The following is a 56,302-nucleotide window of genomic DNA, read 5'->3' as shown; positions in this document are numbered from 1 at the left end:
GGCGAAAAACAGAAAGAAGATCTGCACCAGGAAGGGCGTATTGCGCACGATCTCGACGAAGCCGATTACGATGGCCCGCAACCAGGCCGCCCTCGAAACGCGTGCCGCGACCCCGGCGACACCGATCATCATCGCGAGAATCATGCCGGCAAGCGCCAGACCCAATGTACCCACGCACCCCCACAGCAGTGCGGGCATCGCATGCCAAACCACCGAGAAATCGAGCGTGTAGCCCATCTTACGTTTCCTCACGGGCGTTGTGCGTGCCGCTCGCCCATCGGCTTGATGTCACCTTCCCAGAGATGCAAAAGTGGCGAAGAAGACATCCGGATCAGGTGAGATGCCCGTGAACAGGCGAAATGCCTCGGTCCCCTGGAAGATCGCCATGCCACCGCCATCGACGGTGCGGCAGCCGAGAGCACGTGCCGCGCGCAGCAGTGCGGTTTCCAGCGGGAAGTAGACGATCTCAGCGACCCACAGATCGGGACGCAGCAGAGCCGTCGGCAGCGACGTCCCTGGATATTTGTCCATGCCGATCGGCGTGGCGTTGACAATCCCGTCTGCGGCAGCCACGTCCGCAGCGACATCCCCGCCGGCCCTTAAGCGCCCTTCCGCAAATCGGGGGGACAAGCTATCCACCAAACTCTGTGCCTTGGCCAAGTCGACGTCGATAATGGTCAGTTCCTGCAGGCCGAGCTTCATCAGCGCGAAAGCGACCGCCGCGCCCGCTCCGCCGGCGCCGAATTGAACGACCCGACCGAGTGGTGCACCTTGCATGTTGCTACGAAAGTTCTCGGCGAAGCCGAACCAGTCGGTGTTGTGGCCGGTCATTCGACCGTTCCTGATGACCACGGTGTTCACGGCGCCAAGCGCCTCCGCGTCAGGCGAAAGCTCGTCCAGGAGCGGAAGAATCGCCTGCTTGCAGGGATGGGTCACGTTCAGCCCGTCAAAGCCCATCCGCTTTGCCGCCGTGAGCAAGTCCGGCAGCGCTTCGGCACCAAGTTTCAACTCAGTCAGATCGATCTTCTTGTAGAGATAGCGGATGCCAGCGGCGTCTGCCGCCGCTTCGTGCATGGGCGGGGTGCGGGACGCAGCGATGCCGCTGCCTAACAGGCCGACGAGAAAGCTGGATTTGGGATGCATGCCCGGCATCGCCCGTCAGCTCAAGGGGACGGTCAGTTCGGCGATGACCTGAGCCGTGCTCGGTCGAACGCCGCGCCACCAGGCAAAAGCTTCCGCCGCCTGCTCGACCAGCATGCCGACGCCGTCCGCCAGCTTGGCTACGCCTTCGGCGCGGGCCGCTTGCAAAAAGGGAGTTAGTCCCTTGCCGTAGGCAAGTTCGTACGCCAGCTCCGCACCGCGGAAGACGTTGCCTGGAAGCGGCGGCATCTCACCCCGCAGGCTGGCCGAGGTCGCGTTGACCACGACGTCATAGCCCTCGGCAAGATCGGCCAGTTCAGCATAGCCGCTGACGATCAGGGGACCACAACCGGCAAACTCTTCGGCCAACGCCACAGCCTTCGATAAGGTACGATTGACGAGGACCAGCTCGGACGGTTCCTGACGCAGGAACGGCAGCAGTGCGCCACGCGCCGCGCCCCCGGCGCCGAGCATCAGGACGCGCCGGCCGGCCATTTTAACGCCGAGATTGACCGTGATGTCCCGCACGAGGCCGATCCCGTCGAAATTGTCCGCAATGACCCGGTCGCCGACGAACTTCAGGCAGTTTGCGGCGCCAGCGCGATCGGCGCTCTCTGAAAGCTCGTTTGCGTAGGCGAAGGCATCGAGCTTGAACGGAGCGGTAATGTTCAGCCCCTTGGCGCCCTCCGTCCGGAATTGATCAACGCGTTCGCTGAAGCCACCGAGGGGGGCCTCGATCGCCTCGTAGACGAGGTCCTGTCCCGTCATCTTGGCGAAAGTGCCATGGATGAGGGGTGATTTGCTGAAGCCGATCGGATTGCCGATCACCGCGTAACGATCGCTCATCGCTCACTCCTGCGCTGCGACTTCGTTGTAGAGGACGCCGTCACGCACCATCGTCTCGACGAGGTCGGCCGAGAGTCCCAGCGACTCTGCAATGCGGCGGTTGTCCTGGCCGAGCAGCGGCGCTGCAGTACGCACGGTAGTGTCGCAATCGGAGAACCGGAACGGCAGGTTCGGCAACGTCACCTTGCCGAGCACAGGATGCTCCTGCTCGACCAGCATGCCGCGCGCGTGGATCTGCGGATCCTTCACGACCTCTTCGATGGTCTGCACGGGAGCGGACGGCACACCAGCTTCGTCGAGTGCCGCAAGACAGGCGTCCCGAGAGGGTTGCGACAGCGTCCAGGTGCGCACAATCTCCATCGCTTCAGCATAATGGGCGTTGCGCGCCGCAGGCGTGGTGAAGCGTTCGTCGGCCGCCAACGTGTCTCCACCGATCAGGCTCGCCAATCGCCGCCACGCATCATCGACTTGCGCAGCGATGACAAGATTGCCGTCCTTTGCCGGAAAGACGCCGTAGACGGTCGAGTCCGGCTGACCGCTGCCTGTCTGCTTCGGCAGGTCTGTCCCGCCGGAGAGGAAGTAGCGCTGGACGGCATAGTCGTGCATCGAGACCATGCAGTCGTACAGCGCCAGATCGATGTGTTGACCGCACCCGGACGACGCGCGGCCGACCAGCGCGGCATTGATGGCAGCCACGCCGTGAATGCCGGTGTACATGTCTGCCAGAGGCATCCGCAGCAGCGGCGGCGCTTCGCCGGGATTGCCCAGTTGCGCCAGGGCGCCCGACATCGCCTCTGCGATCAGGCCGAAACCCGGACGGTCGGCATAGGGACCGGTGTGGCCATAGGCGGAGACCGAACAGTAGATCAGTTTGGGATTGCGCGCCGAGAGCGCCTTGTAGCCGAGCCCGAGTCGATCGAGCGCGCCGGGGCGGTAGTTCTCGATGAAGACGTCGGCTGTGTCGGCCAGCTTCATCATCATGTCGAGACCGCGCGTATCGCGCAGGTCGATGCACAATCCCTGCTTCCCCATGTTCTGCTGCAGGAAGTAGCCGGATTGTCCACCCTTGAAATAGCCATGGGCGCGGCCCGCATCGCCCGCCTTCGGACGCTCCACCTTGATGACTTCCGCACCCATCGCGGCGAGGCAGCGGCCAATGAACGGGCCTGCCAGGAAATGGCTGTAGTCGATGACGCGAATGCCCTTGAGCGGCAGATCTTTGAGAGGCAGATCTTGCGCGGTCATGCCTGCTCTCCTGCCGCGTGGGTCTTCGGGCGCATCGGAATCATCAGCCGATGCTCGCCGAGCTGAACCACCTCGCCGCGCTGATTGATCAGCTCGGAGGGGAGCACCACGATGCCCCACCCTTCCCGCTTCGTGGCGCGCATTGAACCAACGCGGAACTTCACATGCACGGTGTCGCCCAGCTTGATCGGCAGCTTGAAATCCCACGTCCAGCCCAGCGACATTCCAGGAAGGAAGCGGTAGTCGGCACGGGTCTTCAAGCCATCGGCCAGCGACAGCCCGAACAGCCCGTGCGCGACGCGCGTACCGAATGGTGTGGTCTTGGCGTATTCCTCGTCGACATGGACAGGCGTGAAATCGCCCGTCAGCTCGGCATAGGCATTCACCATGGTTTCTGTAACCGTCACCGAGGGGGTGACGCATTCGTCGCCGACCTTGGCATCGTCCCAGTAGCGCTCATCCGTCATGTCGCGTGTTCCTTAGGCCCGTGCATTGATCGCCAGCGCCGCTTCCACGGCACCCTCACTGGCTTGCAAGATTTCGACGTTCAGGCCGCCCGGCAGCTCCAGCCAGTTCGGGCCGGCGGGCAACGCCTTGGCGCCCCACGCGGCGGCACGTGCGAGCACACCTTCGTAATCGTCGACCATGATTCCGAGATGGGCGAGGCGCCCCTCCGGTCCGGTAAAATGCGGATCCTCGATGAGTTGCACGCTTCCGAGCACCCATACCTGCCGCGGACGCGCGCCATCAGCGGGCTGCTCGTCGCGAATGGCAAGACCGAGCACCTCACGAAAGAAGCCGACGTGACGATCGACATCCGGCACGCGGATCGCGACATGTTCGACGTAAGCGCGGGGCAATGACATCGTCTCACGCCTTTCCCGGATAATCGCTGCGGGCGTACTCAAGCCCTTTGACCAGCGCGACGAGGGTCGCGTTGACAGGGGTGGGCACGTTGAGCTTGGCGCCCCAGCGCACGACCGAGCCGTGAATGTAATCGACCTCTGTCAGGTTTCCGGACTGCAAGCTCTGCAGCATCGAGGTCTTGAATTCGGGCGGTAGGCCTGCCGATGCCATCGTCCAGGCGCGCCGCGGGTCGGTAATCGAGACCTTGACACCGGCAGCTTGCGCGACGGCAATGCTCTCTGAAATCGCTGCTAGCGCGCAATCCTCCAGGATGGGGAGCGAATAGAGGCCGCCATAGGTCAGGCCGGTAATGGCGGTAACGCCGCCTCCGGCAACGTTGATGAAGAGCTTGTCCCACATCGTGCCCAGGATGTTGTCACTGAGCAGCGTGAGAATGCCGGCACGATTGAACGTCTCGGAAATCCGCTGTGCGCGTTCGGTCAAACGTCCATCGAGCTCGCCGATGATGGTTTCCTTGCCGACGACCCCCGAGCGAACATGACCGGGTCCGAGCAGCACGCCGCCGACATAGGTCTTACCTGCCATGACCCTGTCACGACCGACTTCCTCCGAGAGGATGTCTTCGTGGCCAAGGCCGTTTTGCAGCGACATCACAACCGTCTGCGGTCCGATGATCGGCGCCGCGGCCCGGATCGCATCCCGCGTGTGATAGGATTTGACGAGGACGATGACGAGGTCCGCCACGTTGCCGACCTGGTCCGCGGAGATGCAGGCAGAGACCTTCACGACGGTCTCGGCGCCACCTTCGAGCATCCGCAGACCACCGGCATTGATCGCGTCGACATGAGCCTGAAACGGATCGATCAACCAAACCTCGGCACCGCCGCGCACTAGCGTGCCGCCGATGGTCGAGCCCAAGGCTCCCGCTCCGACAAAGCAGATCCTCATCCGAACGCTTCTCCCTCGCCGATTTTGGCGTTGGAAACGTGCTAGCAGGCTGTGTCGTATTTGGATATGCTATGATCCTTATAGCCATTATTGCAGATCGCAATGAAGCACTTAGACCCGTCCGAGACGAACCTGCTGGACCCGCGCCTGCTCAGGCTGTTCGACGCATTGTTCACCACGGGCAGCGTCACCAAGGCAGCAGAAAAGCTCGGTCAAAGTCAGCCGACTGTTTCGATCTGGCTGGCCCGCCTGCGAAAGGAATTGGACGATCCGCTGTTCATCCGCTCAGCTCAGGGCATGTTGCCGACCCCGCGCGCCGAGGCTCTCATCGGCACGGCCAGACAGGCATTGGAGATGCTGCGTCGTCTGGCGGAGCTTCGCTCTACGTTTGATCCAGCGAGCGCCAAGCGCCGCTTCGTCATCTGCATGACCGATGCGAGCCACATCACGCTCCTGCCCGCCATCCTCGCGCACGTTCGTCGCGTTGGTCCCGGGGTCCGCATCGAAGCAGCACAGATTGGTGCCGACACCCCCCGGATGCTGCAGTCCGGCGAGGCCGATCTGGCGCTCGGCTACATCTCGGACCTCGACGCCGGACACTTCCAGCAGGCACTGTTTCCGCAGGATTGGGTCTGCCTCGCTAACGCAAAACATGCCCGCATCCGCGACCGCATCACCACAAAGGATTTCAGGCGTGAGGCGCACGTCCTCATTCGCTCCGGCACCGGACATCAGTTGCTCGCGGACGCTCTAAAGGAGCAACGGATAGTCCTTGACGTTGCTCTTGAGCTCCCCGGCTTTTTGGGGCTACCCGCAATCGTCGGGACGACTGACCTGATGGCCACTCTGCCAAGGCACATCGGCGAAACCTTGGCTCACTACTACGGACTGCGCGTGCTCGATTGCCCGCTGGCGATCACCGGCTTTACCGTGAAACAATATTGGCACGCCCGCTTTCATCACGACCCGGCAAGCCAATGGTTGCGTGAGGTCTGCGGGGAGCTCTTTCAACAGCAGCAAGTGCGGGGGCTACATCGGTCCGGTCGGCCAAAGAAGCGAATGCCACGCGATTTGCCGTCGTAATGGAGCGCTGCTTAGTTCAACCCTCTTCACCGTCGGCGCCAAGTTTGCGGAAAAGAGCTGTCAATTTGATGGCCCTTATCATTGCGCAGAATGCAATTTTGCGCGTCCGAAAATCCAGATCTACTTCTCGCACTTGGTCGCCCTGTACCAATGGGTCCGTTCGCGGTATCTCGTGAAACATAGGGAGAGTGGCGGAGTGAGTGGGAGTCAAACCTGCAATTTTTGACCTTTCCGCCTCGAACATCTGAGGCGGCATGTAAGCACTCGCCCGCCTCCTGCTCTCACAAGTTCAGATCCTGCGCATGCGCGACAAGCCTGCTCACGCTGGCTGTGGTGAGATTTTTGTTGATCTCCCGATGCACACATCGTGCACACACGGCCCTCTAACTCATTGAATAAATTGAGGTCTCGCTCCAATCCATCATGGGGGCCACGGAGAAGAGATAGTCTTGAGATTTCAATCTATTACCACAATTTCTTCCAGCTCGCTCCCGTTATACTATTTTTGCGGAAATAGTATAGCGACCGAAAGCGCGTGATCGCCAAGCCGTCCGCAGCCTCGGCAAGATCTCGCTGCGCGCGGACGCCACCATGGAGGAACGGCAAACGAAAGAGCAGTGTCGAATGGTGACGAACCGATTTCGACACCTCTATCCGATAGGGCTTCTTTTCGACCTGACCCAATTGGTGCGTTGGCGAATGCGCAAGTGAAGCGCAGCGAACGTGGCCGAATTCCACGAAAAGCGCAGGAAATTCAACGAAGCTGATCGATGTCCCGCCGCTCATAACAGTCTGGTTGCAGGTTCGAGTCCCGCCGGAGCGGCAGAGGCGCTTAGTTGCTTTCACTGCTGGGAGCGGCTTCGTATTTATGGGGTCATGCCCCTCAGGAGTTTCATTCCGTGCCGCAAGCTATCGTATCCGCGCAGAGTCGGCCTCTACGTTCGCCTGCCGAGTTAGCCTCCATCATTACAACCGTCTATGAGCGGATCGAACGGGACCGGCGCCGCAACTGCTGGATCTATGTGCGGCCCATAGAAGAAGCGCTGGCCGAGGCTGATGCCCTTGTACAGCGAGCGGAGAAGGGTGAAGTCCTGCCGCTCCTTGGCGTTCCATTCGGCGTCAAGGATAATATTGACGTCGAGGACATGCCAACGACAGCAGCCTGTCCGTCATTCGAATATGTGGCTGCGCAATCGGCCAGATGCGTCGAGAGATTGACGGCCGCTGGTGCGATCTGTCTTGGCAAAACCAACCTGGATCAATTCGCAACCGGACTGTCCGGCACCCGCTCCCCCTATGGCACCTGTTCCAGCGCTGCTAACGATCTGTATATTTCCGGCGGTTCGAGTTCCGGTTCGGCTGCTGCTGTAGCATCCGGCCATGTTGCCTTCGCTCTCGGCACTGATACCGGCGGCTCGGGCCGGATTCCCGCAGGCTTCAATGGGATCATTGGGATCAAGCCAACCGTCGGCCTCGTCTCGTCCCGGGGGCTTGTGCCGAACTGTCCGACGCTCGATTGTCCCTCGATTTTCTGCAATTCCATTGCCGAAGGTCGAATTCTGCTCGGGTTGATCGAAGGATTCGACGACGCCGATCCTTTTAGCCGCCAACGGATTGCCTCGTCCTCCCCATCTCCTCGCAAATTCCGGTTCGGCCAGGTCTCGGTCGGTCATCTGAATTCATTCGGCATGCCGGAATGTAATGACCTCTACAGGCAGGCCTGCGCGAGGCTTTCGGGACTGGGAGGTCAAGCCAGACAGATTGACTTCACGCCCTTCGCCGAAGCCGGTGAAATGCTCTTCTCAGGGCCTTGGATTGCTGAACGTCATGCTGCGATCAGTAAGCTCCTCGACATCGATCATGGCGAACTGCTTGAAGTCACCCGCAACGTGCTGAGCGCAGCTGCCCGGTTTTCCGCAATAGATGCGTTCGCCGCGCAACATCTGCTCTTGAAGCTGCGACGGCAGATCCAATCGCTTTTCGAGGAGATCGATGTCCTGGTGGTACCTACCGCACCACGCCCCTTCACGATCTCGGAGATGATGGAAGATCCTATCACGCTCAATAGTCGCCTCGGTTACTACTCTTATTTTGCCAATCTGGTGGACTTGTGCGCGGTGGCAGTTCCCAACGCAACGCTCGTCAACGGGATGCCGATGGGCATCACTTTGCTGGCGCCTGCGTGGCGTGACCACGCTCTTCTCGACCTTGCCGAGCGATGGCTGCCCGATGCGAAGGCTGCACAGTTCGATCTAAAAGAATATCAGAAGGCCGCGCCTTAGACGACTTCGAGATCGAGAGCGCGTAGATTGAGGATCACAATCAGGCCCCGATGATAACGGATAACGCCCCTTGCCTGCATGCGAGAAAGCTGCACCGTAACCCATTGGCGGGTTGAGCCGATCAGATTGGCGAGATCACCATGCGTGAACGGGATCCCGATCACGATCTCACGGCCTTGCTGCGAGCCGTAGATCTTCGAGAGAAAAACCAACAGACGATGCAACCGCTCGGTAACCGAGCGGGTCCCCAGCATTTGCGCCATGGCCGAGTAGCACCTTGCCTTGAACGCGAGTGCATCCAGGAGAGCGACCGCGATGCTGGCCGATTGAAGCGCTAGCGCGCGTAGGGCTGGGCCGGGCAAAAACGTCACTTGGCTCCGCTCCACCGCAACCGAAGACCATACGTGGGCACCGGTACCGAACAGATCCGGGCCGCCGACAAAATTGCCGGCGAACCAATAGGCCAGCGTCACCTCACGTCCGGAAGGAGCCGCGTAGTAGCTGCGAATACGCCCCTCTTCGATCAGATAAATGCCGTTCTGTAGGTCGCCCTGCCGCCAGACATGCTTGCCTGCCTGCAGGACCTCCTCGCGGCCGATGGCGAGGACACGACGCCGGTCAGCCTCACACAGCGGATCCAACAAGCCGGGCAGCGACCCGACCAGAGCATCCGATCCCGCCAGCATGATGCCGGTCGTATTCCTGAGACTTGCCGCTGACATCTGCTCGCTCCCCTTGCCGCCGCAAGGAAAACCATTCAAGAGCCGTGCCAGACGATGTCGTCAGGCGCCTACCTCCTGATTTCCAGCTGCTCGAAGGCCCTGCGGCCTTCCGAGCGGATCAGGTCAAGGCAATCCCGCTTGAGGGCGAGATAGGCAGCCTCCGCAACGATGGCGTTGGAGCGCGGTCGCGGCAGGCTCACCTGAAGGTCTTTGAGGATGCGGCCTGGTCCCGCGCTCATGATCAGCACACGGTCAGAGAGAAGGATCGCTTCATCGATGTCGTGTGTGACGAAGACGATTGTTGCGTTGATCCGCTCGCGGAGCTCGAGCAGATTGTCCTGCATGACCGCCCGGGTCTGCGCATCCAGCGCTCCGAAAGGCTCGTCCATCAACAGCACACGCGGCTGATTGGCGAGGGCACGGGCAATCGCAACCCGCTGCTGCATGCCTCCCGACAGCGTGTGCGGATATGACGACGCAAATTTGGTCAGTCCGATCATCTCGATGAGGTCGTCGGCAATCCGCAGCGCCTCCGCTTTCGGCTTGCCGAGGGCGCGCGGCCCGTGCGCGATGTTCCGGCGCACCGATTTCCACGGAAACAGATGTGGCTGCTGGAAGACCATCCCGATCTCGGGCCGTGGCGCGAGCATTGCTTCGCCGGCTATGAGCACCTGACCTTCGAACGGCCGCTCGAGGCCGGCCATCGCATTCAGGAGCGTGGACTTGCCGCAGCCGGATGGACCGACGATCGAGACGAATTCCCCATGGGCTACCGCCAGGGATACGCGGTCGACCGCGATAACCTGTCCCCTCGGCGCATCGAAGACGATACTCAGCTCCTCGACCCGGATGATCGCCTGACGCGCCGGCGCGGAAGGCGAGTACGTATCCACGAGCCTGAGCGGCTGGTCTGGACGAAGCAGGCTCGGGGTCATCGCCACCACACCGCACGTTCGGCAAGAATCGCGAAGGAACGGTCGGCGACGAAGGAAAGCAACCCGAGAGCCGCCAACCCGCCCATGACCTGACCCGTTTGCATGTTCTGTTGCGCAATTTCGATACGGTAGACGATACCGGCGAACGCTCCCGCCAACTCCGCGGCGACCAGCGTGTAGAAAGAGATGCTCACCGCGGTCCGAAGACCGACCGTGATATAAGGCAGCGCGCCAAGAAGGACGATCTCCCACAGCATCTGCGGTTGCGGCGTGCTGAGCATCTGGGCGGCACGGATAAGTCCACGGTCGACTTTCTGCACCCCTATGTGGGTCGCGAGCCATACCGTGAAGAACACGCCCCAAACGACCAGGAAGAGCTTGCCTGTCTCCGAGAGGCCAAACCAGAGGATGACGATCGGCACGAAGGCGATGGGAGGAATTGGTCGAAGGATGTGAAACAAGGGTGAAAGCAGGCTGGACACCAGCCGAAACCTGCCAGTCAGGACGCCAAGTACGATCCCGCCCGCGGCCCCGATCGCAAATCCCGCGGCCACGCGCGAGAGGCTCGCCATCAGGTCCCCGAAAAACTGTCCGCTGCGGATCCATTCGAGAACGGCGACAGCGACGGTCGATGGCGGCGGAAACAGCACGGCGTTCACGATGCCGGAGCGCGCAACCAGTTCCCACACGCCTGTGAAGGCGGGCACGGAGAGGATAGCGACCAGTACGCTCAGCCGTGCGGTCGCGCGCGCACTGCTGCGTCCGCCGACGCTCACGGGCGCGCCTCCAGTGTGACGCGAGCTGGATCGAGCGCCTTCAGCGGCGCCGTCACCAAGACTTTCGAGAAATCGGGCATGCTCGCTCCAGGGGGATGATTGCCGGTCTCGAGCCGCCAGGCGGCATGGGTTTTCAGAGTCGCGAGAATCCTGTCGTCGAGGCGCACATGGTAGACGTAGTCTGGCCAGATCGCAGCCAATTCATCGCGTTTCATCCCGGTCGCTGCGGCGATGACGTCGATCGCTTCATCCGGATGCGCCTTGAGCCAGCCCTCGGCTTCGATGAGGGACGCCAGGAACTTGCTGACGGTCGCCGGGTTGGCCGCGAGGTAAGACTGCGTAACGACAATGTTGAAGGTCTCCGAGTAGAGACCTTTGGTCTCAAGCGGGATCGCGCCTTCGCCAAGAGCCTTCTTCGCATTCGCGACGTGCGGCTCCCAGGTATCGAACGCGTCGATACTGCCGGCCGCCATGGCGGGAAGCATCTCCTGAGGTCGCAGGTTGACGAGCGTCACGTCCTTCGACGTCAGGCCCGCCGCTTTCAACAGAACCGACGTGTAAACTTCGCTGCCGGTTCCGGCCGTAAAGGCGATTCGCTTTCCACGCAGATCGGCCTTCGTCCTGATCCCGGCAGAAGCTGCGGTCATGGTCTTGAGATCCGAATATTCCATCCCCGCCACGAAGGCGATCGGCTGTTGCGCCATCGCGGCCGCCGTGACCGGCGCCTCGGCGGTTGTCGCGATATCCGCCCCTCCCCCAAGCACCGTATCGAGGCACTGCTTCCCGCTGGTGAAATTGGAGACCGAGATGTCGAGCCCCTGCTTGGCGAAAATGCCTTTCGCATTGGCGATGATCGCCAGTCCTGAGATCGGCCCAAGATTCTGGGCGAGCCGCGCCTTCCGCAATTCTTCGGCTGTCGCGCGCACAGGCATCGCAAACAGAAAGGACGCAGATAGCACGAACACGGCAGCGCGAAGAGCGGTTGTTGATCGCATGCCAAACCCCTGTGATGCCGGCGACCGGAGTGATCGACCGTGGCGAGAGGGTCGTCTGAAGACGGGAGACCGTGAAGCAATTAATCGACAAGGCCCGACGCTGCCCAATTCTTGCGTAAGCAGAGCAGCTTCCGACTGTGACCGCGGCAATAAATTCATCAAGCTGCCCACTCCTTGGGCGCATCGTAGCCGGGGCTGATCTGTTCGGGATCGGAACCGCCTCCGGAGAAGCAAAGGCGCGCGACCGGCGTTCGCAGCGCGGGCGGCATCTGCGCGCCGCTGCCTGCGGCAACGGCACCCTGCTGGCTTTCGTCAGGCCCTGATCTCGATTCAATCAGAACCGATCGCGCTTTCGATGCCATTGCGTGCGCGGCGAAACCAAGCCCACGTCTGCCGCGTCACTGCGATGTAGCCAGGGCCGCGGTGGACGATCTGATCGGCGACGATCCGGTTCAGTTTCGGCAGCGCGTGAAACGGAATCGAAGGATAGGCATGGTGCTCGACATGATAGGGCATGTTCCATGCAAACCAGCGCACAAACATGGCGGTATAAGTGGTGCGCGTATTCTGGAAGGCGCTGCGTGTGCGATCGCAACCGGTGTGTTCGGCAAGAAGATACGGACGCAGAAACACTTGACCGACGATCACGGGAACGACCCAGATCCACAACAGGATCAAAGTTTGCAGCGCGACCGATGCCAGCAGCAGCGCGACGTAGCCTGCCAGATAGAGGCGCGCTTCCGTCACGACAATGTGGCGTTTGCTTTCCGGAATCCAGGGCGATGTGGCGTTGCCGGTCAACGCATGGCGAAGCATCAGCCGCGCCCGGAAGGCTACCTGCCGCAAGCCGCTATAGACGATCACCAGTTGCGCGTCCGAAGTCGGGATCGGAACCGACAGTAGTTCCGGATCCCTCTTTGGATCCTGCGTATAGCGATGATGATCCCAGTGGAACAGGCAGTAGTACTCGTAAGGCAAGCCGACCGCGAACGCGGAGAGATGACCGAAGGCGAGATTGAGCGCGCGGCTGCGGAACGCCGTCTTATGGGCGGTCTCGTGCACCACCATGAACAGGAATGCGACAAAGTAGCCTTGGACGACGACCAGCGGCAACGCCCAGACGATTCCGTATCGCGACGAGACCAGCCAGATCAGCGCGCCGACAGCGACGATGACGCCGTAGTGGCTGGCCGCACGGACCAGGCCTTGCCAATCGGACCGCACCGATAATTCGCACAGCATGGTCGGAGTCAGCGGCTTTTCTCCGGCGGCAGTGATCGCATTGCTCATGATCGTAGTCGTCTCCTTCCGGGATCACGCACTTGACCGTGCTCGTGCGGACGCTGGAATTCGTCAAGCACAGACCGAAACTAGGGAGCGACGCCGCATCGCAGAAGCAATTAATTTCACGGGCATTAGCCACCAGGCATCCGAGATTGCGGCCTTCGCCTCACCGCATTGGCCCGGCGATGGAGCGTCGCCGGGCCAATCGCCAGTGCCGTTTTGGGCAATCAGGTCCAGATCCTATTCCGCGAGCGCTGCGTGCGGACCGCGTTGGCCGTCACAAGATTCTTGTTGATCTTCCGATGCACACGTCGCGCACATGCAGCCTTCATCGTTGTCCGGAACCGCCAGCGCAATGGGCAGCTCAGTGCCAGTAAAAGGATGCACCGGCGCACGAGACCGCCGCGGCGATCGTAAAAATAAGTCCGCAAAGTCGAGCATCTGACCACGCTCCCGGGCAGCCTCCTGCGCTCCTTTCGCGACTCCATCCCCGAGATGCAACCGCGGCCTGACGGCAGCGGCATCACCCGACCACGACAAAATCCATCAGATACCCCAGCGTAGCGCGGCTGTATGCACTGGGGCGTCCCACAATTCCTTTGACTGGCTGTCGAGCACGGAGACGGTGATCGAGGCACCGGCCATGTCGAGGGACGTCACGTAAGAACCGGTCAGGAAACGCGTCGCCCCGATCCCCGCCCCGTCCAAAATCCGCTTGGCGCTGTTGACCATCAGATAGAGTTCGATCAGAGGCGTTGCGCCAAACCCGTTGACCAGAAGCAGGACTTCGCTGCCCCTGCCGGGTGCGAGATCGCTCAGGATTGAGTTGAGCATCTCGGCAGCAATGTCATCGGCAGAGGCCAGCGGCACCCTGCGGCGCCCCGGCTCACCATGAATGCCGACTCCCATTTCCATTTCGTTGTCAGCCAGGGTGAAGTTCGGCCTGCCCGCCGCCGGGACGGTGCACGGCAGCAGCGCCACGCCCATCGAGCGGGTGCGCCGGTTGACGTCATCGCCGAGCGTCTTGAGCGCGGCGAGCGGCATTCCCTTTTCGGCCGCGGCCCCGACCATCTTTTCCACGATCAGCGTCCCCGCGACGCCGCGACGGCCGGTCGTGTAGGTCGATTTCTCGACCGCGACGTCATCGTTGGTCACCACGCTTGCGACCTCACGCCCGGCCATCTCGGCGGCCATCGTGAAATTCATCACATCGCCTTCGTAGTTCTTGACGATGAAGAGCACGCCTGCCCCGGTGTCGACGGCCTCCGCCGCCTCGATCATCTGATCCGGCGTCGGCGAGGTGAAGACCTGGCCCGGACATGCCGCATCGAGCATGCCGTGGCCGACAAAGCCCGCATGCAGCGGTTCATGGCCGGAGCCGCCGCCAGAGATGAGCGCGACCTTGCCCGGCTTCAGAGTACGGCGGCGCACGAACTTTCTCTCGGCACCGAGCAGCAGGATATCGGCATGGGCCGCCGCCAATCCGTCGAGACTCTCTTCGAGCACCGTGTCGGCGCTGTTGATCAGCTTTTTCATGGCGTCCTCCCGGTTATCTTTTTGTGTTTCGAATTCGTCAGCCGATGCTTTCGGCGTAGCGCGCGAGCTGGGCGGCAAAGTCGACGATGAGTTGCTCCAGCGCGCGATTTTTCTTGTCGTCGCCGAGATCAGGCACCGTCACGGTCACAACGCGCGTGCGGGCCTCGCGATGGGCACCGCGCAGCCGGCCCGGATGCGCGCGACCATAGGCTTCGAGGAACGCCGCGCGCTCGGCACCGGAGAGATGGCAGACCTCGAAGATGATCGCGACATGCTTGGCCGGGATCGGCACCAGATAGGCCGGATTGGTGATCTGGCTGACGAAGGAGCGGTTCTTGCCGAGCGCTGCCGCGAGCTTCAGCCGCGTCCCGGACGGCCGGTTGTCGAGGGCCCGCCGCAGGATGAACTTGTAATCCGCGACATTGCTGTCGCCCGGCCGGCTTATGTCTTCGCCTGCATCGTCATTCATGCGGTCACCCCGGCAATGGCGGCCTTGAGCCGCGCCACCGCAATCGGCGAGACCGAGAGCGTCGTCAAGCCTGTCGCCAGCAGCGCCTTCGTCAGACGCATATCGGCCGCGGCATCGCCGCAGAGGGAGACCTCGACGCCGCGCCTACGTCCGGCCTCGACCGTCCTTGCGATTAGCGCCACCACCGCCGGATGGCCGGCATCGTTGAGGTCGGCAACGGCGCCGATATCGCGTGCCGCGGCCATCGTGTATTGGGTTAGGTCGTTCGACCCGATGGAATAGAACGCCGCATCAAAATCCTCGGCGCATAGCGCTGCGGCCGGGACCTCAACCATGATGCCGAGCGGCGGCCGCGCGCAGGCGATGCCCTCTGCCGTGAGGGTCGCAAACTCCGCGTCCAGCATGGCCTTGGCGCGGTCGAGCTCCGACGGGACCGCGACCATCGGCAGCATCACCTTCAGTGTTCCATGGACAGCCGCACGGCACAGCGCCCGCAACTGCAAGCGAAACACCTCCGGCCGCGCCAGCGAGAGCCGGATCCCGCGCAAGCCCAGGAATGGATTGCGCTCGCCATCGATCGTCAAGCCGACGATTGGCTTGTCGCCACCGGCATCGAGGGTGCGGATCGTCACCGGTCGTCCTGCAGCCCACTCGAGAATGCGCCGATAGACCGCATATTGCGCATCCTCGCCTGGAAGCCCCCTCGAACCTTCGAATAGAAACTCTGTCCGCACGAGGCCGATACCGTCGCAGATTGCGGGATCGAGGCCCGCGAGATCTTCGGGCGCGGCGACGTTGAGCAGGACGGCGATGCGCCGTCCATCGGCCGTCAGCCCCGGTTTGAGGCGGCCCGCGTCGGCAGCGATCTGCGCCGCGTTTGCCGCCGCCATGCGCTGCTCGAAAAGGCGGCGCGTTTCCGGCTTGGGATCAAAGATCACGGTGCCGGCGTCGCCGTCGACCAGCGCCAGTGACGGCGGCTGTCCGTTCCATGGCAACGGGCCCAATCCGACCACCATGGGGGCGCCGCGCGCCCGCGCGAGCACCGCGACATGCGATGACGGCGATCCGCTAGCCAGCGCAATGGCGCCGCCACGAGTCCAGTCGACGGCCAGGAAGGTGGACGGCGAAATGTCATCACCCATGACGACGGAATCGCCGGAAACTTTTGCAATCGTATCAGCACCATTCAGACCCGCCAGCACGCGATCGCGAATGTCGACCAAATCGGTGGCACGAGCCCGGAAATATTCATCATCCGCCGCGCGATAGCCGGCTATCTCCGCATCGAGTGCCGCGCGCCAGGCTTCATCGGCGGCCGCACCACCCGCGATAGCTTCGTAAGCCCCCTCGGCAAGCGCATCGTCACCGAGCATCGCGACCTGGAATTCGAGGATCTCTGCGGCCTCGCCATGAACCGTCGCGATCAGGTCGGCGAGGTCCGCTGCTGCTTCCTCGATCGCCGCCTTCAGCGCTGCAGCCTCCTGGGCCGGGGCGCCCTTCGCCGCCCTACTCACCACCGTACCCGTCAACACGGCGACGGGACCAATGGCGAGGCCTGGCGAGGCGGGATGGCCGGTGAGTTGGATCTCGCCCACGGTCTCAGGCCTCGCCGAAACCGTCATGCACCAGCGCCAGCATGGCCGCGAGCGCCGCCTCGCCATCAGGACCGGCGATGCGGAAATGCAGCGTTGCGCCTTGCGGCGCCTTCACACGCATTACCTTCACCGGGCTCTTGGCGTCCGTCCAGGGGCCGTCGGCGGCAAGCGCAATTTCGATCTTTGCGGCAAAGCCTTTCGCGCATTGCGTGAGCTTCACCGATGGCCGCGCGTGCAGGCCGACCGGATTGACCAGGACCGCCGAGGCGGTCAGCGGCGCAAACGTCTGAGCCGCCCGGTTGGCGTTGGCATCATGCATAGAATTCCTCCGCACTGCGCTTGACGGCGGCAAGCGATGAGCCGCCCGAAGATTCGGTCGCAGCGATCACAGCTCCCTCGACCACCGGGGCGTTACAGACCAGCACGCGCGCGCGCCGATCCTCGGGGAGCATCTCCACCGCCATCTCCGAATTGGTCTCGGCACCGCCGAGATCGACGAGAATCGCGACGCCTGCCGGTGACCAGGCCGACCCGATCGCCTCGAGGATTCCTGCAACATTGGTACCGAGCCCACCATCGACGTCGCCACCGGTCCAGGCGAGCGGCACCGCGTCTCCGACCATCTGCCGCACCATATCGGCCGCGCCTTCCGCAATCTTCGGCGAATGCGATACGATGACAATTCCGACATTGCTCATGTATTGACCTCGAACTCCAGTGTCTCAACTGCTGCGCCGATCAAAAGGGACGCCGAGCGCGAGCCCGGGTCCATATGACCGATGGAACGTTCGCCAAGAAACGACGCGCGGCCGCGAATCGCCTGCATCGGCGTGGTGCGATCGGCCGCTTGCGCAGCCTCAGCTGCGATCGCCTTTGCATCGCCGCCGCCCGCCAGAACGGCGTGCACCGGCACCAGAACATCCAGCAGCGTCTTCTGGCCTGCTTCGGAACGGCCACGCGCCTTGACGGCCTCAACCGCCTTCTCCGTCGCGGCGACGAGATCGGCCCGGCTCGGGTGCTCCGGAAGGGCCTTGCCCAGTTCCATGAAGAATGTCCCGACCAGCGGCCCCGAAGCACCGCCGACCTTCATGACCAAAGTCATTCCGATCGCCTTCAGCATGTCCGGGAGCGACTTGTCGGCAAGGCCCGGCAATGCCGCGAGCACCGCCTCGAAACCGCGCTTCATGTTCAGCCCATGATCCCCATCGCCAATCGCCTGATCGAGGCTCGTCAACTCGTCCGCGTGTTCGATCACTGACCCTGCCAGCGCTCGCACCAGTCTTTCCCTGGCTACCCGATCAAGGCTCATGCCGCTACCCTCCCGCCCTTCGCATCGAAAAACAGCGGTCTGTTCAGCCGGAGCGACACAACGTCCCCTGCGCCAAAGCCCGCCTCGGGATCTGCCAGGGTCACAACCGGCCGGCCAGCGAGATCGAGATGGAGATGGCTCTGGTCGCCGAGGTGCTCGACCCGCTTGACGGTTGCCGAGACGTCGCCACCGCCGCGCGCGATCGTCAGGTGCTCGGTCCGCGCGCCGATGGTCTCGGCGCCGGCCGGCGTGCCGGCAAACAGGGCCGCCGGCAGCAGATTGATCGCCGGCTGGCCCAGCCGCGCCGCGACATGCGCGTTGATCGGGTTCTCGTAGATCTCACGCGGCGATCCGATCTGCATCAGCCGCCCTCCTTCAATCACGCCAATGCGCGATGCCATGGTCATCGCCTCCGTCTGATCGTGGGTGACATAGAGGATCGTCGCGCCGAGATCGACCTGGATCCGCTTGAGCTCCAGACGCAGCTCGCCGCGCAGCTTGGCATCCAGCGAGGACAGCGGCTCGTCCATCAGATAGATCGAGGGCGAACGGACCAGCGCCCGGCCGATCGCAACGCGCTGCATCTGCCCGCCCGACAGCTGCGTCGCCTTGTTGTCCAGCTTGGTCTCGATGTGAAGAAGCCGCGCGACCTCCTGCACCTTCGCGCGGATATCGGCTTCGCCCACGCGGCGGGTCGGCGCGCGCAGCGCGAAAGCCATGTTCTCGAACACAGTGAGGTGCGGATACAGCGAATATTGCTGGAAGACGAAGGCGACATCGCGGTCCGCCGGCGCGGCACCGGTCACATCGCGCCCGTCGATCCGGATCGAACCGCTATCCGGCTGCTCCAGCCCGGCGATCAAGCGCAATGCCGTGGTCTTGCCGGCACCCGTCGGCCCGAGCAATGCCACGAACTCGCCGTCGCCGACGGTCAGCGACAGATCGCTCAGGGCTTGCGTCTTACCGAACGCCTTGGAAACGGAGATGATCTCAACCTCAGCCATGCGCGCCTCCCTCATGCAGCGCGGTGCGAATCGCCCGGCCGGATGCCTTGTCGAAGATCGACAGCGTATCGGGCCGAAAGTCGAGCCCGACAGTCTCGCCGGTCCGAAACGATCTGCTGCTAGGTGAGCGGGCCTTGAGCGCGCCGTAACGCGTCGTCACGGTCACGATCTGCGTCGTGCCCAGATATTCCGTGCCATAGACTTCGCCGCGCACCATGCCGCCATCGGTGAAGCGCACATGCTCGGGCCGCACGCCGAGCACCAGCTCGCTCTCCGCCATCGCCTCACGCGCGGCAGGAATTGCAACGTCGCGTTCGCCAAGCCGGATCGCCTCTGCGCCGGTCTGCAAACCGCCACGGAACGGCAGGAAATTCATGGGCGGCGAGCCGATGAAGTCCGCGACGAACAGCGAAGCCGGCCGGTCATAGATGTCGCGCGGACTCGCCACCTGCTCGACGACGCCATTGTTCATCACCGCGATCCTGTCAGCCATCGCCATGGCTTCAAGCTGGTCATGGGTGACATAGACGGTCGTCGCTCCCAAGCGGTCATGCAGAGCCCGCAGTTCGTGAATCATGGCCTCGCGCATCTCGGTATCGAGCGCGCCGAGCGGCTCGTCCATCAGAAAACACTTCGGCTTGCGCACAATGGCTCGTCCAAGCGCCACACGCTGCCGGTCGCCGCCGGCGAGGCCGGAGACGGAGCGGTCGAGTAGATGCGTGATCCGCAAGATCCGCGCAGCCTCAACAACGCGCCGGTCGCGCTCGGCCGCACCGATGCCCTCGCATGTCAGAGGAAAGCCGATGTTGCGCCGGACATTCATGTGCGGATAGAGCGCGAAGAGCTGGAACACGAAGGCGATGTCGCGCGCGGATGCGCGATTCATCGTCACGTCTTCGCCGTCCAACCGGATCGTACCTGCCGTCGGCAACTCCAGGCCGGCAATCATGCGGAGCGTCGTGGTCTTGCCGCAGCCGGACGGCCCGAGCAGGCAAAGGAACTGGCCGTCCTCCACCGTGAAGCTGGCGGACTTGACCGCATGAAAATCACCGAAGGATTTGTCGAGCGCCTCGACCTTGATCTGTGCCATCGCGCCCTACTCCCGGACCTTGGACACGATGGTGAACATCACCGTGCCGAACAGGGTCGTCGCAAACGACCAGGAATACAGCGTCAGAGAGAACGGCTGCATCAGCATCACCACACCGGCGGCGATGGTCGTCGTCGCCACGGCTTCGAGCGGGCCGCGGCGCAGCATGCGGTCCGCGAGACCGCGATGCGCGATGGATGAGTTGGCATCGAGGCTCATTTGCGAACGGCTCCAAAGGTGATGCCGCGCAGCAGATGCTTGCGCAGAAGCACCGTGAACACCACGATCGGCACCAAAAACAGCGTCGTGCCGGCGGCCACTGCGGGCCAGTCCTGCCCGCCCTCGCCGATGATAATCGGGATGAACGGTGGCGCCGTCTGCGCGTTGCCCGAGGTGAGAAGCACCGCGAAGGCGTATTCGTTCCAGGCGAAGATCAGGCAGAAGATCGCCGTCGCCGCGATTCCCGTGGTGGCCTGAGGCAGCACCACCTTCACGAAGGCCTGAAAGCGGGTATAGCCGTCGATCATAGCCGCCTCCTCGTACTCGCGTGGGATTTCGTCGATGAATCCCTTGAGCAGCCAGACGGCGAGCGAGACGTTGACCGAGGTGTAGAGCAGGATCATCCCGAGCCTTGTGTCCGACAATCCGACGGTGCGGTACATCAGATAGATCGGGATCGCGACCGCAATCGGCGGCATCATCCGGGTCGACAGAATGAAGAACAAGAGGTCGTCCTTCAGCGGCACGCGGAAGCGCGAGAAGCCATAGGCCGACAAGGTGCCGAGCGCGACGGCGAGCACGGTCGAGCCGAATGCGATGATCAGCGAGTTGACGAAGCGCGGCACATAGTTCGAGGGACCGGCGACCACCATATTGCGGTCGCGGGCGATGCTGTCGCAAAGCCCCTGCGGCGGTCCGAGCGAGCGGATGAACTCCGGCGTCTGGCGCGAGCGCGTCGTGAACAGATTGCAGAAACCTTCGAGCGACGGCTTGAACATCACTTTTGGCGGATAGGAGATCGCATCGTCCGGCGACTTGAACGCGGTGAGCATGATCCACACCAGCGGGATCATGGTGATGATGGCGTAGAGCACGACGAGCGAGCCGGCAAAGCGCCGCGTCGTGGCCGACGGCTCGACGACCGAATGGGCTGTGGTGGCTGATGTCATCGGCTTTTCACCTTGTTCAGCGCCTTTACGTAGATGTTGGCGAGGCCGAAGACCGTCACGAACAGGATGATCGCGAAGGCCGAGGAATAGCCGGTGCGCCAGCTCTCGAACGCAGCACGCTTGAGCGTGATCGACGCGACTTCCGTGGTCGACCCCGGCCCACCGCCGGTGAGCAGATTGACCATGTCGAACATCTTGAAGTTCTCGATACCGCGGAAGAGCACCGCCAGCATGATGAACGGCAGCGCCATCGGCAGCGTGATCGACCAGAACTGCCGCCATTTCGACGCGCGATCGACCTCCGCCGCCTCGTAGATATAGTCCGGGATCGACCGCAAGCCGGCGAGGCAGATCAGCATCACATAGGGCGTCCACATCCAGGCATCGACGATGACGATGGCCCAGGGGCTCAGCGTGACGTCGCCCAGCATCTGGAAGGACGAGGCCGCGCGGCCGGTGAAGAAGGCGACCACGTAATTGAACAGTCCGATCTGCGGCTGGTACAGGAATGTCCAGAAATTGCCGACGACAGCCGGTGACAGCATCATCGGCAGCAGGATGATCGTGGTCCACATACCGTGGCCGCGGAATTTCTTGTCGATGAGATAGGCAAGGCCAAATCCAAGAACGGTCTCGATCACCACCGTCCAGATCACGAAATGCGCCGTCACCTGCATCGCCGCCCAGATGTCCGGATCGGTCAGGATCGACTGGTACCAATCGGCGCCCAGCCAGATCGTCGGCACGTTGGCGCGATTGGCGCGGTAATTCGTGAACGACAGATAGATCGTCCAGAGCAGCGGGAAGATGTTGATCGCCAGCAGCAGCACGATCGTCGGCGTGATGAACAGCCAGGCGAGCGTCCTGTCCGACAGGCCCCGGATACGACGCGCCACACCCGGCCGGACCATGACGGCCCGATAGATGATCCGCGAAGAGGCACTCAGTTCATTCATTGCGTCGGCCGATCCTGGTACCGGGGTCGTCGACACTGCGACGGTTCCGGTCATCTCGAAGGAAACCCGGAGCGCGAGCGCACGCGCTCCGGGCAGTTCATCTCAGAACTTCTTGCCTTCTTCCTTGAAGATCGCCTTCCAGTCCTTCACCAGACCGTCGAGCGCTTCCTGTGCGGTGCCCTTGTCGGCCACCACATAGTCATGCACGCGCTTCTGCTCGGCTTGCAGCAGCTGGGCGTAGGAAGGCTCGGCCCAGAAGTCGACCACCATGCCCATCGATTGCAGGAACTCCTTGGCGAAGGGCGCGCTGTTCGGGAAGCTCGGGTCGTTCAGCACGGATTTGGCGCAAGAATAACCGCCGAGCGCCCACCACTTCTTCTGGACGTCGCCGCCGGAGAACCACTTGATGTATTGCAGCGCCTCGGCCTGGTTCTTGGAGTAGGAGACCACCGAGATGCCCTGGCCGCCGAGCTGCGTCGCCTGCGCGGCGGGACCGGCCGGATTGACGAAGAATCCGATCTTGTCGCCGCCGACATTCGGGTCCTTGTAGAGGCCCGGGAAAAACGCGAAGAAATTCATCTGCAGCGCGACCTGGCCGGACTTGAAGGCATCAAGCCCTTCCGACATGTAGGAATTGGAGGCGCCGGGCGGCGTGCAGCACTTGTAGAGCTCCTTGTAGGCCTCGAGCCCCTTCACCGCGCTGGCCGAGTTCACGAACCCGTCCATCGCATAGGGCTTCTTTGGATCGTCGTATTTGAAGCCGTAATCGTAGAGGTAGTTCGACACGCCCATGGTGATGCCTTCCGAGCCACGCTCGGTGTAGATCGAGGCGCCATAGACCTTCTTGCCGTCGATCTCGCGGCCCTGGAAGAATTGCGCGATGTCTTTGAGCTCGTCGAGCGTCTTCGGCACGCCGATCTCGCGGCCGTACTTGGCCTTGAAATCCTTCTGCACGTCCGGCCGCGCGAACCAGTCCTTGCGATAGGTCCAGCCCACCGCATCGCCCATCGCCGGCAGCGCCCAATAGTTCGGCGTGTTCTTTGGCCACTCGGAATAGCCGACCACAGTTGCCGGCATGTAGTCGTCCATGCTGATTCCTTCCTTCTTGAAGAAATCGTTGAGCTTGACGTACTGGCCGTTCTCCGCGGCGCCGCCGATCCATTGTGAATCGCCGATGATGAGATCGCACAGCGAGCCGCGCGAATTGAGTTCGTTCAGGAAGCGATCGGCATAGTTGGTCCACGGTACGAATTCGAACTTCATACCGATCCCCGATTTGGCGGTGAAGTCCTTCGAAAGCTCGACCAGCGCGTTGGCCGGATCCCATGCGGCCCAGCACAGCGTGATGGTTTTGCCCTGAGCCTGTGCGGGCGTGGTCCCCGCTCCGACGCCAAACGCGGAGACGGTAGCCCCGCACGCAACAGCAAGCGCCTTCAATGTCCGTTTCATTACACGTTCCCTCCGAGTGGGCCGGCCATCGACATGGCGCGGCTTTCCATCCCGCTCGAATGCTTCGAGCAGAGCGACACAGTCCGTGACGAGCTGAATAACTAAACTGGCGTTTCCTCGCGCCACCCGGATTCTATAGGCCCGGCAGGCTCGATTTGTTTAGTGAACCACGATTTACTAAACATTGCAAGCGGAGTTGGCTTCGACACGGCGTGCCTGATGCCAGCGCTTAATCTTTGTCCTAGGTCTGGGAATGATCGTTCCACCGCAAGAAGCGGGTCGAACATCTCCCCGCGATATCGTGCCTGTACGGATCGTGTCGGCTCTCGCTGACTGCAATTACCGGAGGCCGGCACGTATCCCAGCCGGCATCGTGAAAAAGTCAGCCCCCAGATGCAGGCCAGACCTCCACGGCCTTCACACGCAACGCATTCGCGTCAGTGGTCGCCCGTTGCAAAGCAGCCTTACCTACGTGCGCATCTAGCCGATCTGCGCCGCTTGCCAATTAGAGCAACCGAGGAAACGACGCTGCCCCGTCAACTGAATTGCGCGTCAGGATGCTTGTCATCCCCTGCCCTGTACAAATCTGGTCATGCACACGCGAATCCCACCTCTCGTTCTCGAGGCATCGCACGCGCAAGTCAGTCGAGCAGCTCGCCAACGATGCGCTCCGTTTCGAGGTAGTCCAACGCAAGGTAGTGAGCCCCGGCCTTCCTAAGAAGCGCGCCATGGTCTTCGCGGATATGTCCCGCCGCGAGCAGGCCAACGACCGTACACCCGGCCGCGCGTGCTGCCATCACGCCACTCGGGCTGTCTTCGATGACGATGCATTCGCTCGGAGGAATTCCGATGCTGGCCGAGGCGTGCAGGAAAATGTCAGGATACGGCTTGCCGCGTTCAACATTGGACGCACTGAACACGCGCCCTTCGAAAAGAGGCGCCATGTCCAGGACATCGAGGCAGAGGGCGAGCCTGTCCGGCGACGAAGATGACGCGATGGATCGGGGGACGTGGCTGAACTTTGCAATGAACTCTCGCACGCCGGGAATTGGCGCGAGTGCCTGCTTGAAGCGATCTAGCGTTCTGGCCTGAAACTGAGCGGCGAACGATGGGGGCAGCGGCCGACCGACGTTCTTCTCGATCTCCAAGATGATCTCGCTGAGCCGCTTGCCCAGGTAAGCGCGATAGGAGTCCTCGAGTGTCGTCGGCACGCCTAGCTCGGTCACGACTTCAGCAAGCAGGGTATTGGCCAGCACCTCGCTGTCAGCGATAACGCCGTCAAAATCGAAAATAAACGCTTTGGCCATTCACTGAACTCGCGCGCCCGCACATGCAGAGCTAGGGGTAAATGATCGCCTTGATGATGCCGTCGCGGCGCGTGACTTGCTGTTCGAACGCTGCCGGCGTCTGGTCCAGCGAAAACCGATGCGTGGCAAGGGGTGCGAGCTTGACGCGACCACTCTGTGCCAGGGCGATCGCCCGTGGATAGACCTCCGGCATGCGGCGCGAGAACTTGATCGACAGGCCCTTGCGGCGCGATTCCGCACCACTCAGCAAATATTGATTATTCTCGGGGATTCCGACGATGACGAGCCGGCCACCAATGCGGGCGCTGCGCGCGGCATGCTCGAAGCCGTGCGAGGAGTCGGTCGCCTCGATGACGAGGTCGGCGCCGCGGCCGTTGGTAAAGCCGGCAGCTTCTTCCGGACCGCCGCAGCCGACGTCGGCGCCAAGATCGCAGGCGAGATCCGCTCGTGCTTTGACCGGGTCGATCGCGATGATCTTGCTGGCGCCAGCCAAGCGCGCCAACTGAATCAGCAGCAAACCGACCGGACCACAGCCAAGCACCGCGACGGTTTCCATCAATCGGGGGCGTGCGAGGTCCATGGCGTGGATTGCAACGCCGAGCGTTTCCAGGATCGCTGCGCCTGCGGGGTCGATGTTGTCAGGCACGATATGCACCGCGGATGTCGGCACGCAGATGAACTCGGCCATGGCGCCGTTGTTCGGCGCGTAGCCGAGAAACCGCACGTGCGGGCACAGATTGGTATGGCCACGATGGCACCATTCACAGCGACCGCAGGAAATAGCGGGATCGACCGCCATCAGCGCATCCGCCGGCAGCCCTGCCCGACGTGCACTCTCAGGCGTCAGCGTGCCCGAGAATTCGTGCCCAAGCACGAACGGATTGATCCGGGTCGGACCGGTCGTTCCGCCCTCCAGATAGGAATGCAAATCGCTGCCGCACACGCCCACGGCCTTGACCCGCACGATGACCTCGTCAGCGGCCGGCGTTGGCGTCGGAATTTCGGTGACGCGAATATCGCGAACATCGTGGAGAACCGCTGCGCGCATGTTCAAAACCCTGACTTCTGGATGTTTCCGGCGTCGCCGCTCTCGGCAGCACCAGAACTATACATATGTATTCTTATATTTACAAATGTTCTCGTGAGGCGATTTTTGCATAATGCTGCCGGTAGACGGCGCGCCGTTCCTCCAACCCCGAGCGCCGGCCGGCGTGTGGCTCGAGCACGGTCATTCCGCGGCGGTCGCCCTCGTCGCTCAATCCACCGCCGCTCGCCTGGCGCGCCAGTCGCGCAGCCCCCAATGCTGGCCCCAGCGGGGCCAGCGGCGGCAGAAGCAGGGGCCGGTCGATTGCGGTCGCGATGAGCCGTCCCCAAAACCGGCTGCGCGCGCCGCCGCCGACAAGTGCGATCGTTCCCATCGCCGCCCCCGCCGCAGTCAGCGCATCGTGGCAGTCGGCAATCGCGAAAGCGACACCCTCGAGGACGGCGCGACCGATGTGAAGCGGCCCGGCCGTGCTGCGCAAATTCGAAAGCGTTGCGGTGGCGAGCGGATCGTCATGCGGCGTACGCTCGCCGCCGAGATAAGGCGAAAACACCGGAATATCGGCTGGCGACAAATCCGCGGCTTCGATCTCGGCAAGAAAGCGCTCGATCGAGGCAATACCCAGGACGCCCGCGACCCAGTTCAGCGCGCTCGCTGCGCTCAGGACGCAACCGTGCTGGCCGAACAAGCCAGGCACCGCATGCCTGTGGGTGTGCATGCCCTGGCCGCGTGCCGGCACAAAACGGTCGTTGGCGACAAAATAGACGCCCGACGTCCCAAGGCTGATGAATGCGTCGCCGGCGCGAATTACGCCGGCACCAATCGCGCCGGCCATGTTATCACCCGCGCCGCCAGCAATGGGCAGATTGGCGCGCAAGCCAAAACGTCGCGCCAATTCGGGTCGCAGCGTGCCGCCAACCGCACCGCTCTCGACGAGATCGGGCAGCACATCGACGCCGATGCCGCACGCTTCGGCAAGCAGCGGAGACCATGCCCCGGCCCGGGTGTCCATCAGCAGGGTCGCCGATGAATCTGCACGATCCGATACCGCCTCGCCCGTCAGGCAAAGGCGGACATAGTCCTTCGTCAGCAAAATGCGCCGGGTGCGCTTCAAGGCGTCGGGCTCATGGCGCGATAGCCAGAGGATTTTTGGCGCGGAAAAGCCCGGCATCGGCCGAGCACCGGCAACGCCCGCGAAATCAGTCACCTTGGCGTCGAGCTCTGCGCATTCGGCGCCCGCTCGTCCGTCGTTCCAGAGCGGCGCTGGCCGGATCGGCCGTCCGGCGGCGTCGATCAAGGCCACACCGAGCATCTGACCGGAAAGACCGAGCGCCACCACACCGGACATGAGTTTCCGATGATCGGTGGCGAGACGGTCGAGCACGGCGGCTGAAGCCGTCCACCAGGCATCCGGATGCTGCTCGGACCAGAGTGGCTGCGGATTGTCGATCGATAGCGGAGCTACCGCACTTGCCTGCTCGCGGTCCTCGGCATCGACGATGATCGCCTTCACGGCTGATGTGCCGATGTCGATGCCCAGAAACAGGCTCATTTCTGTTTGCCGATCAGCTTAAGCGCTCCGGCAGCCGCCTTCTCGTCCGTGACCAGCACCTTGCCGATCCGTCCCTGCAATGCCGCCGCGATCACCGGCGCCTTGTTGGTACCTCCCGCGATCAGCATCACGGTCGGTGTCTTCGCGAGTTTCTCGATCGGCAGCGCGATGGCGCGGGAATTGATGCCGTGGTTGATCTGCCGGCCAGATTGATCGAGATACTGGCCCAGAACGTCTCCGACCGCGCCTGCTGCGCGCAGATCCTCGATGCCCACATCCGGCGGCAGGCCGTGCCGCACCAGCAGGGAGCGCGGTGTGAGGTCTCCCAGGCTGAGCAGCGCGAGATCGAGCCGGCCGACACGCTCCAGGACCTCCGCATAGATCTCCTGTGCCATAAACGTGTCGCGCGATCGTTTGCTGCTTGCGTAGATCGGAGCGGCCAAATAGCTGCACTTGGCATGCAGCCGGCGCGCGAGCTCGCCCGCGATCTCGAACGTATTGAGCTCGAGCCCGCGCGACAGACCTCCCATCATCGAGACGACCCAGAGCTCCGGATACTCCGCCGTCGTGACGTGGCGAATCGTTTCCCGCAGGGTCGCACCCCAACCGATGCCGATCGTGCGCGGGCGCTTCTCTTCCAGGAACTTGGACAGGTAGGCCCCGGCCGCCATCCCGATCAGGCTTGCGACCAGTTCAGGATTTTCCGGGCTCGGGATCACAACCGCATCGTCCAGCCCGCACCGCTCACGCAACTGGTGCTCCAGCTCGGTGCAGCTCGCGAACTGCGAGTTCAACCGGATACTGACGATGCCCGAGTGCCGGGCCTCGGATAGCATGCGGTTCACGCGCGCACGCGTCAGCCCGAGCCGCTCGCCGATTTCAGCCTGGGTCAGATTCTCCATGTAATAGAGCCAGGCAATCCGCAAAATAGTCTGGTCACTCAAAGCGCAATCTCCTGGAGCAATGTCAGAAGCTCGTCGTGGATGTGACCATTTGTGGCAATCTTCTGCAAATCGTCAAATTGCGAGTCGACACCCGCGATTGTCGTCACGCGCCCGTTTGCCGCTCGCACCAGCGGCATGGCCGCCGCGTGAGAGACGAGATCGGCCCTGGTCGAGACGAAGGCGTCGAGCTGGCCGGCCGCAATCCATGCCATTTCGAGTGCGCCCGAAACGACGATGCGGACGCCACGAACCACCGAACCAAGCCGCTCGACGATGGCGGCCGCCATCCGTACCTCGTCGGGCTGGAAGTTCGAGGTCAGAATGACCGACACGACGGCATCGGAAAGCGAGCGCGTATCTGACACCCTCGCCGGCACGCCGTTGATGGTCGCAAGCGCGCCGCGCACGTAGCGGCCGCTGATACCAGACAGCGGCGATTCGACTAGCCCGATCAGCGCTTCCCCGCCGTCGTGATAGGCCGCGCTGACCGAAAACCACGGCAGGCCGGCGGCGTAATTCACGGTGCCGTCGAGCGGGTCGATAATCCAGCGCGAAGCCGTCGGCGTGCCGCTAAAGCCCGCCTCCTCCGACAGGATTGCAGCGTCGGGTGTCAGCGCCCTCAGCCCGTCAATCACGATCTTTTCCGCGGCGAGATCCGCGTCAGTGACAATATCCCGCAATTCCTTGCGCGTGGTCGCGCGCGGCTCGCGCTGCATTTCGACCAGCGTCGCGGCTGCGCGGGTCACAATCGGTTCGGCACCGCGCATCAGCGCCATCATTTCGGTATCGACAGGCATTTCAGATCGCCTTTGGTCCTCGCGTCCCGTCCTCGACTACGAAGGTCGTAAGCCGCCGCACGCTGCTCTTGATGTCCTTGACGTCGTCTACCGCCTCGAAACCGACCCTGCAGGTCTTTTCGTCGAGCTCGACAGTGGCATAGCCACGCTTTTCGCCGCTCGCAAAGGCAAGATGCGGGTTCTCGGCGAGCGCTTTGCGTGTCGAGGCTTCGCCCGGCCCGTCCGAGGTAATGGACGTGCCGACGAATTCGGTCGCGACCGTCGGCTCGTCGGGACGCGTGAAATCGCGCTTCAGGCTGCCGGCATAGAAGGCATGGCGATCGCCGCCGATCACGATCGGGTTGCGCGTCTGGTGCGCGGCGAGCCCATCAAGCAGGCGACGGCGGGCATTGGGATAGCCGTCCCAGCCGTCCATCCAATAGTGGTCGCCGTCATCGGCGTCGCGACGGTCCTGCGCCATCAAGGTCTGCTGCGCGACGATGGTCCAGCGTGCACGACAATCAGACAGGCGGTCATCGAACCATTTTTCCTGAGCTCGCCCCAGCATGGTGCGCGCTTCCTCAATCCGCTCGGCACAGGGCGCGATCCAGGTCGGCCGCCCGCCATTCGTGCAGGCGGAGGCCGAACGATATTGCCGGTCATCGAGCAGCAACACGTCCATCACATCACCGAACCGGTAATGCTCGTAGATCGTGGCATCCGGCCCGCGCGGCCGTGCCGAGGGCGGCAACGGCATGTGCTCGTAATAGGCCTGGTAAGCGGCGGCCCGGATCTTCAGGAACTGCACGGAATCGTGCACCGTGTAGGAGCGGTCATTGGCGTAGTCATCCATGACCTCGTGGTCGTCCCAGATCGACAGAAACGGAAAGGCTGCGTGAGCCCCCTGCAGGTCGACGTCGGTCTTGTAGAGCGCATAACGATTGCGATATTCGGCCAGCGTCGTCGGAATTCCGACGCCGTGCTTGCGCACATGGCGCGATCCCCAGGATCGTTCGTAGATGTAGTCGCCGAGATGCACGACAAGATCGAGATCGCGCGTGGCCATATCGCGATAGGCGCTGAAAAAGCCCTGCTCGTATTGCTGGCAGGAAGCGAAGGCGAACCGGACGCGCGCCTTGCGCCCGGCCGGCGCGGTGCGCGTGCGCCCGACCGGGCTCACGGCCGTACCGGCGCGGAAGCGGTACCAGTAGACGCGATCGGGCTGCAGCCCCCTCGCCTCGGCATGCACGGAATGTGCGAGCTCGGACGTCGCGCGCTCGGTGCCACGTGCAACGACACGCGCAAACTTCTCATCCTCCGCGACCTGCCATTCCACTTCGACTGCCGTATCTGGCATGCCGCCGTCTTCGAGCGGCTGCGGCGCGAGACGCGTCCACAGGATGACGCGGTCCGCGCGCGGGCATCCAGAGGCGATCCCGAGCGTATAGGGATCGGAGCTGAAGGTGACGGGTGCGCCGCGCACGATGCCGCAGGGGGCCGCAAACGCGGCCCCCGCCAGCGATCCAACAAGAAAATGCCGGCGCGGAATTCCCGTCATGACGCAGCCGGCACCGCCGCGCGCCTGCGCCTGATGTCGACGGCGAGATCCGGCCGGTCGGTCGTGATCTGCCGCACCGGCTGGGCCAACCAGTAGTCGATATCCTCCGGCGTGTTGGTGACCCAGGCGCCGAGCCTGGAGGTGCCGAGGATGCCGAGCGCCAGCGGCAGTGCCGGCGTCAGCAGCGCCTTTTCGATCGCCACGATGCAGTCGCGGATCTTTGCGAGCCGTTCCAGCGCCGGTGCAATCCCGCCCATCATCTCCGCCGAGCGGCGGTCGAGCGACAGCAGCACCCGCGCATCTGGCGACAGCCGCCGCACCGTCTCGACCACCTCGGGCACGAAACAGGTGATGACCGCCCGTCGCTCGAGACCACGTCGCTTGATCTCCTCGATGATTTTCGCCTCGAGTCCCTGATAGGCGTTACCCAGCGCGTCGGTCTTGATCTCGATATGCAGTTCCAGCGCGGTTGAGGCATACACGTCGAGCACGGACGACAAGGTCGGGATGCACTCGTCACCGGCATCACGCAGCCGCGTCGAGGTCAGCCGGTTCAGGCTGCGCTCGCCGACCGGACCGGAATCATGCGTGGTGCGGTCGAGCAGGGGATCGTGGATGACGACGATCCCGCCGTCCGAGCTCTGGTGCACATCGAACTCGACCGCATCGACATCGAGGTCGCACAATCTGCGGAAGCCGAGCAGGCTGTTCTCGGGCCAAAGATCCCGCCCGCCCCGATGTCCGGCGATGAAAACCATTTTATCTCCTCACTTGCTGCTGTCGACCAACCCCTTCAGGAACCAGCGCTGCAACAGCAGGATCACGAGCGTCGGCGGCAGCATGGTCAGGAGCGCGCCGCTCATGGCGACGTTCCAGGCCGGCTCGCTGTCGGAGCGCGGGATGAGGTTCTTCAGGGCAATGACTGCTGTCGCCATGTCCTTGTCAGTCGTGAACAGCAGGGGCCAAAGATATTGATTCCAGCCAAACAGGAATAGGATAATCGCAAGTGCGACCATGTTCGGTACCGACAGCGGCAGCAGGATGCTCCAGAAGAAGCGCAGCGGCGAGGCACCGTCGAGCCGCGCCGCCTCGCAGAGTTCGTCGGGCACCGTCAGGAAGAACTGGCGAAACAGGAAGGTCGCTGTCGCAGAGGCAATCAACGGCAGGATCAGGCCGGGATAGGTATTGACCATGTTCCATTCGAGCGCGATCGTGACGTCGTGGCCGCTGATCCAGCGCCAGAGATCGGCAAGATGCAGGGTGTCGGCGAGCCATTGCAGCGGCAGCGCCGCGTTGGCCACCGCCTCGAAGGTCGGCACGATCCGCACCTCGATCGGAAGCATTAGCGAGACGAAGATCAGCCAGAACGCCAGCATCCGGAAGCGGAAGCGGAAATAAGTGATGGCGAAAGCGGAGAGCAGAGATACCGCTATCTTGCCCGCGGTGATGCCGAGCGCCACCACGACCGAGTTGACGAAGGTGCGGCTGAAATTCGCCTTCGCCCAGGCTGCCTGCAGATTGCTGAGGAACTGATCGCCCGGCAGCCAGGGTAGCGGCACCTTCTGCACCTCGGCGATCGAGAGCGAGCCCGCGACAAAGGCAAAATAGAGTGGCACGCACACGATCAACGCGCCCGCGATCAGGATCGCATGGCAGACAAAACTGAGGACAGGTGCGCGCTCGACCATCTCAGACCCCGTAGTTGACCTTGCGATCGAAATAGCGGAACTGCAGCAGCGTGCAGAGCAACGCAAAGCTCATCAGCAGCACCGACTGCGCGGCGGAGGAGCCGAGGTTGAGATTGACGAAGCCGTCGACATAGACCTTGTAGACGAGGATGTTGGTGGCGCCGGCCGGACCGCCCTTGGTGACGGCGTCGATGATCGCAAAGGTTTCGAAGAAGCCGTAGATGAAGTTCATCACGGCGAGGAAGAACACGGTCGGCCCGAGCATCGGCAGGCCGATCGAGACAAACCGCCGGATCGGGCCGGCACCGTCGACGGCCGCAGCCTCCATCAGCGAGACCGGCACGGCGAGTAAGCCCACCACCAGGAAGATGTAATCGTAGCAGATGTGCTTCCACGAGGCGGCCAGCGTCACCAGAAGCAGCGCGTGGTTTGGATTGAGGTTCGGATCCCAGGCGATTCCGAGCCCATGCAGAATCTGAGCGAGCGGCCCGACCGCCGGATTGAACAGAAAGGCCCAGAGAATGCCGGCGATCGCCGGCGCAATCGCATAGGGCAGGAGAATGATGGTGCGGTAGACCGAGCGGCCGCGGATGATGTGGTCGGTGGCAAAGGCAAGCACCAGCGCAACCAGCAGCGTCAGCGCGTTCTGCCCGACGGTGAACTGAAACGTCACCCACATCGACTGGCGGTATTCGCCGCTGGCGAACAATTCCGTGAAATTGTCGAGCCAGACGAACTGGACCGTGGTGCCGAAGGGATCGGACAGCAGCACCGATTGAGTCAATGCCCGCAGCGAAGGGATGAAGAAGAAGAACAGCAGGATCAAAAATTGCGGCAGCAGCAGCAAGGTCGGCAGGCCCGGCCCCTCGCCGAAATTCGCCCGCTTCAGCCCCGCCTCCTGCGCGGGCCGCGCTTTCTTCTTCCGCGACGCCGACGCCCGGCCGGCGCCGTGCGAAGTCGGTTCGGCCGACACTGCGGCGGAACGCGGTTGTGCAGCCACAGCCACGTCACGCCATGTCGCAGACGAACGCACGCCGTCAGCAGTCACTCGAGATTTTTCCCGGCATTGAGCTTCTCGAACTGACGGAGGATCTCGTTGCCACGCTTGACCGCGTCATCCATCGCCTGCTGCGGCTGCTTCTGACCTGAAAAGACCGCCTCCACCTCCTGGCGCTGCGCCAGCATGGTCTGCACGAAATTGCCGAAGCGGAAGCCGCGCGAGTTCTCGTTGGGCGTTCCGCGCGACAATTGCAGCACGGCGATCTCACGGGTCGGATGGTCCTTGTAATAGCCACGCTCGCGCGCCAGCTCGTAGGCGCGGTTGGTCGCTGGAACATAGCCGGTCGCGCCATGCCACCATACTTGGGTCTCCGGCTGGGCAACGAAGTTGAGGAACGCAGCCACCGCTTCGTAACGCTCCGGCGTGTGCCCCTTCAGCACCCAGATCGCGCCGCCGCCGATCGTGCTGTTGAGCGGTCGATCAATGTCGCTCTCATGCGGCAGGAACGTGGCGCTCCAGTTGATGGTGGCGTTGCGCTCGATATTGCCGTGTGATGCGGTCGAGTTGACGAAGGTCGAGCAGCGGCCGGAGGTGAAGAGCTGTTCCGGGCTAAACCCCTGCCCCGCAATCTGCATGATGCCATCGTCGAGCCACTTCTTTAAGCGAGCCACCTGCGAGACGACCTTGGTCCTGTTGTAGACGAACTCGGTACCGAGCCCGTCGAAGCCGTTGGCAAGCGTGCCATAGGGCTGGTTGTTGATGGCGCTGTAGTTCTCCAGGAGGCTCCAGTAGAAATCGCCGGGCAGCACGGTGCCGCATTCACTGATTCCCTTGGCCTTGATGGCATAGAGCTGCTTCTCCAGCTCCTGCCAGGTGTCGGCAGGCTTGTCGAAGCCCGCTTTCTGGAAATGATCCTTGTTGTACCAGAAGATCGGCGTCGAGGAGTTGAACGGCAGCGCCGACATCCTTCCCTTGTAGCTCCAGAAGCTCGCCACCGGCTTGATGAAATCGGCGAAATCGATCTTATAGCCCTGCTTCTCCAAGAGATCCTGCACCGGCACGACCGCCTCCGACAGCAGCATGGTCATGTAGCCGCGCTCGGCGATCTGCACCATTTCAGGCGGCCGCTTGGCGCGATAGGCGGCGATGACGCCGTTGGTCACCTCGTCGTAATTGCCCTTGGCAACCGCCACGACGGTGTATTTGTCCTGGGACTTGTTGAATTTATCGACCACCTCGTTGAGCCGGTCGCCCAGCACGCCACTCATCGCGTGCCACCACTGCACCTCTATACGCGCAGCCTTCGCCGAAGGCGCCAACGCCAAAACCGTGAACAAAACCGCCATGAATGTTGCGCGCTTCATGGATGGTCCTCCCTGTCAAAGCCCGGTCAACCGGCTGCCCCGGCGCCATTGATCATTTGTATTCTTATAATGACATATGTGTCGCGACGATGAAAGGGGCAGATTTGTTCCAGCGCGACGGTCTGTAACGTCGCGGCGACAGGCATGCGCCCTCGGCCGTATGGCGGCATCCGGTTGGGTTGCGATAAGGCGCGTCGTTGGCCGGGTATCAATCAAGAGGCGCGTGGCGTGGCCCGGGGCACTGCGCGGAAGAGCGACGGCCGGCGCTAAAAGCGATTCCGCCGCACCGCATATGATCTACTTTGGAAACAGCTTATCCCGGATGTAGCGCGAGGTCGGCGTAAGCCTGATCCCTCGCGGCTTTCGCCAGGCGACCTTGTCGATCTCCTTCTTGTCACCGATCTTCAATGGACCGGAAGCCTTCTTTGCAACGAAGATCGCGTCGCTCATCCTTCGACCGGTTTTCCGGTTCTTGCGCTTGACCTCTTTCCACAGTTTTACCGCCCCAAGCTTGAGCTTGGGCAGTTCTTCCTGGATTTCACGGTGAAGGCACTTCCTTTCGCTTTCCCCGTCCTGCTTGCGGCCGCCAGGAAACATCCAGAGCTTGTCACGCCGTCGCCTGACCAGCAGGACCCGCCCCTTCTTCGCCGCGATCAGTTTTGAAGCCTTCGTCATATTAGTCAGCCAACTCAATCAGGACCGGTTGATGATCGGACGCATCGGTCTTGCCGTTGACCTCGATGCGATCAATGCGGCCCACCAGATCCTCTGTCGCGAAAATGAAGTCGCGGCAATCGGGGCCGTGGGTCCATTGTGCGTGATCGTAGATTCCGCAGGTCGGTGCGCGGGGTCGATCCGACCGACCGGCAGTCCAGGCGTCGCGATAGTTGAGGCCCGGCCGGCCCGACCGGTCGATCAGCGCGTGCTGGGGATCGCTGACGTCAAAATTGAAATCGCCGCACATCAGGCTCGCGGCTGCGACGGTTTGGCTTTCGTAGGGCTCGTCGGGCTTCCCGGCAGGCGCCTTGGGGCTCGTCGAAGCATCCTCCTGCAAGTCCAGCAGGCGCATGATCTGCGCCTCGCGTTGAGCGACCGAATGAAATTCGAGATGGGTGTTGACAACGCGCAAAGTGCCGAAGGCGGCCGTGACCGTCACCTCCAGCGCATTGCGCCGCATGCTGCGCACGCTGCCCGCGCCCGGCCACGGCAGGATGTGATTGTTGATCTGCACGACCGGCAGGCGCGACAGGGTCATGTTGCCGAAACGATGCAACTGATCGGCTTGATCGACGGTTTCGATCGCCGGCCGGAATATCGGCGTGTAGCCCGGAAGCAGCGCCGCGAGTTCTGCGCTCTGATCCCCGCCGCCGTCGTACTTGGAGAAGTTCGAGCTCACCTCCTGGAAGCAGAAGACGTCCGCATCCAGGGTTTCCCTTGCGACGGCGACGATCCTTGCGAGATCGGTCACACCGTCGCAGCCCTTGCCGCACTGAATGTTCCAGGTGAGAAGTCGCATCAACGGATTCCTGCACGCATGAAGGATTGGACGAACTGTCGCTGGAAAAGCAGGAACGCGATCAAGAGCGGCGCCATGGTCATCACCGTTGCCGCCGTGATGACCGACCAATCCACGCCGGTCTCAGGTGCACCGAACACCGCGAGCCCCACGGTGAGTGGTCGCGCCTCTACCGAGTTGGTGACGATCAGCGGCCACAGAAAGTTGTTCCAGTGGTAGCTCACCGAGACGAGGCCAAAGGCCACATAGGTCGGACGCGCCAGCGGGACGTAGACCCGCCACAGAATTCCAAGCGGTCCCGCCCCTTCGACGCGGGCGGCCTCAACCAGCTCCTGCGGGACGCTCTTAAAAGTCTGTCGCAGCAGGAAGATACCGAAGGCGCTGGCAAGATAGGGCAGCGCGATCGCGGGGATGGTGTCCAGCAATCCGAGCTTGGCGATCGCCCGATAATTCTCGACAATCAACACGTCGGGCATGATCATCAATTGCAGCAGCACGAGCGCGAAGGCGATGCCGCTGCCCCTGAACCTGAAGCGCGCAAAAGCGTAGGCCGCCAGCGTCGACAGGATGAGCTGCCCGACCAGGACCAGGGTCACCAGGATGATCGTATTGAGGTAGTAGCGGGCAAATGGCGCCTGCTTCCAGGCCCGTGCAAAATTCTCCAGCGTCCAGGGCGCAGACAGACTGAACGACGTCGCATAGGCGGCCGGATGCAGCGCGCTCCAGAACGCATAGGCCAGCGGCGCGAGCCAGACCAAGGCCAGAAGCCAGGCTGCAACCGCCTCTACGGGATGCGTCCGGCCTCTCATTGATAGTGGATCCTGCGATCGAGATAGCCGAATTTTACAAGCGCAACCGCGCTCAGCAGGATCAGAAGCACCACGGTCAGCGTCGCAGCGTAGGACGCGTCCTGGAACGTGAAGGCGACCTCATAGATGTAGTAGAGCAACAGCGTGCTGGCGTTGTTGGGGCCGCCCTTGGTCATGATGACGAGATGATCGACCAGCTTGAACGAGTTGATGACAGCGTTGATCGCCACGAACAGCGTGGTCGGCATCAGCAGCGGGAACGTGATGCGGCGGAATATATACCAGCGGCTCGCGCCCTCGATCGAGGCAGCCTCGTCGAGATCGGGCGAGAGCTGCTGAAGGGCTGCGAGATAGAAGATCATGAAGAAGCCGGCTTCCTTCCAGATCACCATCACGACCAGGCAGCCCATCACGGTCGAAGGATCGCCGAGCCAATTCCAGCCGCCGAGACCGAACAGGCTGCGCAATTGGTCGAGCAACCCGTAATCCGGCGTGTAGAAGAACAGCCAGATGTTGGCGACCGCGATCATCGGCAGCACCGTCGGCGTGAAATAGGCCAGGCGCAGGAAGCCGCGGCCACGCATGTTGCGATTGACCCAGATCGCCATGATAAGCGCGAGCGCAATCGAGGTCGGGATGGTGCCAAGCGCGAACCAGAAATTGTTGACCAGCGCCTTCCAGAAGATCGGATCGGCCACCATGGCCTGATAGTTGTCGAGGCCGACGAAAGCTTCCGTGCCATTCCGCTTGGTGACGAACAGCGAGCGCCGGATCGTCGCCAGGATCGGATAATGGGTGAACCCGACCAGCAGGACCGCCGCCGGCAACAGCAGCAGCCAGGCGTTCACCGCATTCCACCACGCCTGCGATCCAGCGCGGCGCGGAGTGATCTTCGATGTGGCGGCGATCTCTGACATCCCTGAGCCGGCGGGATGGCGGCAAGCCGCCATCCTGCCGTTCCCCTTACTTGTAGGTGCGCAGCACGCGGTCAGCCTGTGCTTGCGCGGAAGCCAGCGCCTCCTGCGGCTTCTGCGAGCTGGTGATCGCGGCTTGGATCGCATCGTTCACGAACTTGTAGATGCGGCCATTCTCGTGCACCGAGAGCTCGGGCACTGCGTGCTCGAGCTGATCGCGCGCGACGGTCGCCTGCGGGAAGCCCTTGGCGTACTCCTCCATCGCCTTGGTCTTGTAGGCAGCCGGCGACACGGCGACATAACCGGTCTTCATGCTCCATTCCGCCGCACGCTCAGGCGCCGTCATCCACTGGATGAACTTGACGGCAGCCTTCTGCTGCTCGGGCGACGCGCTCTTGAAGATATAGAAGCTGCCGCCGCCGGTCGGCGAGCCCCGACGCTCCTTGGCCGGAAGCATGGCCACGCCAAACGGGAATTTTGCGGCGTCCTTGACGGCTGTGAGGTTACCCGTGGTGTGCCACATCATCGCCGTCTTGCCTTCGAGGAAGTCGGTGCGCAGCGTGGCCCAGTCGATGCTGCCGGCAGGCGCGACATTGTGCTTGCGCGACAGGTCGACCCAATAGTCGAGCGCCGCGACCGTCTTCGGCGCTGTCAGATAGACCTCGTTGCCAGGCTCGTTCATCATCTTCTGCCCGTTTTCGATGGCGAGGGCCTGGAGCATCCAGTAGCCATAGCCGGTCGAGGGGATTTCGACGCCCCAGCGCGTGGTGTTGCCGGAGGCGTCCTTCTTGATCAGCTTCTTCGACATCTCCACCATTTCGTCCCAGGACGCCGGTGCCTTCTCGGGATCAAGACCGGCCTCCTTGAAGGCGTCCTTGTTCCAGTACAGCACGATGGTGGAACGCTGGAACGGGATGCTCCAGGTCTTGCCGTCGATCTGCCCGTTCGCCATGAACGCCGGATAAAATTCCTTGAACCACGCCTTGTCGCTGACGAGGCCGTCGATCGGCACGATCGCGTTCTCGTCCATCAGCGTGAAGACGTCGGTGGACAGCAGCACCGACAGTTGCGGCGGCTGGCCGCCCTTCATGGCCGTCATCGCCTTGGTCATCGTGTCCGTGTAATTGCCGGCGTAGACGGCCGTGACCTTGATGTCCGCATTCTCCTTTTCGAAGCGGGAGACAATGTCGTCGATGATCTTGGTGACGGGACCTCCGACCGCGACCGGATAGTACATCGTCAAATCCACCGCGGCCGCCGGACGGGCACCCATGGACAGCGCAGCAAACGTGGCCGCCATCAACATTGTTCGTCGCGCAAACATCTTGTCAGTCTCCCTCGTTATGCTCTGCAGCCGCCGTGGCTATTGGCTGGATGCCAGCAGGCCCTCTTGCACGATGTTTTCCAGCCGGGTTTCCGAGCCAGGATCGAACCGGTGCTCGTGACCTGGATCCCAGGCGATCCTGATATCCTCGCCGGGCTGGACCTTGCTAAAGCCATCCAATCGAACCGAAATTGGCTGACCATCGATCTCGCACAGGACGATGCTGTCGGCACCGAGATGCTCGACGGCCTTGACGCGTGCACCGTGATCCCCACCCTGTACGATGCGGATGTGCTCCGGCCGGATGCCGATCAGGCGATCGCCCCGGCGCAGAAGATTCATCGGTGGTGTCCCGATGAACCGCGCCGTGAAAGCCGTGGCCGGACGATTGTAGAGCTCCTCCGGCGAGCCGTTCTGCTCGATGCGCCCGTCACGCATCAGCACGACACGGTCGGCCATCGTCATGGCTTCTGTCTGGTCATGGGTGACGTAAACCATCGTCATGCCGAGACGTTGTTGCAACGCGCGGATCTCGGTGCGCATCTCGTGCCGCAGCTTTGCGTCCAGATTTGAAAGCGGCTCGTCCATGAGGCAGACCCGCGCCTCCGCGATGATGGCGCGGCCGAGCGCCACGCGCTGGCGCTGACCGCCGGACAGTTGCGAGGGCTTGCGTTCCAGGAGGTGCGAAAGGCCAACGATGTCGGCCACCCGACGGAGCCGCTCGTCCCGCTCGGCGCGCGATACGCGCCGCACGCGCAGACCGAACACGATATTCTCGGCCACGCTCAAATGCGGAAACAGCGCATAGGACTGGAAGACCATGGAAATCTTCCGCTGCGCTGGGGAGAGGCGCGTTACATCCATACCGCCGATCGTGATCGTACCGCCATCGGGCTCTTCAAGACCCGCGATCAATCGAAGCGTGGTGGATTTGCCGCAACCAGAAGGTCCGAGCAGCACCAGCAGCGAGCCTTCCTCCGCCGTCAGACTTATATCGTCGACGGCTCGCATCGTCCCCCAGAACTTGGAGACGTGGCTCAGCGCGATAGCAGACATGATGTCATCGCTTTCGGCGGTGGTGATTTCAGCGGAATGCAGTCGTCACGCAAACGCGGCGCGTTTTGTGCGCGCGGAGCGGCCCAAGGTCGGTCCCGGCATCCCGACCGATCCATCCGTCGTCCTCCCATGGCCACGCAACCTTCATCGGCGCAGCGATTATAATGTTCATATGAACATAATGTGACGTCATGTGAAACAGAAAATTGCACCCCGGCCGTTCAAATGATACTTTGGTCGGCACGGAGAGCCCATGCTCAAAACGCCCACGGCACGACAGGCCCACATTCTGGAGATAGTGCGAGAGAAAGGGTTCGCCTCGATCGAACACCTCGCGAAGCACTTTGACGTGACCCAGCAGACCATTCGGCGTCTCGTGAATGCGCTGTGCGACCAGGGACTGCTGCGGCGAATCCACGGCGGCGTCGGCCTGCCCGTGCAGAACCAGAATCTCGCTTATGGAAGCAGGCAGGGACTGAACGCCGATGCGAAACGTCGCATCGCGCATGCGACCGCAAGATTCATCCCCGACGGGGCCTCGATCATGATCGGCCTCGGCACGACGCCTGAATACGTTGCCCAGGCATTATCCCGTCGCCAGGATTTGCGTGTCATCACCAACAATCTGAATGTGGCCGCGGCGTTCGCGCAAAACCCCGATGTGGAAATCTCGATCGCAGGCGGCACGCTTCGCCCGCTCGACCGCGATATCGTCGGCGAAGCCGCCGTCCGTTTCTTCTCGGGCTTTCGCGCCGACTACGGCATCTTCGGCGTCGGCGGTGTTGACCAAGACGGCACGCTGCTCGATTTTCACTCTGACGAGGTTAAGGCGCGGCAAGCCATTGTTGCCAATTCGCGAACCGCCTTGCTTGTGGCCGACATTACCAAATTCGGCCGCAACGCGACGGTGCGCGGCGGACATCTCGACGATTGCCATCACTTCTTCACCGATGGCCCATTGCCACTAGCCTTCCAGCCGATCACCGCCCGATACGCCGATCGCATTCACGTAACGGCCCCCGACCTAGTGGCCCAGTAGCGTCGGCAGGCGTTCCTCGATGCGCATATCGCGGGTCGCAAGATCCAGCTTGCTGAAGCAGCAGTGCTTAAGCCCGGAGCGCGAGCAAAACTGTAAAATGACCTGCAAAATGAGGGCACCCCACCGCGCCACGCTAGATGCTAGGTGCTTGATTAAAATGGTGGGCGCACCAGGGCTCGAACCTGGGGCCCGCTGATTGGGAGTCAGTTGCTCTATCCTAGTGCGCCGCGTCCTTGATCGAATAGGTCACAAGCGCAGCTACGCGAATGCGCAGCCAGGATCGGCACTTTCCGCAACCGATCTACCGCCTCAGAGAACCCTGCTCACGCTGGCTGTCGCGAGATCTTTTTTGATCTCCCGCAGGCAGCACTACTCAAGGGGCGCTCGCGGTGCGATGCCAACCACGTGGCGCTAGGATATTGCGCAGCCGGATGCCGCAATTGGACAACCCTCTTGTCGGTCGAGTGCATTTCGCCGAAGCACTGGTCGATCTTTGGGAGAGCAGCTGGAATTACTCAAAACGAGCGATCGCAAACGAAGTCAGATCGATATGGTTGCGCCCCTCGGTCAATCGTTCGGCAACCACATCACCGATTCCGGCGGAGTGCTTGAAACCGTGGCCGGAACATGCCGAGACCACGAAAATGCGATCATGGCGCGGATGGTGATCAATGATGAACCCTCGATCGGGCGTGACGGTGTAGAGACAGGCGGCTGCCTGGGCAACGCGAGGCGTTGCACCCGCCAACCGAGCGTGCACGTGCCTTCGGTACATCTCGGCGGACTCCTCCGGATCGACCTCGCGGTTGATGGTGTCAGCGGTGGTCCGCGTCTCATATTGCTCGGTCGCGACCTTGATGCGGCGATCGCCTGGCAGCGGCGGAAAGCCATAGAGGTAGTCGACGTCGGTCGCGCCATGCATCCAGATGAACGCCGGCGCGTCAGGCCCATAAGCTGCGAGATCATCAAGCTCGTACCAGTGAAGAACCTGACGATTGACCGTCAACAGACGGTCGAATGGCGTACCCAGCAACGGTGCCGTCCAGCCACCGGCCGTGACCACCACTTGCTTCGCTTGGATCGTTCCGCTCGAGGTCTCGATGCGGACCATGCCGCGCTGGTCGATTGAAAGGATCTCGACGCCGGTACGGATCTGCGCGCCGAGCTGCGAGGCGCGGCTCAGTTGCGCCGAGATGCAGCGCTCGGGAAAAACATATCCGCCGCCAGGTTCATAGTAAGCCTTCTCGTTTCCTGCGAGGCCCAGGAATTGCGGGAACCTGCGGGCAACTTCCGTACCGTCGAGAATTTCGTGCTCGATGCCGAACTCGCGAGCGACCTCGACCGAGCGCGCGACGAAGTCCGGTTTGCCATGGTGCGAGGTCGGTCCCGTGCCGGGCCCCATGACCAGAACGCCACAATCATTCAGCAGCCTCTCTCCGGTATCCGCTTCAAGCTCGCGCCAGATCCGGTGGGAGTTGAGGACGAGTGGAGCGTAGACGCCACCCTCACCGACCGCCTGTCGCGTGATACGGGTTTCGCCGTGGCTCGACCCCATACGGTGTGGGGGCGCGAAACGATCGATTCCGATCGCATGCACGCCGCGCTTGGCCAATTGGTAAAGGATTGCACTGCCCATCGCGCCAAGGCCTACGACAACGAAATCTGCTTGCTCGGTCATGGCGTGCTCTCCGGGTTCGCGTCTGAAGTATTGACCATTGTAGAGGCGTCGCGATCCGCGATCGACGGACACGAGAGCTCAAATCAGGCGACCTTTTTCAGCCGCTTGAATCGCTCCATCCGGAACGGAGCCGGATCGACACAAGCTTTCGATCCGGTCACCAAATCGGCCATCAACGCGCCGGCGCCCGGGCCGATACCGAAACCGTGACCGGAAAAACCTGTTGCGAGATAGAAGCCGGGAATCGAGCCGACCGGCGCAATGACCGGAACGGCATCCGGCGTAACGTCCATCAAGCCGGCCCACATCTTTGTGATCTTGGCGTCGCCGAATACCGGGAAAGCCTCGCGCAAATGGCGAACGCCCCCTCGAACGAAGCGCCACGACGGATCGGGATCGAGAATGCGGACCTGTTCGAAAGGCGTAACTTCGTCGCTCCGCCAGCTTCGCGCCATCGACAGCTCGCGAAAAAACTGACCGCCGATGCGAAGTGTCAGCTCACTCCAGCTCTTGATGAGCGTCGGCGTATAATCGCAGAACAAACGGAAGCTGTCCGGCGTGATCGGCGCAATATTTGCGTTGCGCTGGGCGACGGTGAACCCGCCGTCCAGACGGCGACGGAAAGCGAAGTTGCCCGCGCCAACTGCGAAATCCGGAACGCCGTCGACCGAGGACAGGCGGACGACGCTGCCGAGGATCTTCAGGACCGGCAGATCGATGCCCATGTTGCCAGCGAACAGCCGCGACCAGGCTCCCCCCGCCAGAACCACGGAGGAGCAGCGGATCTCACCGCGCTCGGTCACACAGCCGCTCACCCGGCCCGCCGATCGCTCGATGGAGCGGACCGCGCAATTGGTGAGGATGTGCACGCCTGTGGCGGCCGCGGCCCGCGCCATCGCCGGGACTGCGATAAAGGGCTCGGCTTTGCCGTCGCTCGGCGTGTGCAACGCGGCCCGGAACGGCCTCGCCGCCCCGGGAATGAGCGTCTTCAGCGCCTCGCCGCTGACGAGGCGGGAATCCAGACCCAACGGGGTGGCATGCTTGAGCCACTCCTCATACATCGCGACGTCGGCATCGGTGTCGCAGAGGTAGGCGATGCCCGTCTGCCGAAAACCCGTTTCGCCGGCGATGCGCGCGTTCATGCCACGCCAGAGCCGGAGACTTTCCATGGCAAGCGGCAACTCGGCCGGATCGCGCCCCATCTGGCGGACCCAGCCCCAGTTTCGCGACGATTGCTCCGCTCCGATCAACCCCTTTTCGCACAAGGCCACGCTGACGCCGCGCTCGGCCAGCGAGAGCGCCGTCGAGACGCCGATGATGCCGCCGCCGATGACGACCACGTCAACTTGCGCGGGCAGCTCCTGCGGGGTGACGACAGGGTCGGGAATTATTCGGGACAAATTGTCCTCCTGGAAAGGAGCAGACGGAAAGCCATGCGGATCAGCTGTGCCTTGCTGTCAGCGCCCCGGGCGGTCGAGGAAATCGCGCAGGCGATACCAGCCGGCAAAAAGCGGCACGAACCACGGCTTGCCGGCATAGAACGGCACAGCGGTGAATTTGTCCCGATCAAAGGCAGACGGCATGTTCTGCTCGCCGAGAATTTTCCGCGCCGTCTGGTAACCGAGATAGGTCATCAGTGCGACGCCATTGCCGTTACAGCCGGCGGCGAAATCAGTGCCGTCGCGGGTACCGAGATGGGCGAGCTTGTCGACCGTCATCGCCACACGCCCGCTCCAGGCATGGGTGATCTTCACACCCGCAAGCTGAGGCCAGATAGTTAGCATGCGCGCATAGAGCCGCTTGGCGGCAAGCTTATCCGGCATGTCGAAGATGCCCGGGCGCGAACCGAACAGAAGTCGCGTCCCGTCGGGTGACGGCCTTGTGTAGATCAGGTCGCGGCGCGTGTCCGACACCATGCGGGCCTGCGGAATGAGCTCGGCGAGCAGATCAGCCGGCAGCGGCTCGGTGGCGATCTGATAGCTCTTGACCGGCACGATGCGGCTGGCGAGCCCCGGCGTCGCATCGGCGGCGGTGTAGCCGTTGGTGGTTGCGACGACGTGAGCGGCCCGGATGCTGCCCCGTGCGGTCGGCACGATCTTCTCGCCACCCGCGCCGTCCTGCACCATGCCCGCACGGGCATGCGAACGCAGCAGGACGCCGGCGTTGCGCGCCCGGTCGCGCAACGCCTTGTGATACTTGCCCGGGTGCAGACCGCCATATTGGTCGATCACCATGCCGCCATGATAATAGTCCGAACCGATCGCGGCCCGCTGCTGCGCCCGATCCAGAAAGCGCACAGTGACGCCGGTTTTCTCCGCCAGCAGCGCGCCGTGTCGCTTCAGGGTTTCGTAGTTGCCCGCCGCGTGAGCGCCGAAAAAGCGGCCCGTGAGCGCGAGCCCGGCGTCAAGCTTCTCGGTCTCGACCAACATCTTCAGATAATCGAAGCTCTCGTTGCTTTCGCCGATCAGGCGCGAGAATAGCGCCGGATCGATCCCCTTGATCGCGCCGCCAACGACCAGCTTCTGGCCGCTCGACACCATGCCGCCCGACCGCGTCGAGGCTCCCTCTCCGATCCGGTCGCCGTCGATGACGACGACCGAACGCCCGGCGCGCGCCAGATGGGTCGCCGCATTCAGCCCCGCATAGCCCGAGCCAATGACCACGACGTCGGCGCGTTCCGGCAAAGGATCGAGATCGGTTTCCGGTTCGGCAGCCTCCCACCAATAGGGCGTCTCCTTGAATTCCTTGGCATAGATATCGTCAAAGCGGGGCATGATGGATCGAGCCTTTCCGGCTTGTCTTTCTTTGAACGTGAGACGGCGCGATCAGAGAACCTGACCGAGGAATTCGCGCGTGCGCGGATCTTGCGGATTATCGAAGAGTTCTGCAGGCGGCGCACTCTCAACGATCAGGCCATGATCGGTGAAGCAGACGCGCTGCGAGACCTCCCGGGCGAACTTCATCTCGTGCGTCACGAGAATGCAGGTGAGACCTTCCTCCACCAGTTCGCGGATGGCGAAGAGCACGTCCTTCACAGTTTCAGGATCGAGCGCCGCCGTCACCTCGTCGAACAGGATGACCTCCGGCTGCATCGCGAGCGCGCGGGCGATCGCCACACGCTGCTGCTGCCCGCCGGAGAGCTGCCCCGGATAGCTGTCCGCCTTCTCGGCGAGACGCACCTTCTTCAGGAGCTTGCGGGCGCGCTCCTCGACTTCGGCGCGGTCGTGTCCGAGAACCTGGACGGGCGCCATCATGATGTTTTGCAGTGCTGTGCGATGCGGAAACAGGTTGTACTGCTGGAACACCATCGCCACCTGATGGCGCAACGGCCGCATCGCCTTTTCCGACTTCATTTCGTGCACGCGATGCGCACCGACGCGAATAAAGCCTTCGTCGATGGGAAACAGGCCATTAATGCAGCGCAGGATGGTGGACTTGCCCGATCCGGAGGGGCCGATGATGCAGACGGCCTCCCCCTTCTGCACGAACATCGAAATGCCCTTGAGGACCTGGAAGTCGCCGAAGGACTTGCGGACGTTGTCGAGCTCGATCAGCGCCTCGATGCGGCTCACAGATTGTCTCCCTTCACGGCACGTTCCCGCCGGCGCGCCAGGGCCGCGATCGGATAGCAGTAGGCGATGAACAGGAAGAGAACGGTCAGATAGAAGTAGACGATCACGCGCTCGTTCTCCGTGGCCAGCAACGTGTTCAGAATCGTCAGCACGTCCTGGATGCCGGTGACCGTGGCGAGCGCGGTCGCGATCATGAGCAGCGCGTAGAGATTCATCCAGCCCGGAATCATGCGCCGCATGGCCTGCGGCATGATCACGTGGCGGTAGATCTGGCCGGTGGTGTAGCCGAGCGAACGGGCCGCCTCCCACTGGCCGCTGTGAATGGACTGGACCGCGCCGCGGATGACCTCGGAGAAATTCGCCGCCGTCGGCAGCGCGAGGCCAATCACGGCTTTCACGAATGGCGGGAACGGAACGATCGTGCCGAAGATGCGCATCTCGAAGGGCAGGAAATAGAGCGTTGCGAAGAGCAGAACGAGCCAGGGTGAATTGCGCAGGAAGTTCACCAACAGGAGCGAAACGATCCGGATCGGTTCGAACCGCGCGAGCGTCCCAAGCCCCATAGCTGTGCCAAGCGCCGTCGCCAGAACCATGGACGCAACGGAAAGAAGAATATTGAGGATGAAACCGCCGGTGACCGGCCAACCGGTTGCGGAGCCGGTCAGAAGCACGGGAAGCCGCACCATCACACGGGTCCAGTACGCCGAGCCGCCCGTCGCGGCATCGACACCAATCCAGACCACCACACCAAGGGCGATCAGCAACTGAACAGCGCGCTTCTTGTCCTCGTAGTGGAGCACCAAACCTGTCATCAATGCCCCCTTCCATAACCAGGGAAGGCCATGAAGGCTTCGAGCCTTGCCATCGCGAATGTCAGAATGGACACCAGCGTCACGTAGATGAGGAGCACGAGGATCATCACTTCCAGCGTACGAAACGTGTCGTTGTAAATCTGCCCGGCGTAGTACATGAGCTCCGGCACGGTGATGACGGACGCCTGCGACGTCGTCTTGAAGAGGTTGGTCAGGATGTTCGTCAGTCCCGGCAGGCAGATGCGGGTCGCGATCGGTGCCTCGATGCGCCAGAACCGGGCCCATCGGCCATACCCGAGTGAGCGCGCCGCATCGACGATCGAGCGCGGCATGGTTTCGATCCCCGAGCGAAAGGTTTCTATGGCCAGCGCCCCGCCAAAGAGACTGAGCGAAATCGCAGCGCAGGCGAAGGCGCTGAGCAGCGGCACCGACAGCCCGGTTGAAGGATCGGTCACCTTGAGGCCGAGGGTCGAGAGGGTGAAGTAGGCAAACAGCATCTGCAACAGCGGCGGCGTGTTGCGGAACACCTCGACGAACAGCTCGATCAAGGCATCGAGCCAGAATATCCGCAGCGTGAGGCCGAGGGCCCCCAGCATGCCGATGAGGATGGCGGCACTCGACGAGAGCGCCGCCAGCTTCAGCGTGTTGACGACACCGATGAGCAGCCATCGCTGGTACGCTGGATCCGCGAGCCAGGAATAGTCGAGACCTAACAAGGGCTGCTGCTCCGTGTCCGTCAGTTCTTCTTCGCAGACGCAGCCTTTGCCCGCGCAGCGATGTAGTCGGAGTGCGGCATGCCGAACTCGGTTTCCCAAGCAATCAGCTTGCCTTCGGCCTCGGCCTTCCCGATGGCCTTGTCGACGGCCTGGCGGAATTCCGCGTCGTCCTTGCGGACGCCGCCGGCCATCGGCTGGAATTCATAGGGTGCAACGGCGACCTTGTAGTTCGCCCATTCGGGCTCCTTGAGTTTCTGCTGAAGCGTCATGTCGTCGAAGACGAAGCCGATACAGCGATTATCCTTCAGCGCGCGGTAAGCTTCCGGCTGCGTCTTGAAGGCGACGAGCGTGATGCCGAACTCCTCGGTCATCTTCTTGTTGTAGTAGGAACCCTGGATGCCGCAGATCGACTTGCCCTTCAGTTCTTCCCATTTTGAGATCGTCGCTTCCTTGGCCATCAGCACTGATGGGCCGGCGGCAGAAACGTATTCCGTCGTGAAGTCGATGACCTTGGCGCGTTCGGCCGTGACGCCGAGTGTGGCGAAGATCGCATCGATGCGGCCTGCGGTCAGGAAATCGATGCGATTGGCAGCGATGACCGGCACGAGTTCGATCTTGTCCTCGGAGCCGAGAAGCTCCTTGGCTACATACTTCGCCAGCGACACCTCGAAGCCGACGACTTCACTTTTGTCGTTCAAATAGCCGTAGGGCACATAGTCGTTCTTCACGCCGACGATCAGCTTGCCGCGTGCCTTGACGTTCTCGAGCGTGCCCGCCACGGCGGCGCCACCCGCAAAGACAGCGGCGAGCGCGAGAGCGGAAACGCCCATCATCCTTTTGAAGCGTGTCATCCTGTTCCTCTGGATAAATCACGGCCTTTCGGCGCCGTTGCCTCGGCGCCGCGTCAGCCATTAGCCCTGTGCACCTGCAGAAATCAGGTCGCTCAAAGAATATGCATCCCTCTTGAGCGACCTAATTTTCATCATTGGAGCCACATCCTTCTCATTGTACAAGTTGCCGACAGCACTTTTTTCATAATGTGAGAATTTGCGCCGTGATCGTCCAACCGCCATCCGGTGGAGCCCAGTTGCTCGACCGTACCGTCGTCCTGCTGGATCTCGTCGCCGATGGCGGCGTCGATGGGCTACCACTCAAGGAATTGGCGGCCCGCTCCGGGCTCAACACCGCCACCTGTCACCGCATCCTCAACACGCTGGTCGGCCACAAGCTGCTCGCCCGCGACAACAAGAAACGCCGCTATCGGCTGGGTGCACGCATGGCGATCTACGGCGTCCGCGCGGCCCGTGGCCCCGGCATCATCAGCCGCTGCGAGGTCGCGCTCACCCGGCTCAGGCGCCGCACCGGCGACACGACCCACCTGATGGCCCGCTTCAACCACGATTCAGTCTGTCTCGACCGGCGCGACGGCGAATGCATCGTGCCGACGCTGACGGGATCGGTCGGTGGCTTCGTGCCCCTCGGCGTCGGCCCTGGCTCGATCGCGATGCTCGCGTTCCTCGATGATGACGAGCAGGAGTACATCATCCGCGCCAATCTCGGACGCTATGCGGCGTATCGCAACCTCACCGAGGACAAGGTTCGGCAGTTGATCGCCGATACCCGCCGGCGTGGCTACGCAGTAGATATGGGCGAGCTCATTCCAGGCATTGCCGGCGTGGGCATGCCGATCATGACGCCGGGAGAAAAGCCGGGTGCAGCGCTCAGCTTCACGCTGCTCTGCGCCAAGGTCGGGCCCGGCGTCATCGAACGCTATGGCGCTCTGCTCGAGGAGGAGATCAACGCCATCGTCGGTCAGTAGGACGGAGGGGCAGTGGCTTAACGAGCCTCGCTTAGCTTGGAGCGCACCAGCGAGCTGCACCGCAACTCGTTCGGCGCCTGCGGCGGCCGCGCCACCTCGCATGGGAGAAACCCGAGTAGCTTCAGGCTTGCGTTGAGCCGCTCGGTTGCCCGCCCTCCGGGCGCATCGCGGTGGATCGCGACCACAAGCGGATAGAGCCTCTCGTGCGCGGCGCGCGCTCGCTTCCATTCGCCAGCCGCGGCCGCAGTCCGGAGACTGACCACGCGGTTCGGCACGACACAGGCTAGTCTGACCCGGCTGCCGGCCGAGCCGACGAGGATGGCGGCCACCAAGAGAGAGCAATGCCGATCACAAATGCCGCTCCTGGAAGAAGCTTCATCCCGCCGCGGCTCAGTTCATCCAACGCATCAACAGATGGTGAGCAGCCGGCTCACATTGAACGGACCTTCAATTGGGCGGCTCGACAAATTCATGCAACGAGCTTCAAAAGCATAGTGATGATAAAGCGGCATCCCAGGCGCGCTTACGTTCATCTCGTCAACCGAGCATGAAGCAACTCCACGTTGGCCTGTAGCTTTCGCTGCCGGCCAACGAAGTGTCATCTCGGGGCCGCAGCGCCTTGCCTGTGGCGAGCCTTAACAGGAAACCGCAGGTCCCCTGACCTAAAAGCGCAGCAGCATCAATATACCGTCGCAAACTCAGCCGGCGGGGCCGACAGGTTGAAGCGATGCGCACGGTTCGACGAACGCTCGAAAACTCCTGTTAGTGTGCGCCTGCATTTCATGGTTGGCCTATATCGAGCCGACTTATTTGGCGCTCAATGATGACGAGCCGCTCCTGATTGCCGAGCCCTCCGCGAATGGCGGCCTGGTAAGACAAATTCATCCTGCGGGCTGGCCTGCTTCGTCTGCCGACGCAATAAGCGCTGGTTGCCTTTCGCACGCGATGTCCCGTGCGCACCGAAAGCGGATATAAACGTCACTTCGTCATTGACTCGCGTGAAGCATCTGTAGCTCCGCGATGCGATTGTCGGCGCGGCGGAGCCGCCGACAAAGCTCGCGGTTGATATTCTGCATCACCATCACATACGCGTAGATGTCGGCCTTATAGTACGCGTAGAGTTGTCTAGCCGTCAGCTCGTATAGCAGGGTTGGACTCTGCGCGACGATGGTCGCTGATCGGTTCTGCATCTCGATAAGAGTCATCTCGCCAAAGAAGTCACCAGACCCAAGACTCGCCATGCGAATTATGCGCCCCGAGCCCCCGAGCTTGCTCACCACGAGTTCTCCGGAGTGAACAACGAACATTGAGCGGCCGGGTTCTCCTTCCGCCACGACAGTGTCACCGGCGCCGAAGCGGCGCTCGACCAGCATTGAGACCAAGAGATCGCAGCTCGCGTCCGAGAGTCCACCGAAGAAAGGTGTGGCAAGCAAAAACGCTTTCAGATCGGGCGAGCTGACAGCCATCGAGAAAATATACTCCCGCTCCCAGCGGTGACAAGCCGCCGAGACGTTGACGCTGCTGCCGTAGGCAGGAAGCCGCGGTGATCACACTTGGGGAACTTGTCATGATCCTGGATTTGTGTCGCCAAGGTCTGTCGCTCAGTGCCCGCGCCCAGCAACCTGGTGTCGATCGAAAGACAGTCAGCGCCTACATCGCCGGAAGCCTGGCGCCGCCGGTTTACAAAAAAGGCGCCACCAAGGTGTTTCTCGATGGTGCTCGGCTACTCACTGGCTGATCTGGGCGCGCTTCGTCGTCCATCAGGATCTGCAAGTGATCCTTCGCTGTTACCTCCGGACGTGGAGATCGCTTACTGCGCGGCGGCTTTTTTTCGCCCGGGTCAAAGGCGAGCTCGAATGGAAGCCAATATGCCAGTCGTCGTATCGATGATGGTTACGGCCTGCTCAATCTTGCCTTGCCCCAACGGATATTTGGTGCACCGCTCGGATATCTGAACCAACCGTTTCCTTTCGCTGATCAGGATCGTGCTGCTCTTGTCGACGGCAAACTTGACGATATCCCGCATCGGACTTTTGTCGCCAAAGTCCGTCAGATCTTTCTCCATCGTGATCAGATACTCGTAGCTCGCTAGCTCGTCGGAGATCTGAAGAAGTTCCCGGATAGTCGAGTTGACACAGTCGGCGTCGCCGCTGGAAACATCGGGGCGCTTTGCGGTTGCGACAAGGTCGTTCATGAGGTTGGCAAAGAGCGGCCTAAGGCTCTCCGCCTGCCTGAAATCGCTCTCGGACAGAACGCCCGCACAGCACACACTGGGTAGGAACAGCCCAAGCCCCAAGCTTGCCGCCAGCATCTTTCGGTGCGCTCGCACCGGGAACGAAACTCTCGTGGTGCCGATCAGCCGGTGCATCCCCTTTGGTCCTTCCCCTGCCACCCCTCATTGTTAGATGGGTGTTTCTGTGCAAAGATCGGGCTTCGTCGGCTTCAGTTCACACTTGCTTTGCGTGCAGACATGTCGGCGTCTGAACCGCTCCCACAGCCGGAGCATAGGAGCATGACCGACGGGCCGCAACGGGCGTTTCGCGCCGCGGCCCTTGACCGGGCTGCGTCTCCCGAGCAGCTCGATCATCTCGTTGTCATCACCAAGCCCGCTGACTGGATTCTCACCCTTGTGCTGTGCATTGCACTTGTGGCGGCCGTGCTGTGGGGCATCTTCGGGCGCGTGCCCACTCGCGTCTCGGGCGAAGGAATCCTGATCGGCAGTGGCGGCAAGGTCGTCGACGCCGTATCCGCCGCCGCTGGACGGCTACAGTCGGTCGCAGTGACGGTGGGCGATCACGTCAACAAGGACCAACCCATCGCCCAGATCGTTCAAACCGAGATCCAGCAAAAGCACAACGCAGCCACCGAGGTCTTTCAAGAACGCCAGCGGGAGCATGCCGATCGGGTATCGAAAGCTGCAAGCGAGCTCGCCGCCAAAAGCCAGAACTTTGCAAAACTTGAAATCGCCCTGCAACAGGTGATCAAGGCAACGAGCCAGCGTATCGAGTATCTCACCGTCGACGTCAAAAACCTGGAGGATTTGCTGGCCAAGGGATACACGACGCGGCGCAATCTGGAAGAGCGACGCCAGGAGCTGGCCGATGCGCAACAGCGCCGTACTGACGCCCAAAACGAGATTTTGAAGTTGCGGTCGCAGAAGACGGATCTGGAAACGGAGCGCGGCCGTGAAATTCAGCAGTCCGAGTTTGCCCTCAACGAGGCCCGGCGGCAAATGAATGCCTCCGCCGAACAGCTGAGCCAGAACACCCAAGTGATGAGCCCGATGGACGGGCGGGTTTTGGAAGTGAAGATTTCGCCCGGTTCGGTGCTAGCCATCGGCACACCGGTGATTGCGATCGAAAGCGAAGGCGCCAAGCTCCAAGCCGTCGTCTATGTTCCTGCCGAACGGGGCAAGCAGATCAAGCCTGGCATGCAGGTGCAACTCGAGCCGAGCACGGTGAAGCGCGAGGAATTTGGCATGATGCTAGGCAACGTTGTCAGCATCTCTGATTTCCCGATGACACCGCAAGGCATGGGCGCGCTGCTGCATAACGAAAGCCTGGTTTCACGTTTCTCGCGCGACGGTGCACCTTACGCCGCGATGGTTGCGCTCGATGAAGACGCCTCCACTGCAACCGGATATCGATGGGCCGTTGGCGAGGGGCCGAACATTCATCTCACGAGCGGAACGTTGGCGCGGGCCGAGATCACAACCCGACGGCGGCGCCCCCTCGATCTGGTGATACCCCTGCTCAAGCACCTCACGGGAATTGATGGATAAGCCTTCTCCAAACCAGCCAACCAACGCACGCGGCCGGCCCAAATCTTACGTCAGCCGCATGGCGAGCTGGTTGCCGCGCCGACGCACACGGCGGACACCCATCATACTGCAGATGGAAGCCGTCGAATGCGGTGCGGCAGCGCTTGGCATCATTCTCGGTTATCACGGTGCGTGGATTCCGTTGGAGCAGCTCCGTGTCGCATGCGGCGTATCGCGCGACGGCAGCAAGGCGAGCAACATCATCAGAGCGGCCCGCCGATACGGGCTGACGGCGAAGGGTTACAGCGTCGAACCTCCGGCACTTTCCGAGATCCCAACGCCTTGCATCATTCACTGGAACTTCAACCATTTCGTGGTGCTCGAAGGAATCGACAAAAAGCGCGCCTACATAAATGATCCCGCGAGCGGGCGTCGACGGATAGATCTGGGCGAGCTTGACCTCGCCTTCACGGGCGTCGTCCTGGCGTTTGAACGGGGCGAAAAGTTCGAGAAGGTTGGCAGCAAGCCAAAGGGCATTAGCCTGCTCATGCGGGAGCTGCGCCAATCAAAGGAGGCGGTGGCCCTGCTAGTTGTTGTCAGCATCGCCGCGGCTCTGCCCAATATTGTTGCCGCAGGATTCTCAAAAATCTTTGTTGATGAAATTTTGATCCAGCACACGCGCAGCTGGCTTGCGCCGCTCCTGATCGGCATGGCGCTGACGGCTGCCTTGCGGGCCGTTCTGACCACCATACGCCAATCGTTGCTCTTGCGGCTGCAGACCAAACTCGCCGTCGTGATGACCAGCCGCTTTCTGTGGCGCCTCATGACGCTGCCGCTGGAATTTTTCACCCAACGCCACGCCGGCGACATTGCAAGCCGTATTTCAGCCAACGAACAGATCGCCCGGCTGCTTTCAAGCGGCATTGCCGCCAATGCGCTCAGCCTGATGTCGGTGGTTTTGTTCGCCGCGGCCATGGCCGTCTACGACGTTGGCCTGACCGCGCTTTGCGTCACGATCTCTTTGATAAATGTTCTTCTCTTGCGGCTCGTCGCTTCACGCCGCCAGGAACTGAGCTATCGGCTGGCGCTCGATCAGGGAAAGCTGCTCGGGGCGACCGTGAGCATGGTGCGGACGATCGAAACCATCAAGGCAAGTGGTTTGGAAGACGACGCCTTCGGCCGGTGGGCCGGTCTTCAAGCCAAAACTCTCAACGCCGAACAGAGGATCGGCGCCTCTGCCATCATATTGGACATGGTCCCGACCCTGCTCACGGGCCTCATGATCGCAGCGATACTTGGTGTCGGAGGCTTGCGGGTCATCCAGGGCTCCCTGACACTGGGAAGCCTCGTGGCCTTCCAATCCTTGGCATTGAGTTTCTCCGAGCCTTTCGCCAACCTCGTGAACTATTTCGGTGGCCTGCAAACCATCAAGGGAGCGCTCGAACGGCTCGAGGATGTCTACCGATACCCGCTAGCGCCGCAACCGCCGACACATGCGGGCACCCTACCGCCGAAGCTTACCGGCCGACTCGAACTTCACAACATCAACTTCGGCTATTCGGTGCTCGAACCGCCGCTTTTGACGGATCTTTCGCTGGTGATCCCAGCCGGTTCACGCGTGGCACTCGTTGGCGTGTCGGGCAGCGGAAAATCAACCCTCGGTAAGCTGATCTGCGGATTGTACAAACCCTGGTCCGGCGAGATTCGTTTTGATGGCTGCAGGCTGACGGATGTCCCTGCGGACGTTTTTGCGAACTCCGTCGCCTATGTCGACCAGGACGTCTTCCTGTTCGAGGGAACCGCGCGAGACAATTTGACGCTCTGGGATTCAACGACCGATGAGCGTCACCTGCTGACGGCGGCCAAGGACGCGCTGATCCATCAAGACCTTGCGACCAGACCAGGAAATTATGACTGCCACGTCAATGAGGGCGGTACGAACTTCAGCGGCGGTCAGCGTCAGCGCATCGAAATCGCCCGAGCTCTGGTTTGCAATCCCTCGATCCTTGTCCTGGATGAAGCGACGGCTGCACTTGATCCGATCACGGAAAAATCCATCGACGACAACCTGCGGCGCCGAGGCTGCAGCTGCATCATCATCGCCCACCGCTTGAGCACGATCCGCGATTGCGACGAAATCATCGTGCTCGAACGCGGTCGCATCGTTGAGCGCGGCACGCATGAAGAGCTTGTTGCGCTTCAGGCCTCCTATGCCAAACTGGTGGCGCGCGAATGACGGATCGATTTGCCAGCGAGGATTTCGTCGGCCATCAGCGCGAGGTGCCGATCGGTCTGCTACAGCGGACTACGCTCGATGCGCGTCGCCCGATGCTTCTCAGCGACCACGAACACGTAC

56 protein-coding genes and 1 pseudogene (2 of these 57 cut by a window edge) are annotated in these 56,302 nt (G+C 62.2%); 8 read left to right on the top strand and 49 right to left on the bottom strand.

Annotated features, from left to right (window positions below):
• The 7 genes in view from NLM25_RS18055 to NLM25_RS18025 are tightly spaced (at most 51 nt apart) and all read right to left on the bottom strand, a layout consistent with a single transcriptional unit that may run on beyond the window.
• A protein-coding gene (locus NLM25_RS18055; RefSeq protein WP_254137885.1) for an amino acid ABC transporter permease crosses the window boundary here: on the bottom strand, positions 1-237 show its 5' portion. The gene continues 432 nt to the left of window position 1, outside the view; the window shows 237 of its 669 coding nt (coding positions 1-237); it begins with the start codon at positions 235-237; the stop codon falls past the left edge of the window.
• Between the two features lie 51 nt (positions 238-288).
• Entirely contained in the window at positions 289-1,143 is an 855-nt protein-coding gene (locus tag NLM25_RS18050; protein ID WP_254137884.1) for a shikimate dehydrogenase, read from the bottom strand.
• 15 nt (positions 1,144-1,158) lie between these two features.
• The gene (gene aroE, locus NLM25_RS18045) at positions 1,159-1,986 is read right to left on the bottom strand and encodes a shikimate dehydrogenase (RefSeq protein WP_254137883.1); all 828 of its coding nucleotides are present in this window, start codon (positions 1,984-1,986) and stop codon (positions 1,159-1,161) included.
• A gap of 3 nt (positions 1,987-1,989) precedes the next feature.
• Positions 1,990-3,231, bottom strand: a complete 1,242-nt coding sequence (locus NLM25_RS18040; RefSeq protein ID WP_254137882.1) for a CaiB/BaiF CoA-transferase family protein — start codon at positions 3,229-3,231, stop codon at positions 1,990-1,992.
• Complete coding sequence (locus tag NLM25_RS18035; protein WP_254137881.1) at positions 3,228-3,698, bottom strand: MaoC/PaaZ C-terminal domain-containing protein; 471 nt, start codon at positions 3,696-3,698, stop codon at positions 3,228-3,230. The genes NLM25_RS18040 and NLM25_RS18035 overlap by 4 nt, the downstream gene beginning before the upstream one ends.
• Positions 3,699-3,710: 12 nt before the next feature.
• The gene (locus NLM25_RS18030) at positions 3,711-4,097 is read right to left on the bottom strand and encodes a VOC family protein (RefSeq protein WP_254137880.1); all 387 of its coding nucleotides are present in this window, start codon (positions 4,095-4,097) and stop codon (positions 3,711-3,713) included.
• A 4-nt stretch (positions 4,098-4,101) separates the two neighbouring features.
• A complete protein-coding gene (locus NLM25_RS18025) occupies positions 4,102-5,046 on the bottom strand; it encodes a ketopantoate reductase family protein (protein WP_256570709.1) in 945 nt (314 codons plus the stop codon).
• 102 nt (positions 5,047-5,148) lie between these two features.
• Between NLM25_RS18025 and NLM25_RS18020 the strand changes: the two genes are divergently transcribed.
• Positions 5,149-6,129 (top strand): LysR family transcriptional regulator, encoded by a 981-nt coding sequence (locus NLM25_RS18020; RefSeq protein ID WP_254137878.1) that lies wholly within the window; start codon positions 5,149-5,151, stop codon positions 6,127-6,129.
• 899 nt (positions 6,130-7,028) lie between these two features.
• Complete coding sequence (atzF, locus tag NLM25_RS18015) at positions 7,029-8,411, top strand: allophanate hydrolase (protein ID WP_254137877.1); 1,383 nt, start codon at positions 7,029-7,031, stop codon at positions 8,409-8,411.
• Here atzF and NLM25_RS18010 read toward each other — a convergent pair.
• The 33 genes from NLM25_RS18010 to NLM25_RS17850 all read right to left on the bottom strand — a co-directional run bounded on the left by NLM25_RS18010 (position 8,408) and on the right by NLM25_RS17850 (position 40,550).
• Positions 8,408-9,133 carry a Crp/Fnr family transcriptional regulator gene (locus tag NLM25_RS18010; protein WP_254137876.1) on the bottom strand — a complete coding sequence of 242 codons (726 nt, stop codon included), beginning with the start codon at positions 9,131-9,133 and terminating at the stop codon, positions 8,408-8,410. The two genes, atzF and NLM25_RS18010, sit on opposite strands and share 4 nt — an antisense overlap.
• Positions 9,134-9,201: 68 nt before the next feature.
• The gene (locus NLM25_RS18005; RefSeq protein ID WP_254137875.1) at positions 9,202-10,077 is read right to left on the bottom strand and encodes an ABC transporter ATP-binding protein; all 876 of its coding nucleotides are present in this window, start codon (positions 10,075-10,077) and stop codon (positions 9,202-9,204) included.
• Positions 10,065-10,844, bottom strand: coding sequence for an ABC transporter permease (locus tag NLM25_RS18000; RefSeq protein WP_254118245.1), 780 nt, complete (start codon positions 10,842-10,844; stop codon positions 10,065-10,067). Before NLM25_RS18000 ends, NLM25_RS18005 begins: the two co-directional genes overlap by 13 nt.
• Positions 10,841-11,776, bottom strand: a complete 936-nt coding sequence (locus NLM25_RS17995) for an NrtA/SsuA/CpmA family ABC transporter substrate-binding protein (protein WP_254137874.1) — start codon at positions 11,774-11,776, stop codon at positions 10,841-10,843. Before NLM25_RS17995 ends, NLM25_RS18000 begins: the two co-directional genes overlap by 4 nt.
• Before the next feature lie 393 nt (positions 11,777-12,169).
• Positions 12,170-13,129, bottom strand: a complete 960-nt coding sequence (locus NLM25_RS17990) for a fatty acid desaturase (RefSeq protein ID WP_254137873.1) — start codon at positions 13,127-13,129, stop codon at positions 12,170-12,172.
• Positions 13,130-13,669: 540 nt separating this feature from the next.
• Positions 13,670-14,659: a dihydroxyacetone kinase subunit DhaK gene (dhaK, locus tag NLM25_RS17985; RefSeq protein ID WP_254141212.1), complete on the bottom strand. Its 990-nt coding sequence runs from the start codon at positions 14,657-14,659 to the stop codon at positions 13,670-13,672.
• A 37-nt stretch (positions 14,660-14,696) separates the two neighbouring features.
• A complete protein-coding gene (locus tag NLM25_RS17980) occupies positions 14,697-15,128 on the bottom strand; it encodes a hypothetical protein (protein ID WP_254118242.1) in 432 nt (143 codons plus the stop codon).
• Positions 15,125-16,723 (bottom strand): phosphoenolpyruvate--protein phosphotransferase, encoded by a 1,599-nt coding sequence (gene ptsP, locus NLM25_RS17975; RefSeq protein ID WP_309143601.1) that lies wholly within the window; start codon positions 16,721-16,723, stop codon positions 15,125-15,127. Before ptsP ends, NLM25_RS17980 begins: the two co-directional genes overlap by 4 nt.
• A 4-nt stretch (positions 16,724-16,727) precedes the next feature.
• Positions 16,728-17,042, bottom strand: a complete 315-nt coding sequence (locus NLM25_RS17970; RefSeq protein ID WP_254118239.1) for an HPr family phosphocarrier protein — start codon at positions 17,040-17,042, stop codon at positions 16,728-16,730.
• Positions 17,035-17,421 carry a dihydroxyacetone kinase phosphoryl donor subunit DhaM gene (gene dhaM, locus NLM25_RS17965; protein WP_254137871.1) on the bottom strand — a complete coding sequence of 129 codons (387 nt, stop codon included), beginning with the start codon at positions 17,419-17,421 and terminating at the stop codon, positions 17,035-17,037. Before dhaM ends, NLM25_RS17970 begins: the two co-directional genes overlap by 8 nt.
• On the bottom strand, positions 17,418-18,032 hold the full coding sequence (gene dhaL, locus NLM25_RS17960) for a dihydroxyacetone kinase subunit DhaL (protein WP_254137870.1): 615 nt from the start codon (positions 18,030-18,032) through the stop codon (positions 17,418-17,420). The genes dhaM and dhaL overlap by 4 nt, the downstream gene beginning before the upstream one ends.
• Complete coding sequence (locus NLM25_RS17955) at positions 18,029-19,036, bottom strand: ABC transporter ATP-binding protein (protein ID WP_254137869.1); 1,008 nt, start codon at positions 19,034-19,036, stop codon at positions 18,029-18,031. The genes dhaL and NLM25_RS17955 overlap by 4 nt, the downstream gene beginning before the upstream one ends.
• Positions 19,029-20,126, bottom strand: coding sequence for an ABC transporter ATP-binding protein (locus NLM25_RS17950; protein WP_254137868.1), 1,098 nt, complete (start codon positions 20,124-20,126; stop codon positions 19,029-19,031). Before NLM25_RS17950 ends, NLM25_RS17955 begins: the two co-directional genes overlap by 8 nt.
• 6 nt (positions 20,127-20,132) lie before the next feature.
• The gene (locus NLM25_RS17945; RefSeq protein ID WP_254137867.1) at positions 20,133-20,345 is read right to left on the bottom strand and encodes a hypothetical protein; all 213 of its coding nucleotides are present in this window, start codon (positions 20,343-20,345) and stop codon (positions 20,133-20,135) included.
• Complete coding sequence (locus NLM25_RS17940; RefSeq protein ID WP_254137866.1) at positions 20,342-21,295, bottom strand: carbohydrate ABC transporter permease; 954 nt, start codon at positions 21,293-21,295, stop codon at positions 20,342-20,344. The genes NLM25_RS17945 and NLM25_RS17940 overlap by 4 nt, the downstream gene beginning before the upstream one ends.
• The gene (locus NLM25_RS17935) at positions 21,292-22,251 is read right to left on the bottom strand and encodes a carbohydrate ABC transporter permease (protein ID WP_254137865.1); all 960 of its coding nucleotides are present in this window, start codon (positions 22,249-22,251) and stop codon (positions 21,292-21,294) included. Before NLM25_RS17935 ends, NLM25_RS17940 begins: the two co-directional genes overlap by 4 nt.
• Positions 22,252-22,353: 102 nt before the next feature.
• Positions 22,354-23,700: an ABC transporter substrate-binding protein gene (locus tag NLM25_RS17930; RefSeq protein WP_254137864.1), complete on the bottom strand. Its 1,347-nt coding sequence runs from the start codon at positions 23,698-23,700 to the stop codon at positions 22,354-22,356.
• Positions 23,701-24,341: 641 nt separating this feature from the next.
• The gene (locus NLM25_RS17925) at positions 24,342-25,007 is read right to left on the bottom strand and encodes an HAD family phosphatase (RefSeq protein WP_254118229.1); all 666 of its coding nucleotides are present in this window, start codon (positions 25,005-25,007) and stop codon (positions 24,342-24,344) included.
• A gap of 31 nt (positions 25,008-25,038) precedes the next feature.
• Positions 25,039-26,055 (bottom strand): alcohol dehydrogenase catalytic domain-containing protein, encoded by a 1,017-nt coding sequence (locus NLM25_RS17920; protein WP_256570706.1) that lies wholly within the window; start codon positions 26,053-26,055, stop codon positions 25,039-25,041.
• A gap of 79 nt (positions 26,056-26,134) precedes the next feature.
• A complete protein-coding gene (xylB, locus tag NLM25_RS17915; RefSeq protein ID WP_254137862.1) occupies positions 26,135-27,601 on the bottom strand; it encodes a xylulokinase in 1,467 nt (488 codons plus the stop codon).
• Positions 27,598-28,503, bottom strand: coding sequence for a sugar-binding transcriptional regulator (locus NLM25_RS17910; protein ID WP_254137861.1), 906 nt, complete (start codon positions 28,501-28,503; stop codon positions 27,598-27,600). Before NLM25_RS17910 ends, xylB begins: the two co-directional genes overlap by 4 nt.
• A gap of 38 nt (positions 28,504-28,541) precedes the next feature.
• Entirely contained in the window at positions 28,542-29,342 is an 801-nt protein-coding gene (locus NLM25_RS17905) for an inositol monophosphatase family protein (protein WP_254137860.1), read from the bottom strand.
• Between the two features lies 1 nt (position 29,343).
• On the bottom strand, positions 29,344-30,879 hold the full coding sequence (locus NLM25_RS17900; RefSeq protein WP_254137859.1) for an alkaline phosphatase: 1,536 nt from the start codon (positions 30,877-30,879) through the stop codon (positions 29,344-29,346).
• Positions 30,876-31,637 (bottom strand): glycerophosphodiester phosphodiesterase family protein, encoded by a 762-nt coding sequence (locus NLM25_RS17895; RefSeq protein ID WP_254137858.1) that lies wholly within the window; start codon positions 31,635-31,637, stop codon positions 30,876-30,878. Before NLM25_RS17895 ends, NLM25_RS17900 begins: the two co-directional genes overlap by 4 nt.
• Before the next feature lie 9 nt (positions 31,638-31,646).
• Positions 31,647-32,567: an ABC transporter permease subunit gene (locus tag NLM25_RS17890; RefSeq protein ID WP_254137857.1), complete on the bottom strand. Its 921-nt coding sequence runs from the start codon at positions 32,565-32,567 to the stop codon at positions 31,647-31,649.
• Between the two features lies 1 nt (position 32,568).
• The gene (locus tag NLM25_RS17885) at positions 32,569-33,456 is read right to left on the bottom strand and encodes an ABC transporter permease subunit (protein ID WP_254141211.1); all 888 of its coding nucleotides are present in this window, start codon (positions 33,454-33,456) and stop codon (positions 32,569-32,571) included.
• A 155-nt stretch (positions 33,457-33,611) separates the two neighbouring features.
• Positions 33,612-34,931, bottom strand: a complete 1,320-nt coding sequence (locus NLM25_RS17880) for an extracellular solute-binding protein (protein WP_254137856.1) — start codon at positions 34,929-34,931, stop codon at positions 33,612-33,614.
• 297 nt (positions 34,932-35,228) lie between these two features.
• A complete protein-coding gene (locus tag NLM25_RS17875; protein WP_254137855.1) occupies positions 35,229-35,606 on the bottom strand; it encodes an NUDIX hydrolase in 378 nt (125 codons plus the stop codon).
• A 1-nt stretch (position 35,607) separates the two neighbouring features.
• Entirely contained in the window at positions 35,608-36,447 is an 840-nt protein-coding gene (locus NLM25_RS17870; RefSeq protein ID WP_256570966.1) for an endonuclease/exonuclease/phosphatase family protein, read from the bottom strand.
• Positions 36,447-37,256 carry a carbohydrate ABC transporter permease gene (locus tag NLM25_RS17865; protein WP_254137853.1) on the bottom strand — a complete coding sequence of 270 codons (810 nt, stop codon included), beginning with the start codon at positions 37,254-37,256 and terminating at the stop codon, positions 36,447-36,449. The genes NLM25_RS17870 and NLM25_RS17865 overlap by 1 nt, the downstream gene beginning before the upstream one ends.
• Positions 37,253-38,173 carry a carbohydrate ABC transporter permease gene (locus NLM25_RS17860; RefSeq protein ID WP_254137852.1) on the bottom strand — a complete coding sequence of 307 codons (921 nt, stop codon included), beginning with the start codon at positions 38,171-38,173 and terminating at the stop codon, positions 37,253-37,255. The genes NLM25_RS17865 and NLM25_RS17860 overlap by 4 nt, the downstream gene beginning before the upstream one ends.
• Positions 38,174-38,219: 46 nt before the next feature.
• Entirely contained in the window at positions 38,220-39,476 is a 1,257-nt protein-coding gene (locus tag NLM25_RS17855) for an ABC transporter substrate-binding protein (RefSeq protein WP_254141210.1), read from the bottom strand.
• 57 nt (positions 39,477-39,533) lie between these two features.
• Positions 39,534-40,550: an ABC transporter ATP-binding protein gene (locus NLM25_RS17850; RefSeq protein ID WP_254118208.1), complete on the bottom strand. Its 1,017-nt coding sequence runs from the start codon at positions 40,548-40,550 to the stop codon at positions 39,534-39,536.
• Between the two features lie 253 nt (positions 40,551-40,803).
• Here NLM25_RS17850 and NLM25_RS17845 point away from each other — a divergent pair, with 253 nt between their 5' ends.
• Positions 40,804-41,589, top strand: coding sequence for a DeoR/GlpR family DNA-binding transcription regulator (locus NLM25_RS17845; RefSeq protein WP_254137851.1), 786 nt, complete (start codon positions 40,804-40,806; stop codon positions 41,587-41,589).
• 511 nt (positions 41,590-42,100) lie between these two features.
• On the opposite strand, the gene solA is transcribed toward NLM25_RS17845, so the two are convergent.
• The 7 genes from solA to NLM25_RS17810 all read right to left on the bottom strand — a co-directional run bounded on the left by solA (position 42,101) and on the right by NLM25_RS17810 (position 49,218).
• Positions 42,101-43,267: an N-methyl-L-tryptophan oxidase gene (solA, locus tag NLM25_RS17840; protein WP_254137850.1), complete on the bottom strand. Its 1,167-nt coding sequence runs from the start codon at positions 43,265-43,267 to the stop codon at positions 42,101-42,103.
• 83 nt (positions 43,268-43,350) lie between these two features.
• Positions 43,351-44,667 (bottom strand): FAD-binding oxidoreductase, encoded by a 1,317-nt coding sequence (locus NLM25_RS17835; protein ID WP_254137849.1) that lies wholly within the window; start codon positions 44,665-44,667, stop codon positions 43,351-43,353.
• Positions 44,668-44,724: 57 nt separating this feature from the next.
• Complete coding sequence (locus NLM25_RS17830; protein WP_254137848.1) at positions 44,725-46,041, bottom strand: FAD-binding oxidoreductase; 1,317 nt, start codon at positions 46,039-46,041, stop codon at positions 44,725-44,727.
• 51 nt (positions 46,042-46,092) lie between these two features.
• Positions 46,093-46,839 carry an amino acid ABC transporter ATP-binding protein gene (locus tag NLM25_RS17825; RefSeq protein WP_309143600.1) on the bottom strand — a complete coding sequence of 249 codons (747 nt, stop codon included), beginning with the start codon at positions 46,837-46,839 and terminating at the stop codon, positions 46,093-46,095.
• Positions 46,836-47,651, bottom strand: coding sequence for an amino acid ABC transporter permease (locus tag NLM25_RS17820; protein WP_254137847.1), 816 nt, complete (start codon positions 47,649-47,651; stop codon positions 46,836-46,838). The genes NLM25_RS17825 and NLM25_RS17820 overlap by 4 nt, the downstream gene beginning before the upstream one ends.
• The gene (locus NLM25_RS17815) at positions 47,651-48,367 is read right to left on the bottom strand and encodes an amino acid ABC transporter permease (protein ID WP_254118200.1); all 717 of its coding nucleotides are present in this window, start codon (positions 48,365-48,367) and stop codon (positions 47,651-47,653) included. The genes NLM25_RS17820 and NLM25_RS17815 overlap by 1 nt, the downstream gene beginning before the upstream one ends.
• 20 nt (positions 48,368-48,387) lie before the next feature.
• Positions 48,388-49,218: a transporter substrate-binding domain-containing protein gene (locus NLM25_RS17810; protein ID WP_254118199.1), complete on the bottom strand. Its 831-nt coding sequence runs from the start codon at positions 49,216-49,218 to the stop codon at positions 48,388-48,390.
• Positions 49,219-49,454: 236 nt separating this feature from the next.
• On the opposite strand from NLM25_RS17810, the gene NLM25_RS17805 reads away from it, so the two are divergent.
• The gene (locus NLM25_RS17805; RefSeq protein ID WP_254137846.1) at positions 49,455-50,186 is read left to right on the top strand and encodes an IclR family transcriptional regulator; all 732 of its coding nucleotides are present in this window, start codon (positions 49,455-49,457) and stop codon (positions 50,184-50,186) included.
• 986 nt (positions 50,187-51,172) lie between these two features.
• Here the strand turns inward: NLM25_RS17805 and NLM25_RS17800 are convergent.
• Complete coding sequence (locus tag NLM25_RS17800) at positions 51,173-51,652, bottom strand: Crp/Fnr family transcriptional regulator (protein ID WP_254137845.1); 480 nt, start codon at positions 51,650-51,652, stop codon at positions 51,173-51,175.
• 77 nt (positions 51,653-51,729) lie between these two features.
• On the opposite strand from NLM25_RS17800, the pseudogene NLM25_RS17795 reads away from it, so the two are divergent.
• Positions 51,730-51,897: pseudogene (locus tag NLM25_RS17795) on the top strand (IS21 family transposase); the annotation flags it as partial.
• A 129-nt stretch (positions 51,898-52,026) separates the two neighbouring features.
• Here NLM25_RS17795 and NLM25_RS17790 read toward each other — a convergent pair.
• Positions 52,027-52,554 carry a hypothetical protein gene (locus tag NLM25_RS17790; RefSeq protein WP_254137844.1) on the bottom strand — a complete coding sequence of 176 codons (528 nt, stop codon included), beginning with the start codon at positions 52,552-52,554 and terminating at the stop codon, positions 52,027-52,029.
• 144 nt (positions 52,555-52,698) lie between these two features.
• Here NLM25_RS17790 and NLM25_RS17785 point away from each other — a divergent pair, with 144 nt between their 5' ends.
• The 3 genes in view from NLM25_RS17785 to NLM25_RS17775 are tightly spaced (each overlapping or abutting the next) and all read left to right on the top strand, a layout consistent with a single transcriptional unit that may run on beyond the window.
• Positions 52,699-53,967, top strand: coding sequence for an NHLP bacteriocin system secretion protein (locus NLM25_RS17785; RefSeq protein ID WP_254118194.1), 1,269 nt, complete (start codon positions 52,699-52,701; stop codon positions 53,965-53,967).
• The gene (locus tag NLM25_RS17780; protein WP_375167833.1) at positions 53,960-56,182 is read left to right on the top strand and encodes an NHLP family bacteriocin export ABC transporter peptidase/permease/ATPase subunit; all 2,223 of its coding nucleotides are present in this window, start codon (positions 53,960-53,962) and stop codon (positions 56,180-56,182) included. The genes NLM25_RS17785 and NLM25_RS17780 overlap by 8 nt, the downstream gene beginning before the upstream one ends.
• Positions 56,179-56,302, top strand: the beginning of a protein-coding gene (locus tag NLM25_RS17775) for an NHLP bacteriocin export ABC transporter permease/ATPase subunit (RefSeq protein WP_254137842.1). Its footprint extends 2,780 nt past the window's final position; the window shows 124 of its 2,904 coding nt (coding positions 1-124); it begins with the start codon at positions 56,179-56,181; its stop codon lies beyond the right edge, outside the window. The genes NLM25_RS17780 and NLM25_RS17775 overlap by 4 nt, the downstream gene beginning before the upstream one ends.

This window comes from Bradyrhizobium sp. CCGB01 (assembly GCF_024199795.1).
In the GTDB taxonomy this organism is placed as follows: Bacteria; Pseudomonadota; Alphaproteobacteria; order Rhizobiales; family Xanthobacteraceae; genus Bradyrhizobium.
The sequence above is the reverse complement of the archived record's forward strand: the minus strand, read 5'-3'. Positions and strand labels throughout refer to the sequence as shown.

Coding starts and splice junctions, on each gene's coding strand:
- NLM25_RS18040 (WP_254137882.1), bottom strand. CDS start 3,231: ATGACCGCGCAAGATCTGCCTCTCAAAGATCTGCCGCTCAAGGGCATT.
- NLM25_RS17790 (WP_254137844.1), bottom strand. CDS start 52,554: ATGCACCGGCTGATCGGCACCACGAGAGTTTCGTTCCCGGTGCGAGCG.
- NLM25_RS17860 (WP_254137852.1), bottom strand. CDS start 38,173: ATGTCAGAGATCGCCGCCACATCGAAGATCACTCCGCGCCGCGCTGGA.
- NLM25_RS17970 (WP_254118239.1), bottom strand. CDS start 17,042: ATGCATGATGCCAACGCCAACCGGGCGGCTCAGACGTTTGCGCCGCTG.
- NLM25_RS17935 (WP_254137865.1), bottom strand. CDS start 22,251: ATGAATGAACTGAGTGCCTCTTCGCGGATCATCTATCGGGCCGTCATG.
- NLM25_RS17780 (WP_375167833.1), top strand. CDS start 53,960: ATGGATAAGCCTTCTCCAAACCAGCCAACCAACGCACGCGGCCGGCCC.
- NLM25_RS17810 (WP_254118199.1), bottom strand. CDS start 49,218: ATGACACGCTTCAAAAGGATGATGGGCGTTTCCGCTCTCGCGCTCGCC.
- NLM25_RS18025 (WP_256570709.1), bottom strand. CDS start 5,046: ATGAGGATCTGCTTTGTCGGAGCGGGAGCCTTGGGCTCGACCATCGGC.
- NLM25_RS17950 (WP_254137868.1), bottom strand. CDS start 20,126: ATGGCACAGATCAAGGTCGAGGCGCTCGACAAATCCTTCGGTGATTTT.
- NLM25_RS17880 (WP_254137856.1), bottom strand. CDS start 34,931: ATGAAGCGCGCAACATTCATGGCGGTTTTGTTCACGGTTTTGGCGTTG.
- NLM25_RS17850 (WP_254118208.1), bottom strand. CDS start 40,550: ATGTCTGCTATCGCGCTGAGCCACGTCTCCAAGTTCTGGGGGACGATG.
- NLM25_RS18030 (WP_254137880.1), bottom strand. CDS start 4,097: ATGTCATTGCCCCGCGCTTACGTCGAACATGTCGCGATCCGCGTGCCG.
- solA (WP_254137850.1), bottom strand. CDS start 43,267: ATGACCGAGCAAGCAGATTTCGTTGTCGTAGGCCTTGGCGCGATGGGC.
- NLM25_RS17890 (WP_254137857.1), bottom strand. CDS start 32,567: ATGGTCGAGCGCGCACCTGTCCTCAGTTTTGTCTGCCATGCGATCCTG.
- NLM25_RS17995 (WP_254137874.1), bottom strand. CDS start 11,776: ATGCCTGTGCGCGCGACAGCCGAAGAATTGCGGAAGGCGCGGCTCGCC.
- NLM25_RS17925 (WP_254118229.1), bottom strand. CDS start 25,007: ATGGCCAAAGCGTTTATTTTCGATTTTGACGGCGTTATCGCTGACAGC.
- NLM25_RS17895 (WP_254137858.1), bottom strand. CDS start 31,637: ATGGTTTTCATCGCCGGACATCGGGGCGGGCGGGATCTTTGGCCCGAG.
- NLM25_RS17930 (WP_254137864.1), bottom strand. CDS start 23,700: ATGAAACGGACATTGAAGGCGCTTGCTGTTGCGTGCGGGGCTACCGTC.
- NLM25_RS18050 (WP_254137884.1), bottom strand. CDS start 1,143: ATGCATCCCAAATCCAGCTTTCTCGTCGGCCTGTTAGGCAGCGGCATC.
- NLM25_RS18035 (WP_254137881.1), bottom strand. CDS start 3,698: ATGACGGATGAGCGCTACTGGGACGATGCCAAGGTCGGCGACGAATGC.
- dhaM (WP_254137871.1), bottom strand. CDS start 17,421: ATGAGCAATGTCGGAATTGTCATCGTATCGCATTCGCCGAAGATTGCG.
- NLM25_RS17900 (WP_254137859.1), bottom strand. CDS start 30,879: ATGACGGGAATTCCGCGCCGGCATTTTCTTGTTGGATCGCTGGCGGGG.
- dhaL (WP_254137870.1), bottom strand. CDS start 18,032: ATGAGCCTTGATCGGGTAGCCAGGGAAAGACTGGTGCGAGCGCTGGCA.
- NLM25_RS17785 (WP_254118194.1), top strand. CDS start 52,699: ATGACCGACGGGCCGCAACGGGCGTTTCGCGCCGCGGCCCTTGACCGG.
- NLM25_RS17980 (WP_254118242.1), bottom strand. CDS start 15,128: ATGAATGACGATGCAGGCGAAGACATAAGCCGGCCGGGCGACAGCAAT.
- NLM25_RS17855 (WP_254141210.1), bottom strand. CDS start 39,476: ATGTTGATGGCGGCCACGTTTGCTGCGCTGTCCATGGGTGCCCGTCCG.
- NLM25_RS17945 (WP_254137867.1), bottom strand. CDS start 20,345: ATGAGCCTCGATGCCAACTCATCCATCGCGCATCGCGGTCTCGCGGAC.
- xylB (WP_254137862.1), bottom strand. CDS start 27,601: ATGAGCCTGTTTCTGGGCATCGACATCGGCACATCAGCCGTGAAGGCG.
- NLM25_RS17845 (WP_254137851.1), top strand. CDS start 40,804: ATGCTCAAAACGCCCACGGCACGACAGGCCCACATTCTGGAGATAGTG.
- NLM25_RS17920 (WP_256570706.1), bottom strand. CDS start 26,055: ATGCGCGCAGCGGTTCTCCACGATGTTCGCGATATTCGCGTCACCGAA.
- NLM25_RS17830 (WP_254137848.1), bottom strand. CDS start 46,041: ATGCCCCGCTTTGACGATATCTATGCCAAGGAATTCAAGGAGACGCCC.
- aroE (WP_254137883.1), bottom strand. CDS start 1,986: ATGAGCGATCGTTACGCGGTGATCGGCAATCCGATCGGCTTCAGCAAA.
- NLM25_RS17865 (WP_254137853.1), bottom strand. CDS start 37,256: ATGAGAGGCCGGACGCATCCCGTAGAGGCGGTTGCAGCCTGGCTTCTG.
- NLM25_RS17910 (WP_254137861.1), bottom strand. CDS start 28,503: ATGGAGAATCTGACCCAGGCTGAAATCGGCGAGCGGCTCGGGCTGACG.
- NLM25_RS17870 (WP_256570966.1), bottom strand. CDS start 36,447: ATGCGACTTCTCACCTGGAACATTCAGTGCGGCAAGGGCTGCGACGGT.
- NLM25_RS17990 (WP_254137873.1), bottom strand. CDS start 13,129: ATGAGCAATGCGATCACTGCCGCCGGAGAAAAGCCGCTGACTCCGACC.
- NLM25_RS17875 (WP_254137855.1), bottom strand. CDS start 35,606: ATGACGAAGGCTTCAAAACTGATCGCGGCGAAGAAGGGGCGGGTCCTG.
- NLM25_RS17940 (WP_254137866.1), bottom strand. CDS start 21,295: ATGACATCAGCCACCACAGCCCATTCGGTCGTCGAGCCGTCGGCCACG.
- NLM25_RS18020 (WP_254137878.1), top strand. CDS start 5,149: ATGAAGCACTTAGACCCGTCCGAGACGAACCTGCTGGACCCGCGCCTG.
- NLM25_RS17955 (WP_254137869.1), bottom strand. CDS start 19,036: ATGGCTGAGGTTGAGATCATCTCCGTTTCCAAGGCGTTCGGTAAGACG.
- dhaK (WP_254141212.1), bottom strand. CDS start 14,659: ATGAAAAAGCTGATCAACAGCGCCGACACGGTGCTCGAAGAGAGTCTC.
- NLM25_RS17905 (WP_254137860.1), bottom strand. CDS start 29,342: ATGCCTGTCGATACCGAAATGATGGCGCTGATGCGCGGTGCCGAACCG.
- NLM25_RS17800 (WP_254137845.1), bottom strand. CDS start 51,652: ATGGCTGTCAGCTCGCCCGATCTGAAAGCGTTTTTGCTTGCCACACCT.
- NLM25_RS18010 (WP_254137876.1), bottom strand. CDS start 9,133: ATGTCAGCGGCAAGTCTCAGGAATACGACCGGCATCATGCTGGCGGGA.
- NLM25_RS17820 (WP_254137847.1), bottom strand. CDS start 47,651: ATGACAGGTTTGGTGCTCCACTACGAGGACAAGAAGCGCGCTGTTCAG.